This window comes from Micrococcus sp. (assembly GCF_034179925.1).
In the GTDB taxonomy this organism is placed as follows: domain Bacteria; phylum Actinomycetota; class Actinomycetes; order Actinomycetales; family Micrococcaceae; genus Micrococcus.
The window spans coordinates 1-51,510 of the sequence record NZ_JAXFPG010000008.1; the positions used below are offsets into that span (position 1 = coordinate 1).

At 73.6% G+C, this 51,510-nt stretch carries 48 protein-coding genes; 17 read left to right on the plus strand and 31 right to left on the minus strand.

Translation table 11 applies throughout. From position 1 onward, the window contains the following. Positions 1–168: 168 nt before the first annotated feature. Entirely contained in the window at positions 169–849 is a 681-nt protein-coding gene (locus SPI96_RS01525; RefSeq protein ID WP_321080604.1) for a TetR/AcrR family transcriptional regulator, read from the minus strand. Between the two features lie 112 nt (positions 850–961). Between SPI96_RS01525 and SPI96_RS01530 the strand changes: the two genes are divergently transcribed. Then, positions 962–1,219 carry a hypothetical protein gene (locus SPI96_RS01530; RefSeq protein WP_321080605.1) on the plus strand — a complete coding sequence of 86 codons (258 nt, stop codon included), beginning with the start codon at positions 962–964 and terminating at the stop codon, positions 1,217–1,219. On the opposite strand, the gene SPI96_RS01535 is transcribed toward SPI96_RS01530, so the two are convergent. From SPI96_RS01535 to hemE, 6 genes are all read right to left on the minus strand, one after another. Next, a complete protein-coding gene (locus tag SPI96_RS01535) occupies positions 1,201–2,037 on the minus strand; it encodes a uroporphyrinogen-III synthase (RefSeq protein ID WP_321080606.1) in 837 nt (278 codons plus the stop codon). The two genes, SPI96_RS01530 and SPI96_RS01535, sit on opposite strands and share 19 nt — an antisense overlap. Position 2,038: 1 nt before the next feature. After that, positions 2,039–3,193 carry a hydroxymethylbilane synthase gene (gene hemC, locus SPI96_RS01540; RefSeq protein WP_321080607.1) on the minus strand — a complete coding sequence of 385 codons (1,155 nt, stop codon included), beginning with the start codon at positions 3,191–3,193 and terminating at the stop codon, positions 2,039–2,041. Further along, entirely contained in the window at positions 3,190–4,398 is a 1,209-nt protein-coding gene (locus SPI96_RS01545; protein ID WP_321080649.1) for a ferrochelatase, read from the minus strand. The genes hemC and SPI96_RS01545 overlap by 4 nt, the downstream gene beginning before the upstream one ends. A 113-nt stretch (positions 4,399–4,511) precedes the next feature. After that, entirely contained in the window at positions 4,512–5,240 is a 729-nt protein-coding gene (gene hemQ, locus SPI96_RS01550) for a hydrogen peroxide-dependent heme synthase (RefSeq protein ID WP_321080608.1), read from the minus strand. 115 nt (positions 5,241–5,355) lie between these two features. Further along, positions 5,356–6,870 carry a protoporphyrinogen/coproporphyrinogen oxidase gene (locus SPI96_RS01555; RefSeq protein WP_321080609.1) on the minus strand — a complete coding sequence of 505 codons (1,515 nt, stop codon included), beginning with the start codon at positions 6,868–6,870 and terminating at the stop codon, positions 5,356–5,358. Continuing rightward, entirely contained in the window at positions 6,867–8,045 is a 1,179-nt protein-coding gene (gene hemE, locus SPI96_RS01560; protein WP_414601886.1) for a uroporphyrinogen decarboxylase, read from the minus strand. The genes SPI96_RS01555 and hemE overlap by 4 nt, the downstream gene beginning before the upstream one ends. A gap of 163 nt (positions 8,046–8,208) precedes the next feature. On the opposite strand from hemE, the gene SPI96_RS01565 reads away from it, so the two are divergent. From SPI96_RS01565 to SPI96_RS01585, 5 genes are all read left to right on the plus strand, one after another. Next, positions 8,209–9,552 (plus strand): glutamyl-tRNA reductase, encoded by a 1,344-nt coding sequence (locus tag SPI96_RS01565; RefSeq protein WP_321080611.1) that lies wholly within the window; start codon positions 8,209–8,211, stop codon positions 9,550–9,552. Between the two features lie 4 nt (positions 9,553–9,556). Next, positions 9,557–10,201 carry a TetR/AcrR family transcriptional regulator gene (locus SPI96_RS01570; RefSeq protein WP_321080612.1) on the plus strand — a complete coding sequence of 215 codons (645 nt, stop codon included), beginning with the start codon at positions 9,557–9,559 and terminating at the stop codon, positions 10,199–10,201. A gap of 194 nt (positions 10,202–10,395) precedes the next feature. Continuing rightward, entirely contained in the window at positions 10,396–10,620 is a 225-nt protein-coding gene (locus tag SPI96_RS01575) for a DUF3107 domain-containing protein (RefSeq protein WP_321080613.1), read from the plus strand. A gap of 21 nt (positions 10,621–10,641) precedes the next feature. Further along, complete coding sequence (locus tag SPI96_RS01580) at positions 10,642–12,159, plus strand: ribonuclease catalytic domain-containing protein (RefSeq protein ID WP_321080614.1); 1,518 nt, start codon at positions 10,642–10,644, stop codon at positions 12,157–12,159. 242 nt (positions 12,160–12,401) lie between these two features. Further along, on the plus strand, positions 12,402–14,309 hold the full coding sequence (locus tag SPI96_RS01585) for a DEAD/DEAH box helicase (protein WP_321080615.1): 1,908 nt from the start codon (positions 12,402–12,404) through the stop codon (positions 14,307–14,309). Between the two features lie 142 nt (positions 14,310–14,451). Here SPI96_RS01585 and SPI96_RS01590 read toward each other — a convergent pair whose 3' ends face one another. Beyond that, the gene (locus SPI96_RS01590) at positions 14,452–15,309 is read right to left on the minus strand and encodes a PHP domain-containing protein (RefSeq protein WP_321080616.1); all 858 of its coding nucleotides are present in this window, start codon (positions 15,307–15,309) and stop codon (positions 14,452–14,454) included. Positions 15,310–15,362: 53 nt separating this feature from the next. Between SPI96_RS01590 and SPI96_RS01595 the strand changes: the two genes are divergently transcribed. Further along, positions 15,363–16,946 (plus strand): aminopeptidase P family protein, encoded by a 1,584-nt coding sequence (locus tag SPI96_RS01595; protein WP_321080617.1) that lies wholly within the window; start codon positions 15,363–15,365, stop codon positions 16,944–16,946. 55 nt (positions 16,947–17,001) lie between these two features. On the opposite strand, the gene SPI96_RS01600 is transcribed toward SPI96_RS01595, so the two are convergent. After that, entirely contained in the window at positions 17,002–17,799 is a 798-nt protein-coding gene (locus tag SPI96_RS01600; protein ID WP_321080618.1) for a general stress protein, read from the minus strand. 91 nt (positions 17,800–17,890) lie between these two features. On the opposite strand from SPI96_RS01600, the gene SPI96_RS01605 reads away from it, so the two are divergent. From SPI96_RS01605 to SPI96_RS01615, 3 genes are read left to right on the plus strand one after another with little or no spacing between them, the layout of a single operon-like run. Next, positions 17,891–19,156: a magnesium transporter MgtE N-terminal domain-containing protein gene (locus SPI96_RS01605; protein ID WP_321080619.1), complete on the plus strand. Its 1,266-nt coding sequence runs from the start codon at positions 17,891–17,893 to the stop codon at positions 19,154–19,156. A gap of 60 nt (positions 19,157–19,216) precedes the next feature. Beyond that, a complete protein-coding gene (locus tag SPI96_RS01610; protein ID WP_321080620.1) occupies positions 19,217–19,888 on the plus strand; it encodes a DUF1003 domain-containing protein in 672 nt (223 codons plus the stop codon). Further along, a complete protein-coding gene (locus tag SPI96_RS01615) occupies positions 19,885–21,030 on the plus strand; it encodes an Mrp/NBP35 family ATP-binding protein (RefSeq protein ID WP_321080621.1) in 1,146 nt (381 codons plus the stop codon). The genes SPI96_RS01610 and SPI96_RS01615 overlap by 4 nt, the downstream gene beginning before the upstream one ends. A 70-nt stretch (positions 21,031–21,100) precedes the next feature. Here the strand turns inward: SPI96_RS01615 and SPI96_RS01620 are convergent, their stop codons facing one another. Further along, on the minus strand, positions 21,101–21,799 hold the full coding sequence (locus SPI96_RS01620; RefSeq protein ID WP_321080622.1) for a twin-arginine translocase TatA/TatE family subunit: 699 nt from the start codon (positions 21,797–21,799) through the stop codon (positions 21,101–21,103). Between the two features lie 21 nt (positions 21,800–21,820). Further along, positions 21,821–22,696 (minus strand): zf-HC2 domain-containing protein, encoded by an 876-nt coding sequence (locus SPI96_RS01625; protein ID WP_321080623.1) that lies wholly within the window; start codon positions 22,694–22,696, stop codon positions 21,821–21,823. Between the two features lie 142 nt (positions 22,697–22,838). On the opposite strand from SPI96_RS01625, the gene SPI96_RS01630 reads away from it, so the two are divergent. After that, a complete protein-coding gene (locus SPI96_RS01630; RefSeq protein WP_321080624.1) occupies positions 22,839–23,489 on the plus strand; it encodes an O-methyltransferase in 651 nt (216 codons plus the stop codon). Between the two features lie 121 nt (positions 23,490–23,610). On the opposite strand, the gene SPI96_RS01635 is transcribed toward SPI96_RS01630, so the two are convergent. The 3 genes from SPI96_RS01635 to SPI96_RS01645 all read right to left on the minus strand — a co-directional run bounded on the left by SPI96_RS01635 (position 23,611) and on the right by SPI96_RS01645 (position 25,047). Next, a complete protein-coding gene (locus tag SPI96_RS01635) occupies positions 23,611–23,781 on the minus strand; it encodes a DUF3117 domain-containing protein (RefSeq protein ID WP_321080625.1) in 171 nt (56 codons plus the stop codon). Positions 23,782–23,893: 112 nt separating this feature from the next. After that, positions 23,894–24,250 carry a cell division protein DivIVA gene (locus SPI96_RS01640; RefSeq protein WP_321080626.1) on the minus strand — a complete coding sequence of 119 codons (357 nt, stop codon included), beginning with the start codon at positions 24,248–24,250 and terminating at the stop codon, positions 23,894–23,896. After that, a complete protein-coding gene (locus SPI96_RS01645; protein ID WP_321080627.1) occupies positions 24,247–25,047 on the minus strand; it encodes a TIGR00730 family Rossman fold protein in 801 nt (266 codons plus the stop codon). Before SPI96_RS01645 ends, SPI96_RS01640 begins: the two co-directional genes overlap by 4 nt. A 99-nt stretch (positions 25,048–25,146) precedes the next feature. Here SPI96_RS01645 and SPI96_RS01650 point away from each other — a divergent pair, with 99 nt between their 5' ends. Beyond that, positions 25,147–26,034 carry a glutamate ABC transporter substrate-binding protein gene (locus SPI96_RS01650; RefSeq protein ID WP_321080628.1) on the plus strand — a complete coding sequence of 296 codons (888 nt, stop codon included), beginning with the start codon at positions 25,147–25,149 and terminating at the stop codon, positions 26,032–26,034. 75 nt (positions 26,035–26,109) lie between these two features. Here SPI96_RS01650 and dapE read toward each other — a convergent pair whose 3' ends face one another. Then, on the minus strand, positions 26,110–27,252 hold the full coding sequence (gene dapE, locus SPI96_RS01655) for a succinyl-diaminopimelate desuccinylase (RefSeq protein ID WP_321080629.1): 1,143 nt from the start codon (positions 27,250–27,252) through the stop codon (positions 26,110–26,112). 68 nt (positions 27,253–27,320) lie between these two features. On the opposite strand from dapE, the gene dapD reads away from it, so the two are divergent. Together dapD and SPI96_RS01665 are read left to right on the plus strand one after the other, a co-directional pair. Then, on the plus strand, positions 27,321–28,292 hold the full coding sequence (gene dapD / locus SPI96_RS01660; protein ID WP_321080630.1) for a 2,3,4,5-tetrahydropyridine-2,6-dicarboxylate N-succinyltransferase: 972 nt from the start codon (positions 27,321–27,323) through the stop codon (positions 28,290–28,292). 305 nt (positions 28,293–28,597) lie between these two features. Beyond that, on the plus strand, positions 28,598–29,605 hold the full coding sequence (locus SPI96_RS01665) for a hypothetical protein (RefSeq protein ID WP_321080631.1): 1,008 nt from the start codon (positions 28,598–28,600) through the stop codon (positions 29,603–29,605). Between the two features lie 91 nt (positions 29,606–29,696). Here SPI96_RS01665 and SPI96_RS01670 read toward each other — a convergent pair whose 3' ends face one another. The 10 genes from SPI96_RS01670 to SPI96_RS01715 form a co-directional block, all read right to left on the minus strand. Beyond that, entirely contained in the window at positions 29,697–30,980 is a 1,284-nt protein-coding gene (locus SPI96_RS01670; RefSeq protein WP_414601887.1) for a citrate synthase, read from the minus strand. A 204-nt stretch (positions 30,981–31,184) separates the two neighbouring features. Next, complete coding sequence (gene dapC, locus SPI96_RS01675; RefSeq protein WP_321080632.1) at positions 31,185–32,330, minus strand: succinyldiaminopimelate transaminase; 1,146 nt, start codon at positions 32,328–32,330, stop codon at positions 31,185–31,187. Positions 32,331–32,334: 4 nt separating this feature from the next. After that, positions 32,335–32,661 (minus strand): ferredoxin, encoded by a 327-nt coding sequence (gene fdxA / locus SPI96_RS01680; protein WP_321080633.1) that lies wholly within the window; start codon positions 32,659–32,661, stop codon positions 32,335–32,337. After that, positions 32,658–33,269 carry a hypothetical protein gene (locus tag SPI96_RS01685; RefSeq protein ID WP_321080634.1) on the minus strand — a complete coding sequence of 204 codons (612 nt, stop codon included), beginning with the start codon at positions 33,267–33,269 and terminating at the stop codon, positions 32,658–32,660. The genes fdxA and SPI96_RS01685 overlap by 4 nt, the downstream gene beginning before the upstream one ends. After that, positions 33,250–35,160, minus strand: coding sequence for a translational GTPase TypA (gene typA, locus SPI96_RS01690; protein WP_321080635.1), 1,911 nt, complete (start codon positions 35,158–35,160; stop codon positions 33,250–33,252). The genes SPI96_RS01685 and typA overlap by 20 nt, the downstream gene beginning before the upstream one ends. A 135-nt stretch (positions 35,161–35,295) precedes the next feature. Then, positions 35,296–37,191 carry an ABC transporter ATP-binding protein gene (locus tag SPI96_RS01695; protein ID WP_321080636.1) on the minus strand — a complete coding sequence of 632 codons (1,896 nt, stop codon included), beginning with the start codon at positions 37,189–37,191 and terminating at the stop codon, positions 35,296–35,298. Then, complete coding sequence (locus SPI96_RS01700) at positions 37,191–38,348, minus strand: ABC transporter permease (protein WP_321080651.1); 1,158 nt, start codon at positions 38,346–38,348, stop codon at positions 37,191–37,193. The genes SPI96_RS01695 and SPI96_RS01700 overlap by 1 nt, the downstream gene beginning before the upstream one ends. 56 nt (positions 38,349–38,404) lie before the next feature. Next, positions 38,405–39,925, minus strand: a complete 1,521-nt coding sequence (locus SPI96_RS01705; RefSeq protein WP_321080637.1) for an ABC transporter permease — start codon at positions 39,923–39,925, stop codon at positions 38,405–38,407. A 150-nt stretch (positions 39,926–40,075) separates the two neighbouring features. Next, a complete protein-coding gene (locus tag SPI96_RS01710) occupies positions 40,076–41,956 on the minus strand; it encodes an ABC transporter family substrate-binding protein (RefSeq protein WP_321080638.1) in 1,881 nt (626 codons plus the stop codon). A 211-nt stretch (positions 41,957–42,167) separates the two neighbouring features. Continuing rightward, positions 42,168–43,415, minus strand: coding sequence for a S1C family serine protease (locus SPI96_RS01715; protein ID WP_321080639.1), 1,248 nt, complete (start codon positions 43,413–43,415; stop codon positions 42,168–42,170). A gap of 91 nt (positions 43,416–43,506) precedes the next feature. Here SPI96_RS01715 and SPI96_RS01720 point away from each other — a divergent pair, with 91 nt between their 5' ends. Beyond that, complete coding sequence (locus SPI96_RS01720; RefSeq protein WP_321080640.1) at positions 43,507–44,397, plus strand: patatin family protein; 891 nt, start codon at positions 43,507–43,509, stop codon at positions 44,395–44,397. A gap of 64 nt (positions 44,398–44,461) precedes the next feature. Here the strand turns inward: SPI96_RS01720 and SPI96_RS01725 are convergent, their stop codons facing one another. After that, positions 44,462–44,962: a PACE efflux transporter gene (locus SPI96_RS01725; protein ID WP_321080641.1), complete on the minus strand. Its 501-nt coding sequence runs from the start codon at positions 44,960–44,962 to the stop codon at positions 44,462–44,464. A gap of 122 nt (positions 44,963–45,084) precedes the next feature. Here SPI96_RS01725 and SPI96_RS01730 point away from each other — a divergent pair, with 122 nt between their 5' ends. Both SPI96_RS01730 and SPI96_RS01735 read left to right on the plus strand, forming a co-directional pair. After that, entirely contained in the window at positions 45,085–45,603 is a 519-nt protein-coding gene (locus SPI96_RS01730) for a ferritin (protein WP_321080642.1), read from the plus strand. Positions 45,604–45,777: 174 nt separating this feature from the next. Next, positions 45,778–46,722 carry a DUF808 domain-containing protein gene (locus tag SPI96_RS01735; RefSeq protein WP_321080643.1) on the plus strand — a complete coding sequence of 315 codons (945 nt, stop codon included), beginning with the start codon at positions 45,778–45,780 and terminating at the stop codon, positions 46,720–46,722. A 79-nt stretch (positions 46,723–46,801) separates the two neighbouring features. Here SPI96_RS01735 and SPI96_RS01740 read toward each other — a convergent pair whose 3' ends face one another. From SPI96_RS01740 to SPI96_RS01760, 5 genes are all read right to left on the minus strand, one after another. Continuing rightward, positions 46,802–47,656 carry an alpha/beta fold hydrolase gene (locus SPI96_RS01740; protein ID WP_321080644.1) on the minus strand — a complete coding sequence of 285 codons (855 nt, stop codon included), beginning with the start codon at positions 47,654–47,656 and terminating at the stop codon, positions 46,802–46,804. A gap of 104 nt (positions 47,657–47,760) precedes the next feature. Next, a complete protein-coding gene (locus tag SPI96_RS01745) occupies positions 47,761–48,729 on the minus strand; it encodes a glycine betaine ABC transporter substrate-binding protein (protein ID WP_414601888.1) in 969 nt (322 codons plus the stop codon). Between the two features lie 89 nt (positions 48,730–48,818). After that, the gene (locus tag SPI96_RS01750) at positions 48,819–49,571 is read right to left on the minus strand and encodes an ABC transporter permease (RefSeq protein WP_321080646.1); all 753 of its coding nucleotides are present in this window, start codon (positions 49,569–49,571) and stop codon (positions 48,819–48,821) included. Then, positions 49,568–50,644 (minus strand): ABC transporter ATP-binding protein, encoded by a 1,077-nt coding sequence (locus SPI96_RS01755; protein WP_321080647.1) that lies wholly within the window; start codon positions 50,642–50,644, stop codon positions 49,568–49,570. The genes SPI96_RS01750 and SPI96_RS01755 overlap by 4 nt, the downstream gene beginning before the upstream one ends. Then, positions 50,641–51,282, minus strand: a complete 642-nt coding sequence (locus SPI96_RS01760) for an ABC transporter permease (protein WP_321080648.1) — start codon at positions 51,280–51,282, stop codon at positions 50,641–50,643. The genes SPI96_RS01755 and SPI96_RS01760 overlap by 4 nt, the downstream gene beginning before the upstream one ends. Between the last annotated feature and the right edge of the window lie 228 nt (positions 51,283–51,510).

Here is a 51,510-nt window from a genome sequence, read left to right on the forward strand (position 1 = left end):
GCGAGTTCGGGCACGCGAAGCTGTCCACGCTCGTGGCGGACCAGCCCTACCTGCAGACCCGCACGGAGGGCCGTTCCATGGAGGTCAGCCTCAAGCAGCGGCGCCGCCGGTGATCTCCCCCTCGGCCGAGCCCGCCGGGTGACCGCAGACCCCTGCGGACGCTGCCGCCTACCGGCTGGCCGGCTGCCCCTCTCCCGCGGACCACTCACCGTGGAGGGCGGCGATCCGGTCCAGCTCCGCATGGAGCACGGCCCGGCAGCGGTGACGAACCTCCTCGTGGGCCTCCTCAGGAGCTTCCTCGGGGGTGCCCGAACCGTGTGCGCGGTGGTGCAGGGCCACAGCGAGGCCGTCGATCATGACGTGCAGGCGCGCCGCCTCGGCCGCCTCGCCAGCCGTCAGCGGACGGCTGCTCTCCGGGGCCGGGCCCAGCGCCCGGACGATGCGCTCGCAGGCCCGGCGGACGCCGTCGCGGTAGCTGTCTCGCACCCGGCGCAGGCGGGGCTCGTGGCGAGCCTCCGTCATCAGGGCCAGGTACACGTCCACCTGGGGGCGGTCCCTCTCCTCCATCAGCAGCATCATCTCGGCGAGGGCGCGGGCGGAACCGGCCGGGTCTGATGGGTCCACCAACGCGGCCGCCCGGGCCACGTTCCGGTGGTACAGCTCCTCGGCGACGGCGATCAACAGGTCCGCCCGGCAGGGGTGGATGTAGCGCAGAGACCCCAGGGCCAGCCCCGCCTCACGGGCCACGTTCCGCAAGCTGACGGCGTCAATGCCCTCCCGCACGAGCAGCCGCACCACCGCCTCGTGGATGAGTCGGCGGCGCACCTGGGGGTCGAAGTCGCCGGCCATGCGCCCCATCGTAGTGAGGAATCGGCTGTGTGACCGGCCGGAGTCGGCGCCGTCTCCGCCCGTTCATCCGCCGGACACCACAGCGACGCCCCGGTGGCCCACAGTGGTCGACATGGCGAACACCCTGGACTTCCTGCGCGGCGTGGACCGCCTCCACGCGTTCTACACAGAGAACGTGCGGATGCTCGCGCACGCCTACGACCTCTCAGATGAAGAGGCCTCCTGCGTGCTCGAGCACACCGGGTTCCACAACGTGGCCGTGGCGATCCTCCGGGCGCCTCGGGTCGACCTCATCGGCTCCGCAGTGGTCCGGCCCGAGGACGAGGCGCACACCACCGACCGGCCGGAGGGTCACCCCGAGGGCCGCTGACCCGGTGCCCCCAGCGTCCGCAGGGCCGCGGCCACGCCCGCAGCGTCCGGAGTCGCCGCCTGTGCGGCCACGGGCACGCCGACGGCCTCCATGGCCCGGCGTGTGGGCGGACCGAGGGCCACACACGGCACCGCCCCCGAGAGCAGCACGTCCGCGGCACCGGTGCCCAGCAGCTCCTCCACCGCGCTGGGGCTGGTGAGCACCAGGGCGGTCCCCGCCGGCTGATCGCCCAGCTCGGCCGGGGTGACCGCCCGCACCCCGGGCGGGTCCTCCGGCAGCAGGCGCCGGGCGGGCTCCCCCGGGTACGCCACGGTGCGGTAGGCCGTCACACGGTCCACCTCCCAGCCGCGCCGGGCCAAGCCAGCACCGAGCGTCTCGGAGGCACGCGCGGACTGCGGCAGCAGCAGCCGCTCCCCCGCCGCCTCCGGCCCCGGCAGACCGGCCAGGATCCCGGCGGCGGAGCGATCCGCCATCGGCACCCATACCTCGGCCCGCAGGCCGACCTCGCGCAACACCCGCACCGTGCCCGGCCCGGTGGCGGCCACCCGCACCCCGGACGGCAGCACCCCCTCCCAACCGACAGCGGCCAGGGCCCGGGCCCCATTCGGGCTGGTCACCACCAGCACGGCATACCCGCCGGATTCGAGCGCGGCGACGGCCCCACGCAGGCGTGCAAGGCCGTCGTCGTCGGGAAGCTCGGTGTCCGTGGCGGGCAGGAAGCTCACCTCGAACGCGGCGCCGTCCGGCCCCGTCATGGCCCGCAGGCCCGCCTCGAGGCCCCCGGCCTGCGCCGGACGACGGGTCAGCAGCACGCGCATCTCAGACGCCGTCGCGCCCGCCGCGCACGGCCCCCGGCAGCAGGTCCGCGCCCTCGGCCAGGAACAGCTCGGCCAGGTGGACGCCGAGGGCCCCGGCGGCCATGTGCAAGGTGTCCTCCACCCACTCGTCCGCGGCGGCCGGGTCCTCGGCGAGGTCGGCGGGCACCGGGTCCAGCTGCACGGAGGAGCTGCGGCGCAGCACCCGCGAACCGTCCAGGGCGGCAACCATCGCGGACATCACGATCCGGGGAGCGGGCGTGCCGTCCTCGGCGGCCCCCTCCTCCACCCGGGCCACGGCCCCGATCGGGGCCGCGCAGCCGGCCTCCAGGCGCAGCAGCAGGGCCCGCTCGGCGGTGACGGCCACATGGGTGTCCCGGTCGTCGAGCAGCTCCAGGCCGGCGCGCAGCCGGTCCGCGGCCGGGGCGTCCATGACCTCCTCGAGCCAGGGCCCCTCGGGCTCGCGCATCTCCACGGCGAGCGCACCCTGGCCGGGGGCCGGGAGCATCACCTCCGGGTCGATCCGCTCAGTGATCACATGCTGCAGGCCCAGACGGTCCAGTCCGGCGCACGCGAGGATCACCGCGTCGAGGTCACCGCGGGGGGCGCCGGCGGCGGCCGGGGCGCCGTCGTCGTGCAGTTCAAGCCCACGCACCCGGGCCAGGCGGGTCTGCACGTTGCCACGGATGTCCACGGTCTCCACGTCGGGGCGCAGCGCCCGCAGCTGGGCCACCCGGCGCGGGGACCCGGTGCCCACCCGGGCCCCGGGCGGCAGGGTCGCCAGGGTCAACCCGTCCCGGGCGCACAGGGCGTCCCGCAGGTCCGCACGCGGGGGCACAGCCACGATCTCCAGGCCCTGCGGCTGGGCGGCGGGCAGATCCTTGAGGGAGTGCACGGCCACGTCCACGCCCCCGGAGAGCACCGCCGAGCGCAGCGCGGAGGCGAACACGCCCGTGCCGCCCAGGGAGGCCAGAGACCCAGTGGTCACGTCCCCCTCGGTGCGGATCACGGTCAGCTCGTGGGCCAGGCCGGTGCGGCGAGTGAACTCCTCGGCCACATGGCCGGTCTGGGTGGTGGCCAGCGCGGAGCCGCGGGTGCCCACGCGCAGCACCGCCTCCGGCGTGCCGGCGGCTCCGGAAGTCGGATCCGCCCCGCTCACGTGCGGCCCTCCCCGTGCTCAGCCAGGCCCCGCACCTCGGCGTCCACGGCTGCGGCGGTGGGGCGCACGGTGCCGTCCCGCATGACCTTCGTGCAGCAGTCCGGGCGGCAGACGTCGTACCAGGCGGGGAAGCAGCCGACGGCGGCACGGCCCTCACGGCGGCCCAGACGCTCCTCCACCACGTCCACCAGCCCGGAGACGAACCGCGGGTCCGTGCCCGGGGTGGGGGTGCGGCGGAACGCCAGGCCCAAGGTCTCGGCGGTCCGCCGTGCCTCGGTGTCGAGGTCCCACACCACCTCCATGTGATCGGACACGAAACCCACGGGCACCACCACGACGCCGGCCACCGCCCGCCCGCGGTCGTCCACGGGGGCGTCCGGGCCGGCGATGGCCTCGAGGACGTCGTTGACGTCCGGCTCCAGCCAGGGCACGTGGGGCGCGCCCGACCGCGACTGGTACACGAGGGACCAGGCGGTCCCGGCGGCCTCGGGCACCCGGTCCAGGATTTCCCGGACCACGTCCAGGTGCTGGGCCGAGTAGACGTCCGCCCCCTCGGCCTCGCCCGGTTCGGCCCCGGCCCGCTCCCGCAGGGCGGCGGCCAGGCCGCGGGGCCCGGCCGCCGCGGCGTCCGCCGTGGGGATGGAGTGGGTGGAGAACAGCACGTGGATCCGTGCGTCCGCGCCCAGCTCCTCGCGCAGGGAGGCCAGGTCTGCGCGCAGCCCCTCGGCGAAGGGCTCCACGAAGCCCGGGTGGTTGAAGTACTGGCGGGTCTTGTCGAGGTCGAGCTCGCCCTCCAGCCCGGTCTCGCGCAGAGCCATGCCCATGTCCTCCCGGTACTGACGGCAGGAGGAGTAGCAGGAGTACGCGCTCGTGGTGACCATGAGGATCCGCCGGTGGCCGTCGTCGTGCGCGCGGCGTAGGGCCTCCGGCAGGTACGGCTTCCAGTTGCGGTTGCCGAAGTACACCGGCAGCTCGATCCCCCGGGCGGCCATCTCAGCCTTGAGGGCCGCGATCAGCGCCCGGTTCTGGGCGTTGATCGGGCTGACGCCGCCGTTGGCCCGGTAGTGGGTGGCGACCTCCTCGAGACGCTCGTCCGGGATGCCCCGGCCGCGCGTCACGTTGCGCAGGAACGGGATCACGTCCTCCTGGCCCTCCGGGCCGCCGAAGGATGCGAGGACGACCGCGTCGTACTCCTTGGGCTCCATCCTGCCCAGGGCGTCGTAGTCGACGCCGGCCGCCGCCCGCTCCGGGGCGTGGGACGGGCGCTCGACCTCCTCGGGCACGGGATGGACGGTCACGTGCGCGGTCTGTCCGTTCATCAGGCCAGCACCTCCGGGACCTCGGCGGTCGTGATCCGGCGGCCCGTGTAGAAGGGGACCTCCTCGCGCACGTGCATGCGGGTCTCGTTGTCCCGCAGGTGGCGCATCATGTCCACGAGGTCCGTGAGCTGGGGGGACTCCAGGCCCAGCAGCCACTCCCAGTCGTTGAGGCCGAACGCGCTGGTGGTGTTGGCCCACACCTGGGGGAAGTCCTGGCCGAGCTTGCCGTGCTCGCGCAGCATGCGCGCACGCTCCTTCGGGTCCAGCAGGTACCAGTCGTAGGAGCGGACGAACGGGTAGAAGCACAGCCAGGCCAGGGGCTTGCGGCCCATCGCGAAGGCCGGCACGTGCTCCTTGTTGAACTCCGCCATGCGGTCCGCTCCCATCGCGGAGAGCACCACGGTGGTGCCCTGCAGCAGGCGGGTGCGGCGCATCCGGCGGATCGCGGCCTGCAGGTCCTCCGGCACCTGGCCGTACATCCAGACCATCACGTCGCCGGCGTCGCGCATGCCGGAGACGTCGTAGAGGCCGCGCACGGTCACGCCCTGCTCGCCGAGCTCGGCGATGAGCGTGTCCAGCTCGGCCACGGCCTGCTCACGGCCGGCCTCGTCCAGGCCCAGCCAGTCCGGCCGGCCCTGCGGGCGGGCGAACACCGTGTAGGTGGTGAACCAGTTCTTCCCGGCCAGGTCCTGCGTGCCGCCGTTCACCGTGGTCGTCTCGTTGCTCATCGTGATCGTCTCCTCCTGGGTGGTGGTGTTTCGGTTTGCGGTGCCAGGCCCCGTGAGGGGGTAGGTGCGAGACTGCGGGCCCCGGCCGGGAGCCGGTGCGGGGCTGCGGGGCCCCTCACGGGGCCGGGGCGAACGTGCGTTCGACACCCGCGACGACGGCCACCAGGCCGGTGCCGTGGATCCACGCGCCGACGAGGTCCAGCCCGGGCACGTCCGCGGCCCACGCGATGAGCGCGTCCGTGGCCTCCCGGTCGGGGCCGGTCTGCGGCGGGATGGGCCGGCGCCAGCGGGTGACCGCGGTGGCGAGCACGTCCTCGGAGGGCAGGGGCACCCCGGTGAGGGCGGCGGCGTCGTGCAGAGCCGCGGAGAGGATCTGCTCGTCCGTGGAGCGGTGCCCGAGGTCCTGGTCCCCGGCACCGGTGCGCCCGTAGGACAAGCGCAGCACGTGACGGTGGGGGTGGCGGGGCACGCCGTCGGCGTCCGGACGCTCCACGACCTCCCGCAGCCACGCCCACTTGGCGGTCGCGTGGGTCATCGCCTTCGCGTGGATCGGCGCGCCCTGCTCGTCCACCGCGCCGGGGGCCACCAGCACGCCGGTGCCGCGGGGGGCGTCGTCGAGCCCGGGGGCCTCCACCACCAGGGTGGCCAGGGCGATGCCCTCCGTCAGGCGGGGGCCGGCCTCCGGGTCCAGGGCGCCGTGCGAGAGCGGGGCCAGCAGGGACCACGCCTCGGGCCCGTCCACGGCCAGGACCACACGGTCCACCTCGAGGCCGCGCACGACCTCCTCGTCCCGGTCGGAGATCTGCGCCCACCAGCCGCCGGTGGCGCCCACCCGGGACAGCGCCGCCACCTGCACGCCGCGCAGCACGGTGACGCCGTCCTCGCGGAGGGTCTCCACGAGCCGGCCGGTCAGGCGGGAGATGCCGCCATCGATCCCGGCCACGGCCGCCCCCGGGGTGCCCGAGCCGCGCAGGGCGGCCACACCGGCGGCGAGGGAGCCGTGCTCGACGGCGGCGGCGAGCAGTCCGGGGGCCACCCTCTCGATCTCCACGGCGGACGGGTCCGCCGAGTGCACCCCGGAGACCACCGGGGCCACGAGCCGGTCGAGGACCTCCTGGCCCATGCGGTCGGCGACCAGCTCGGCCACCGTCACCCGGGCACCGTGCGCGAGCGCCTCGGCCCAGCGGGTCATCGGGGCGGTCGCGTCCAGGCGGGCCCGGAACAGTCCGTCCGCGGTGAGCGCGCGCGCCAGGTCGCAGGCATCGAGGTCGCCGGGGATGCCGACCATCCCGAGCCGGGGCGAGGGGGCGGGCCCGTGGGGGCCGTGCAGCCAGGAGCCCAGCGGCTCCGGGGAGACCACGCGGTCGCCCAGGCCCACCTCCTCCACGAGGGCGCGGACGGCGGCCCCGCGCACGGCGAACGACTCGGCGCCGCCGTCGAGCTCGAGGGTCTGCACGGTGGCGCCACCGGACTCGGACCGTGTGGGGACCTCGAGGAAGCGGGCCGAGAGGGTGCCGCCGAGCATCGAGGTGGCCTCGGCCAGCGAGACCTCCCAGCCCTGGGCGCGCAGGCGGCGGGCCGCCAGCAGTCCCGCGATGCCCCCTCCGACGACGAGTGCGGCGCGGCTCATGCGGCACCCCCTTCCCGGGTGGGGACGGAGTGGACGAGCTCCACCACCCGGGTGAGCACGTCGGGGTCGGTCTGGGGCGGCACGCCGTGGGCGAGGTTCACCACGTGGCCGGGTGCGGCGTCGCCGGAGGCGAGCACCTCGCGCACATGCGCCTCGAGGACCTCCCAGGGGGCGCCGAGCAGGGCCGGGTCGATGTTGCCCTGCACGGGCACGGCCCCGCGGCCGTCCTCACCGGGGGCGGCGGCCAGGCGGCGCACCGCCTCGGCCAGGGTGATGCGGTGGTCCACGCCCACGGCGTCCGCACCGGCGTCACGCATCAGCGGGAGGAACTCGCCCGTGCCGGTGCCGAAGTGCAGCAGCGGGGCACCGCCGGGCACGGCCGGGCCGGCGAGGTCGGCCACATGGGCGAACGTGGCGGCCGAGTGCGGCTGCACATGCTCGAGGTAGTCGGCGGCCGAGAGCGAGCCGGCCCAGGAGTCGAACAGCTGGGCGGCGGAGGCGCCGGCCTCGATCTGCGCACGCAGGAACTGGCCGGACACGCGCGCCGCCCAGCCGGCCAGGGCGGCCCAGGTGGCCGGGTCGGCATGCATCAGGCGGCGCGGGCCGAAGTGGTCCCGGGAGGGCCGCCCCTCCACCATGTACGCGGCCAGCGTGAAGGGGGCCCCGGCGAAGCCGATCAGCGGGGTGGTGCCCAGCTCAGCCACGGTGGCGGCCACGGCCTCGCGGATCACGTCGAGGGCGCCGTCCTCGAGCTCGGGCAGGGCGGCGACGTCGGCGGCGGTGCACACCGGGGCGCCGAGCACCGGGCCCACACCGGGCTGGATCTCCACGTCCACCCCGGCCAGGCGCAGGGGCACCACGATGTCCGAGAAGAAGATGGCGGCGTCGACGTCGTGACGGCGCACCGGCTGCAGGGTGATCTCGGTGACCAGGTCCGGGCGTAGGCAGGACTCGAGCATGCCGATGCCCTCGCGCACCCGGCGGTACTCCGGCAGGGAGCGGCCGGCCTGCCGCATGAACCACACCGGGCGGCGGGAGGGCCGCTGCCCTCGCAGGGCGCGCAGGAGCGGGCTGTCGACCGTGGACCGGCCCGCCTCCCTCGTGCGCAGGGGGTGGTCCTCCGGCAGGGCGGACGGGGCCTCGGGGGGCAGGTTCGCTGCGGACATGGGCCCCATTCTCCCATCCCCGCCCCACCCCACCGTCCCCATGTGACGTGCGGGCGAGCCCGGTGTGGCCCAGCTCCCAGGCCCGGCACCCGGGCCCGGTGCGGCCCGGACCGGATCGGGCGTCCGGCCACCCCTGCCCCCGCACGCACCCCCGGGTAGGATGGTCCGCGCTGTGACTGTCTTCTCCCTGGTGGCCTCGCACCACGATCTGAGCCTCGACGCCGTCGCCCGCCTGAGCGCGGGCGCCTCGGGCGTCGGCTCCGCCCTGCCCTCCGAGGCCGCCGGCGCCGTCGTACTCGCCACCTGCAACCGGGTGGAGATCTACGCCGAGGCCGCCGAGGGGCAGGTGGCGCAGGCCCGCCAGGCCCTCACCGCCGCTGTGGCCGCCGCCGCCGGGCTGCCCGGCGCCGAGGTGGCCGACGCCTTCCGCATCCTGGACGCCGAGACCACCGCCCGCCACCTCTTCGAGGTCGGTGCCGGGCTGGACTCCGCGGTGGTGGGCGAGCGCGAGATCGCCGGCCAGGTGCGCCGGGCCCTCGTGGAGGCCCGCGAGCGCGGCACCGCCACCGGGGCTCTCGTGCGCCTGTTCGAGTCGGCCAGCCGCACAGCCAAGGACGTCGGAGCCCGCACCGCGCTGGGCGCGACCGGCCGGTCCGTGGTGTCCGTGGCCCTGGATCTCGCCGAGGAGCTGCGCGGCCTGGTGACGACGGCCGAGCGCCGGCGCTTCTGGGCGGGGGCGAGCGTGCTGCTGATCGGCACCGGCTCCTATGCGGGCACCACCCTGGCCCAGCTGTCCGACCGCGGCGCCGGCACCGTGGGCGTGCACTCGGCGTCCGGCCGTGCCGCCCGGTTCGTGGCCGACCGCGGCGGCTGGGCGCTGCCCCTGGACGGCACGGACGTGGAGGGTGCGGTGGCCGAGGCCGACGTGATCATCGGCTGCTCCGGCGGCGAGCGGCAGGTGGGCCCGCAGGCCCTGGCCGTCCTGCGCTCCGGCACGGACCGCCCCGTGACCCTCGTGGATCTGGCCCTGTCCCGGGACTTCGACCCGGCCGTGGCGGACGTGCCCGGTGTGGACCTGCTCACCCTCGAGTCGGTGCGCCTGGCTGCGCCGGACCAGGCGCGTGCCGCCGTCGTCGAGGCCCGCCGCCTGGTGGACGCCGCCGTGGCGGACTACGCCGAGGCCCAGCGCGGGCGCAGCGCGGACGAGGCCGTCAAGGCCCTGCGGCGTCACACCCTGCGGACCCTGGACCGGGAGATGGAGCGTGTGCGCGCCCGCCACGGCTGCACGGCCGCCGCGGACGAGGTGCAGTTCGCCCTGCGCCGCATGGTCAACCAGTTCCTGCACGCCCCGAGCGTGCGGGCCCGCGAACTCGCCGCCGAGGGCCGGCTCGAGGAGTACGAGCGCGCCCTCGAGGTGCTGTTCGACATCACCGTCCCCCAGACCGCCCCCGCGCCGGCCTCCGCCTGCCCCGTCCGCCCGGACGAGGACGACGCCCCGACATCGAGGACAGCCTGAACCCATGACCGCCGACCGCCCCGCCGCGGGCACCCGTCTGCCGCGTGCCGAACGACGCCTCCAGCTGCTGAGCGTCGCCCGGACTGTCTTCTCCGCAGAGGGGTACTCCCGCGCTGCGATGGACGCGATCGCCGAGGCTGCGCTCGTCTCCAAGCCCGTGCTGTACCAGCACTTCCCCGGCAAGCACGAGCTGTTCCTCGAGCTGATGGACACCGAAGTCCAGGATCTGCTCGACCGCATGCAGGCCGCCCTGGCCGGCCCCGAGGACAACCAGACCCGCGTGTCCGTGACCGTCCAGGCGGTGTTCGACTACATGGACTCCCCGGACCGGCGCCACCGCATCCTCTTCGATTCCGGTGCCGAGCTCGACGCCGAGGTGGTCGAGCGCCTGGAGTCCGTGATGGGCACGCTCACGCGGATGATCACCCCGATGGTGCAGGAGCGCACCCCCTACGACCTCCCCACCGCCGAGCTGATCGCCCGCGGCACCGTGGCCCAGGTGTTCGGCTCGGCCCACCACTGGGCGGACCAACGGGACCTGCCCACACGGCCGTCAGCAGCCGAAGCCGCCGCCGTGGTGAGCCTGAGCCTGTGGCACGGGCTGGACGGTCTGCCGGAGCCCGAGTCGGAGCCCACCGCCGGCCGCTGACCCGGCCCCGGCGCCGGTGGCCCGGACCCGTCCGCTCCCCCGCGCGCGGCCCGCCTCCGGGGCACGGCGCACGCCCCGCTCCCCTGCGCGTTACGCCACCGGGAGAACGGGCCCGCGCGTCCCCTGCCAGGTCCGGACGGTCCCGTAGGCTGACCGCTGACCGCAGACCCCCGCACGAGAGGAACGTGAGGACCATGGAGATCCGCATCGGAGTGCAGCACGTCGGCCGCGAGGTCGTCCTGGAGAGCGAGCAGAGCGCCGAGGAGGTCCGCTCCCTGGTGGATGCCGCCCTCACCGGCGGCTCCGTGCTGACGCTCACGGACGCCAAGGGCCGCCAGGTCGTCGTCCCCGCCGACCGCATCGGCTTCGTGGAGATCGGCGCCAAGAAGGCCGCCCCCCTGGGCTTCGCCGCCTCCTGACCGGCTCCCCGGGAGCGCACCGTGCCCCACCACGCCCTCGACGTCCGCAGCCGGGACGACGCCGCCCTGGCTGAGCGGCTGACCCGGCTGCGGGACGAGCTCGAGCTGCCCGGCCGCTTCCCGGAGGAGGTCCTCCGGGAGGCCGAGAGGGCCGCGCAGCGGGTCCCGGCGGCCGTGGCCTCAGGCCCGGCGTGGGCGGACCGCACGGACGTGCCGTTCGTGACCGTGGACCCGGCCGGATCCACGGACCTGGACCAGGCCCTGCACCTGGAACAGGGCCCGGGCGAGAGGCGGATCACGGTGCGCTACGCCATCGCCGACGTGCCCGCGTTCGTGGCCCCCGAGGGCGCCGTGGACGCCGAGGCCCGCCGCCGCGGCCAGACCGTCTACCTGCCCGACGGGCGCGTGCCCCTTCACCCGCCCGTGCTCAGCGAGGACGCCGCCTCCCTGCTGCCCGGCGTCGACCGGCCCGCCTTCGTGTGGACCTTCCTGCTCGACGCCGACGGCACCGTCCTGGAGACCGGGCTCGAGCGGGCCAGAGTGCGCTCGCGGCGGCAGCTGTCCTACCCGGAGGTCCAGGCCTTCCTGGACGACCCGCAGAGCCCGGCCGCGGCCGACTGGCCCGAGCCCGTGCGCGCCTGCCTGGCGCTGCTGCCGGAGGTGGGCCGGCGTCGTGCCGCGCAGGAGGCAGCCCGCGGCGGGGCGTCCCTGACGATGCCGGACCAGGAAGTCCACGTGGAGGACGGCCGGTACCGGATTGTCCACCGGGTGCCGCTGCCGGCCGAGGACCACAACGCCCAGCTGTCCCTGATGACCGGCATGGCGGCCGCGGCCGTGATGCTCGAGGCCGGTGTGGGCGTGCTGCGCACCATGCCCGCCCCGGACGAGGAGGCCGTGGCCGCCTTCCGTGCCCGCACCCACGCGCTCGGACTGCCCTGGGAGGAGGGCGTGGACTACGGCACGTACCTGCGCGGTGTGGACCCGTCCGACCCGCGCGGCCTGGCCGTGATGCACGCGGCCACCTCCCTGTTCCGCGGCGCCGGCTACACCGTGTTCGACACCGCCTCCGAGGACGAGGCGCTGCGCACCCCGCCCGAGGACCCCCGACAGGCGGCCCTCGCGGCCCCCTACACCCATGCCACCGCCCCGCTGCGCCGCCTCGTGGACCGCTTCGTCCTGGCCCTGTGCCACGCCGTCGTGACCGGCGCCGAGGTGCCCGGCTGGGTGCGCTCGGCCCTGCCCGAGCTGCCGGCACTCATGGCGGACTCCGGGCGCCGTGCCTCGGCCGCAGACAGCGCAGCCACCGACCTCGTGGAGGCGGCGGCGCTCGCGGACAGGGTGGGCGAGGTGCTCGAGGGCACGGTGGTGCGGGCCCGGGAGAACGCCGTGGAGGTCCAGGTGGCCGATCCCGCGGTGGCACTCACCGTGCCGGGCCGGGCCGAGGCCGGGGCCGTGGTGCGGGTCCGGGTGGACGCGGTGGATGTCGCCTCCGGGTCCGTCACCGTCTCCGGGGTAGACTGGCCGCACAGCATCCGCTGACCCCTGGGTTGACCGGTCGCATCTGACTCACCCATGCACCGCCGCCGCGAACGGCGCGGTGCCCGACCTGCCGGATCCGGCACGGGCCGCCCCCTCGGCGCGGCCCAGCCCGGTTCCACCGGGGCTCGCGCACACAGCGCCACCCCCGTGCACCCCCCGCGATCGGCTCCCCACCACCGCGTGCGCGGCACGGCCCGGACGGGCCCCTCCGCCGCGGCGCCCGACAGGAACGGCGAGCCGCCATGACCGAGACCCCCTCCCACGAGACCACCCCCCGCGAGCCGGACGACGCCGCCACCGCGAGCGCCGACGTCGCCGCCGCTGCCGCTGCCGCGACCGAGCAGGCCGTGCCGGCCGCACCCGAGCAGACCTTCGCCGACTTCGGCGTCCAGGAGCCGATCGTCCGCGCCCTCGCGGACAAGGGCATCGTGCACCCCTTCCCCATCCAGGCCATGACGCTGCCGGTGGCCCTGGGTGGCCACGACATCATCGGCCAGGCCAAGACCGGCACGGGCAAGACCCTCGGATTCGGCATCCCCGCCCTGCAGCGTGCGGTGGCACCGGGCGAGCCCGGCTGGGAGAAGCGTGAGAAGGCCGGCACCGACGGCGCCCCGCAGGCCCTGATCGTGGCCCCCACCCGTGAGCTGGCCGTGCAGGTGGCCGGCGACCTCACCGCCGCGGCCCGCCACCGCCCCGTGCGCATCGCCACCATCTACGGCGGACGCGCCTACGAGCCGCAGATCGAGGAGCTGCAGCGCGGCGTGGAGATCGTGGTGGGCACCCCCGGCCGCCTGATCGACCTCATGCGCCAGGGCCACCTGCGCCTGGACGCCGTGGGCACCGTGGTGCTCGACGAGGCCGACGAGATGCTGGACCTCGGCTTCCTCCCGGACGTGGAGACCCTGCTGGGCGCCGTGCCGGCCGTGCGCCAGACCATGCTGTTCTCCGCGACGATGCCCGGCCCCGTGGTGGCCATGGCCCGCCGCTACATGACACACCCCACGCACATCCGTGCATCGGACCCGGAGGACGAGGGCCTGACCAAGAAGGACATCCGCCAGCTCGTCTACCGCGCCCACCACATGGACAAGGACGAGCTGGTCGCCCGGGCTCTGCAGGGCGAGGGCCGCGGCCGGACCATCATCTTCACCCGCACCAAGCGCACCGCCGCCCGGGTGGCGGACGAGCTGGCCTCGCGCGGCTTCGCGGCCGGCGCCCTGCACGGCGACCTCGGCCAGGGCGCCCGTGAGCAGGCGCTGCGGGCGTTCCGCAACGGCAAGGTGGACATCCTCGTGGCCACGGATGTGGCCGCTCGCGGCATCGACGTGGACGACGTCACCCACGTGATCAACTTCCAGGCCCCCGAGGACGAGAAGACCTACGTGCACCGGGTGGGCCGCACGGGCCGTGCCGGCAACACGGGTGTGGCCGTGACCCTCGTGGACTGGGAGGACATGCCGCGCTGGTCGCTGATCGACAAGGCCCTGGGCCTCGGCCAGCCCGAGCCGCAGGAGACGTATTCCTCCTCACCGCACCTGTTCGCGGACCTCGGCATCCCGAAGGGCACCAAGGGTCGTCTGCCCCAGGACAAGCGCACCCTCGCCGGCCTGGACGGGGAGGTCCTCGAGGACCTCGGCGGCCCCTCCTCCAGGGAGCGCTCCGGCCGTGGCGGTCGGTCCTCCGGGCGCGGTGACCGTGAGGGTTCCCGCGGCGGGCGCCGTGGTGGCCGCGGCGAGCGGGCGGCGGAGCGTGGGGAGCGGCGCGAGCGTTCCGAGCGGACGGAGCGCCCCGAGCGCCAGGACGAGGGCGCCGAGACGACGCGCGGCGAGGGCCGACGTCGTCGGGTGCGCTCGGCGCGCGGGGAGGAGACCCGCGGTGAGCGTTCCGAGCGCACTGAGCGCCCGGACCGTGAGGAGCGCGGTGACTGTGCCGAGCGTTCTGAGCGCACTGGGCGTTCCGAGCGCGGCCAGTCAGCGGAGCGGGGTGAGGGCCGCGGCTCCGGCCGGTCCGAGGGCGGGCGCCGCTCCTCGGAGGCGCAGCGTTCTTCCGGCCGGGAGACCGCCGTGCAGGCGCCCGCCGGCGAGGAGGGCACGCGCCGCCGTCGCACCCGACGCCGTCGCAGCGGTGAGGCCTCGGCCGCTCAGGACTGAGCCCCACGCCCTCCGGGGCGCATGACGATCCGCTGCGAGAACGACCCTTCAGAACCTCCGAACAAGGCTGAGAAGGGTCATTCTCGCAGCGGATCTTCGTGTTGGGACAGCCTCCCGGCCTGGCGGCGTCTCCGCACCGGGCTCAGCCGCGGACGACCTCCGAGCCGGTCCCCTGGCGCTCGATCTCGGCGAGCACCTCTGCGCCGGTGGTGAACTCCCCCAGCCGGTTGGGCTTGCCGGTGCCGTGATAGTCGGAGGAACCGGTGACGAACAGGCCGTGGCGGGCGGCGAACGCACGCAGCCACACCCGCTCCTGCTCGGGGTTGTCCCGGTGGTCGGCCTCGAGCCCGGCCAGGCCCGCCTCCACCATCGCCTCCATCACGTCCTCCCCCACCACGCGGCCGCGCATGCGGGCCCTAGGGTGCGCGAACACGGGCACACCGCCGGCGGCGCGCACCAGGCGCACCGCCTCCACCGGGTCTGCGGCGTAGTGGGGCACGTAGTACTTGGAGCGCCCGGTGAGGATCGTCTGGAACGCGGCGGAGCGGTCCGGCACCACACCCAGGCTCACGAGGGCGTCGGCCAGGTGGGGTCGGCCGATGGTGGCCCCCTCGGCCGCGTGCTCCTGCACCAGCTCCCAGGTGAGGGGGAAGTCCTCGGCCAGGCGCTCGGCCATCTCCTGGGCGCGGGTGAGCCGGGCCGCGCGGGCCGCGGTGAGCTCGGCGAGCAGGGCGGGCTCGTGCGGGTCGTGCAGGTAGCTGAGCAGGTGCACGCTGGTGCCGTCCGAGTCCATGCACGTCATCTCCATGCCCGGGACGAACAGCAGCCCCTCCTCGCGGGCGGCCTGCGCGGCGGGCTCCCAGCCCACGGTGGTGTCGTGGTCCGTGAGCGCGATCCCGTCCAGGCCGGCACGGGCGGCCGCCCGGACGACGTCGGCGGGGGCGTCCGTGCCGTCCGACTCGGTGGAGTGCGTGTGGAGGTCGAGACGAACGGCGCGCATGGCTCCTAGCGTACGACGGGCCCTGCCCGCGCCCGAGGTGAGAGCATGGCGGCATGAGCGACGCAGCAGAGCACACCTCCACCCCCCTGCCCGGCACCACCCCCGAGGCCGGTGCGGACGCCGTGACCACCCCGGCCCCGCAGCCGCTGGCTGAGCGGGTCGAGAACCGTGCCCAGCGCCCCTCCTCGGATGCGTTCCGGGCGTTCATGGCCTCGGACTGGGCGCCGGCCTCGGACGAGCTGCCCGGCCCGGACGCCTCCGCCCCGCACGCGGCCCGGCGTCGTGCCGCCGTGTCCGCCCGCTTCCCGGGCGAGCGGATCGTGGTGCCGGCCGGCCGCCTGAAGGTCCGCTCCAACGACACCGACTACCGGTTCCGCGCGCATTCGGCGTTCGCGCACCTGACCGGCCTGGGTGTGGACCACGAGCCGGACGCGGTGCTCGTGCTCGAGCCGGTGGACCCCGGCACCGGGGACGACGGCTCCGGCCACACCGCCACCCTGTACTTCCGTCCGTTGGCGGGCCGGGACAGCGAGCAGTTCTACGCGGATCCGCGCTCGGGTGAGTTCTGGATCGGCCCGCGCCCGACCCTGGCGCAGCTGCGGGCCCGCACGGGGCTGCGCACCGCGGGCCTGGACGAGCTCGAGGCGGCGGTGACCAAGGACCTCGCCGCCACCGCCGTGCGCCTGCTGCAGGGCTCGGATCAGGACATCGACCTCGCCGTGGCCGCGGCCCGTCAGGAGGCCGGGGTGGATGCGGAGGCCGCGCAGGCCGCGGACACCGAGCTGACCGAGCACCTCTCCGAGCTGCGCCTGGTGAAGGACTCCTGGGAGATCGAGCGGATGCGGGCCTCGGTGGCCTCCACGATCGCCGGCTTCGAGGACGTCGTGCGGGCGCTGCCCCGCGCCGTCGGGCACGAGCGCGGCGAACGGGTGGTGGAGGGGGCGTTCTTCGCCCGGGCCCGGCTCGAGGGCAATGACCTCGGCTATGACACGATCGCCGCCTCCGGCAACAACGCCACGATCCTGCACTGGATCACGAACACGGGCGCGGTGCGTCCCGGGGAGCTGCTCCTGCTGGACGCCGGGGTGGAGGACGAGTCCCTCTACACTGCGGACCTCACCCGCACCCTGCCGGTCTCGGGCCGGTTCTCGCCGGTGCAGCGCCGCGTGTACCAGGCGGTGCTCGACGCCGCGGACGCCGCGTTCGCGATCGTGCGCCCGGGCATCCGCTTCCGGGACGTCCATGCCGAGGCCATGCGGGTGTTGGTGGACCGGCTCAGCGCGTGGGGGCTGCTGCCGGTGAGCGCCGAGCAGGCCCTCGCCGAGGACGGCCAGCACCACCGCCGGTGGATGCCGCACGGCACCTCCCACCACCTGGGCTTGGACGTGCACGACTGCGCGCAGGCCAAGCGGGAGCTCTACCTGGACGGTGTGCTGGAGCCGGGCATGGTGTTCACCATCGAGCCGGGCCTGTACTTCAAGGCCGAGGACCTCGCGGTGCCGGAGGAGTACCGGGGCATCGGGGTGCGCATCGAGGATGACATCCTCGTCACCGAGGACGGTGCGGAGAACCTCTCCGCGGCCCTGCCCCGCATCCCGGAGGACGTCGAGGCCTGGATGGCGCGTCTGCAGGCCTGAGCCGACGACGACGCCGGCCAGCTGGCTGCGCGGGCGCCAGCAGGGGTGCGGGCCCTCATCGGGCGTCGGGGTCGGGGCGGCGGGCATCCTGCGGGCCGGGGGTGCCGGCAGGGCGGCCGCCGCGGGCCTCGATGAGGCGCTGGACCTCCTCGGGCGGCAGCGTCACCCCGTAGGAGCGGTCCAGTCCGACTGGGGTCTGTGTCCCGGAGGCGTCGGCCTCGGGTGCCGTGTGCTCCCCGGCCGCCGCCGGCGCGGCGTGGGAGCCGCCGGAGGGCGCGCCGGAACCGGCCGGCGCGGAGCCGGGCTCCTGCGCGGGGGCGGGGGTCGGCGTCGGGGCGGGGGCAGGCGTCGGGGCGGGGGCGGCAGCGCGGGCCGTGAGGCCGAGCTCCTGGCGGGCCCGGGCGGCGTGTTCGAAGGCGACCACGAGGTCGAACGCGGCGGGCACCACGGACTGAGTGGAGGCGAACCCGTGGCGGCCCCGGCTCATGGCGAAGCCGATCACCCCCAGCAGCACCCACACGGCCAAGCCGAGCAGCGCGGAGGTGAGCACCTGCGCCAGGCCGGCCTCCGGGTTCAGCAGGTACAGGAACAGGCCGATGAGACCACCGATCAGCAGGCCCCGCACGGCCGCGCCCACCGCCACCTGGGCGTAGTCCAGGCGACCGCGCACCCGCTCGACCACCCGCAGGTCCTTGCCGACGATCGACACCGCCGTCACCGGGAAGTCGGTTGTGGCCAGGCGGTCCACCTGCTCCCGTGCGGCGGCGTAGGTGCCGTAGGTGGCCAACAGCTCCCCACGGGGCAGGCCGGGGGCCGTGGAACCGGACGGGGACGAGGACATCATGAAGGACATGCGCCCATTCTGCCCGGTGGGGCCGGGCTGCGGGGCGGTGTCCGCCGCAGGCCGACACGCCCGGTCCACCTCGACGCACTAGGCTGGTGCGGTGAACTCCCCCAAGGTCTTCGTCGCCCGTCTGCTGGGCCTGGACGTCTTCGATCCGCTCGGCGACCGTCTGGGCCGCCTGCGTGACGTCGTCGTGCTCGACCGTGGCCCCGCCGCGCAGCCCGCGGCCACGGGCCTGGTGATCGAGGTGCCCGGCAAGAAGCGCGTGTTCGTCCCGATGACCCGCGTCACCTCCATGGACTCCGGGCAGATCATCACCACCGGTCTGATCAACCTGCGCCGGTTCTCCCGCCGCGGTGCCGAGCAGACCGTGGCCGGGGACCTGTTCGACCGCCGGGTCCGCTTCGTGGACGGCTCCGGGGAGGCCGTGATCGAGGACATCGGCCTCGAACGTCAGCGCAACGGCGACTGGCTCGTCTCCGAGCTCTACGTGTGCCGGGCCACCGGCGGCCGTTCAGCGTTCCGCCGCCCCCGCGGCGAGCACCTGCTGGTGGACTGGGATGAGGTCCGCTGGAGTGCCCGGGCCGAGCCGCAGGGTGCCACGAGCTTCGTGGCCGCCCACGAGGATCTCAAGGCCGCGGACCTGGCGGACATGCTCCACGACATGTCCGAGAAACGTCGGGTGGAGGTCGCCAACGAGCTGCAGGACGAACGCCTCGCGGACGTCATGCAGGAGCTCCCGGACGACGACCAGGTGCAGATCCTCTCCCAGCTGGACGACGAGCGCGCCGCGGACGTGCTGGAGGAGATGGACCCGGACGACGCCGCCGACCTCCTCAACGAGCTGCCCGAGGTCCGCAAGGAGCAGCTGCTCGGGCTCATGGAGCCCGACGACGCCGACGACGTCCGCCGCCTGCTCGAGTACGAGGAGGACACAGTCGGCTCCGTGATGACGACCGTCCCCGTGGTGCTGCCCCCGGAGGCCACCGTGGCCGAGGCGATGGCGACCATCCGCCAGCAGGAGATCTCCCCCGCGCTGGCCTCGCTCGTGATCGTGGCGCGCCCGCCCCTGGAGACCCCGACCGGCCGCTACCTCGGCGTGGTCCACTTCCAGCGGCTGCTGCGCTACCCGCCGCCCGAGGCGATCGGCAACATCATGGACAAGGACCTCGAGCCGGTCACGGACATGGACTCCGTGGTCCACGTGACCCGTGAGCTGGCCACCTACAACCTCACCTGCATCCCCGTGGTCAACGCCCAGCAGCGGGTGGTGGGCGCGGTGAGCGTGGACGACGTCCTGGACCACATCCTGCCGGAGGACTGGCGGGCGATGGACCCCGAGGACCACCCCGCCACCCCCGTCTGAGGGGCCCGGCCCCACCACCCCCCTGCGACCACACCGACCAGACGCCGCTAAGGAGCGAGCATGCCGCCGACCTCGAGGGACCCCCGCGAGACCCGGGCCACCGGCCTGGACACGCCGCTGAGTGCCCGCCGCCGCCGCATCCCCCGGCTCAGCCCCAACCCGGATGCGTTCGGCGAGGCCACCGAGGGCATCGCCCGGTTCATGGGCACCCCCCAGTTCCTGGTGTGGATGACCCTGTTCTGCGCGGGCTGGCTGGGCTGGAACACCTGGGGCCCGGAGCACCTGCGCTTCGACTCCGCGGACCTGGGCTTCACCGCGCTGACCCTGATGCTCTCCCTGCAGGCCTCCTACGCCGCACCCCTGCTGCTGCTGGCCCAGAACCGCCAGGACGACCGCGACAAGGTGGCCCTGCGTGAGGACCGGGACCGGGCCGAGCGGAACCTCGCGGACACGGAGTTCCTCACCCGGGAGATCTCCGGGCTGCGCCTGGTGCTGCAGGACGTCGCCACACGCGACTTCGTGCGCGGCGAGCTGCGCGGGGTGAATGAGGACATCCTCTCCCAGCTGCGCGAGGTGATCCGTGAGGAGGTCCGTGCCGAGATGCTCGCCGCCAGTGCTTCCAGCGCTGGCGGTGCTACTGGTGCTGAGGCCTCCGGCAGTGGTAGCAGCGCCGGCGGCAAGAAGGCCCGGAAGAAGCGGGCCGAGGGGCAGGACGGGCAGGCGGACCGATGAGTTCGCCCCTGCCTCGCCCGGCGGTGTCCACGGACCTGGAGGGGGCCGTGCTGGCCGCCCTGGACGGCGTCCTGGACCCGGAGATCCGCCGCCCGCTGACCGAGCTGGGCATGGTGCGCTCCGTCGTCGAGCACGCCCCCGGGCAGGTCACCGTGACCGTGCTGCTGACCATCGCCGGCTGTCCGATGCGCGGCACCATCGAGGACGAGGTCCGCTCCGCCCTGGCCGCCGTGCCGGGGCTGGACTCCGTGACCGTGTGCCTGGAGGTCATGACGCCGGCCGAGCGGGTCGCGCTGCAGGAGTCCCTGCGCGCGGCCCGGCCCGCCAACCCCTTCGGCCCGGGCACGCTGACCCGGGTGCTGGCCGTGGCCTCCGGCAAGGGCGGGGTGGGCAAGTCCTCCGTCACGGCGAACCTGGCTCTCGCCCTGGCCGGGCGCGGCCTGTCCGTGGGGCTGATCGACGCCGACGTGCACGGCTACTCGATCCCGGGGCTGCTCGGGGTCACCACCGCCCCCACCCGCCTGGAGGAGCTGATCCTTCCGCCGGTGGCCGGCGGGGTGAAGGTGATCTCGATCGGTATGTTCCTGGACACGGACCGTCCGGTGGCCTGGCGAGGGCCGATGCTGCACCGGGCCCTGGAGCAGTTCGTCACGGACGTGCACTGGGGCGACCTCGATGTGCTGCTCGTGGACCTGCCCCCGGGCACCGGGGACATCGCGATCTCCGCCGCCCAGCTGCTGCCGTCCTCGGAGCTCGTGGTGGTGACCACCCCGCAGCATGCGGCCGCGCAGGTGGCCGCCCGTGCCGGGCAGCTGGCCGCCCAGACTGGGCAGACGGTGGCCGGCGTCGTGGAGAACATGGGGCCGATGGCCCTGCCGGACGGCACCGTGCTGGACGTGTTCGGCACCGGAGGCGGGGCCGAGGTGGCCCAGCGGCTCACCGAGGCCCTCGGCACGGAGGTGCCGCTGTTGGGCACGGTGCCCCTGGACCCGGCCCTGCGCCGCGGCGGGGACGCCGGGACGCCCGTGGTGGTCTCCGCTCCCGAGTCCCCGGCGGCCCAGGCGCTGCAGGAGGTCGCCGTGCGCCTGGCCGTGCACCCACGCGGCCTCGCCGGGCGGCCGCTGCCCGTCCGCCCGCGCTGAGACGCAGGCCGGCAGTACTGAGGCGCAGCCCGGCAGCGCCGAGGCGGGGGCGGTCAGGGAGGGCTCGGCCTCAGGTGGCGTCCTCGTCGAAGGGGGCGGGGGCCAGGCCCAAAAGGTCCAGGGGGTTCGGTTCGGTGTCCAGGGCCGGGGCGGGGGCCGTCTCGGCCAGCACTTCCTCGGCACGGCCCGAGCTCATCAGGGCGGCGGCGGCGCCGCCGGCCAGGACGGCCGCAGGGGCGACGCCGGCCGGGGCGCCTGCCGTGGCGGGGGCGCCGGCAGCGGAGGGGGCGCCGACCGGAGCCGGGGCGGCAGCGGGAGCAGCAGCCGTGGCCGTCGCCGTCGAGGGGGCGGCGTCCGCCGCGGCGGCCGGGGCCGCCGTGCTGCCGGTGCCACGCGGGCTGCGGAAGAGGGTGCGCGGATCCATGTCCGCGATGTCCTGACGGGTCAGCCCGCCGTGCATGTCCTCGGCGCTGACCCCGGTGAGCTCCTGGGCGCGGGAGGTCGGTGTGCCGCCGGCCGGCTCGCGCAGGGCCTCACGGATGATCCGGCGGGGGTCGTATTGGCGCGGGTCGTACTTGCGCCAGTCCACCTCGTCGAAGTCCGTGCCGGTCTCCTCCTTGAACTGCGTCTTGGCGTCCTCGGCCATGTCGCGCATCTTGCGCAGCCACTCCGTGAGCATCCGCGTGTACTCGGGGAGCTTGTCCGGTCCGAGCACGACGAGGGCCATCACGATCAGGATGATCAGCTCGGAGCCGTTGATACCTAGCACAGGGGGAACTCTACTAGAGGCTCAGCGGCCGACCGCGCTGTCTGACGGCAGCCCGGCGTCGTCGTCATCGCCGCCGACGATCCGCTCCAGGCCGCGCTCGAGGCGGTCGGCGGGCCGGTCGCCGCCGCTGACCTCCAGCAGGCCCGACCGCTCGGCCACCACCACCTGGGTCAGCAGGGCCTCGAGTTCGGCCCGGGGCAGGGTGGCCTCCACCCGGTAGGCGGCCGATCCGGTGGTCAGCGAGGCGGCCCAGCCGCCGTCGGAGCGGTCCGCCACGCGGTACGGGACGCCCCCGGGCAGGCGGTGGGCACCGCCGGCCACGGCCAGGCCCGGGCAGTCCTCGGCGAGCTGCTGCCCGCCCCGGCACTCCGTGACCACCGCGCTGGTCCGCCCCTGGCGCCAGGTGACGGACACCTCCACACTCTCGCCCCGCCGGGAGGAGGCCACCTCCACCGGGTGCAGGCCCGCGGCCAGCAGGGAGGGCACCGCCCAGCCCTGCGCACGCAGGCGACGGACGACGTCGTCGGCCTCGGTGGCGGTGGCGCCGTCGCCCACCAGCGTGAGCGCGGCCCCCGGGGCGGGGAGGGCGGCGGCGGTGCCGGCTCCGCGGGGCCCGCCCAGGATCCACAGGACGGTCAGCAGGACGCCGCAGAGCACCACGGTCCCCAGCCCCGCCACGACCATCCGACCGGGAACGCCGCGGGCGGCCATGCGCGGGGAGGTCACCGGCAGGGAGTCCACGGAGCGGGCGGCCTCGAGGACCCGTGCGCGCTCCCGGGCCAGGCCCCGGCAGTCCGCGCAGGTGTCCAGGTGCGCGCTCACATGACGGCGGGCGCGGCCGGACAGGGCGCCCTCCAGGTAGGCGTCGAGCCATCGCTGGCAGTGCCGTGTGGGCATGCTCCCTCGCCTTCCGCGGGTCCGGCTGCGTGGTCGTCCTCCATCATGGCCAGTCAGGCTGGGAGGAGGCTGGGCCGCAGGCCGGAGTTCTTCCGTACACTGAGGCGCGCCCACCCGTCGCCGTCCCCGTCCGGAGAGCCCCATGAGCGCCCTGCACCCCCAGCCCACTGAGAAGCACGCCTCCTGGGCTTGGGCGGAGACGCGCGCCACCGAGGACGACGTGATGCTCCGGGCCCGCGAGCGCTCCGCGGAGCTGGGCCTCACCCCGGCCAGCGAGGGCACGGCCGCGCTGCTGGCGGTGCTGGCGGCCACCCGGGCCCCCTCGGCGGTGGTGGAGATCGGCACCGGGGCCGGCGTCTCCGGGCTGGCGCTGCTGCGCGGGCTGCCCGAGCGCACCGTGCTGACCACCGTGGACCCGGACGCCGATGCCCAGCGTGCGGCCCGGGAGGCGTTCTCCGAGGCCGGCCTGCCGGGCCCGCGGGTGCGCATGATCTCCGGCCGCTCCCGGCTGGTGCTCCCCCGCCTCACCACGGGTGCCTACGAGATGGTCGTGGTGGACGGCGACCCGGCCGCCCGCACCTTCGACGTCGAACAGGCCGGGCGCATGCTCGCCCCCGGCGGGCTGCTCGTGGTGCTGGACGCGCTCGACGGCGATCGCGTGCCCCGGGCGGCCCTGCGCGAGCCCTCGACGGTGTCCGCCCGCATGGTGGAGCGGGCGATCCGGGAGGACGACGCCTGGCTCTCGGCCGTGGTGCCCACCGGCACCGGGGTGCTGCTGGCCGTGCGTCGCTGACCGGCCGGCGTCGGGACGGCATGGGGACGGCGCCCGGCAGCGCACGAGGGGAGCGTCCCCGGACACACACGACCCCGCGCACCGTGCGGTGCGCGGGGCCGTGGGGAGGTGTCGTGGGGTGTCAGCCCTGGGTGACGCCCTCGAGGCACTCCTTGAGCTCCTTGGCCTCGTCGGCGTTGATCTCCAGCACGAGACGGCCTCCGCCGTCGATCGGGACACGCATGATCAGGCTGCGGCCCTCCTTGGTCACTTCCATGGGACCGTCCCCGGTGCGGGGCTTCATGGCGGCCATTGCGACTTCCCTTCTGATGGAGTTCCCGGCGGGACGAGGCACGCGCTGAGCGCGCCGACGTCCCCTGTCGGTCCGCGCGCCACCGGCGGCCGCGTGACCGTTCACACAGCCATTATCGCGGATCGCGCGGAGGCTCGCCAACCGACGGCGTTCCGGGGGCCGAGGCCTCCGGGGCGGGGCGCTCCGCCTCGAGTTCGGCGATCCGCCGCTCGGCACGGTCCAGGGCGTCGCGCAGACCCACCAGCACGGCGTCCACCTGGTCCCGCTGATACCCGGGCACGGCGGTGGCCAGGCGCAGCCGGTCCACGTCCGCGGCCACGGGTTCGGCGGGCAGCAGCACCGGGTGCACGGGCGTCTGCCCGGCGGGGGCACCGGGGCGCAGGCTCACCCGGCCCAGGGCGAGGACGACGAGCGCCACCACCGCCACGGCCAGCACCGCGAGCATCACGATCCACTGCGGGGCGTTCACGCCGCCGCCTCCGCGGTCGCGAGGATGTGGGCCACGGCCTCCTCGGCGGTGTCCACCACCGCCAGCAGGTCCACGTCCCCGGGGGAGACCATGCCGCGGGCCTCGAGGGTGCCGCGCAGCCATTCCACGAGCGGGCCCCAGAACTCGCGGCCCACGAGCACCACGGGGAAGCGGGTCACGGTGCCGGTCTGCACCAGGGTGAGGGCCTCGAAGAGCTCGTCCAGGGTGCCGAAGCCGCCCGGCAGCACCACGAAGCCCTGGGCATAGCGCAGGAACATCACCTTGCGGGCGAAGAAATAGCGGAAGTCCACGCCGATGCCCACATACGGGTTCAGGCCCGCCTCGAAGGGCAGCTCGATGCCCAGCCCCACGGAGACCCCGCCGGCCTCGTGCGCGCCACGGTTCGCGGCCTCCATCGCCCCAGGCCCGCCGCCGGTGATGACGGCGTACCCGGCCTCCACGAGGCGACGGCCCAGGTCCACCCCCAGGGCGTACTCGGCGGTGCCCTCCCCCGTGCGCGCGGACCCGAACACGGACACGGCCGGGCCGAGGTCCGCGAGGGTGCCGAAGCCCTCCACGAACTCGGCCTGAATCCGCAGCACCCGCCAGGCGTCCGTCGTCGTGCCGGTGGCGGTGACGGGGCGCGGGCCGGTGGGCGGGGTCTCCAGCAGGAGCTGGTCGAAGGTCGGGGCCTGGGCGGCGTCTCCGCGGAGCACCTGGCCGCCGCGGTGCACGCGGGCGCGGTCGGTGGGGGCGGGAGGCGTCGGCGGGGCCGGGGCGCGCGGCTCGGTGGGCATGCTCCCAGCCTAGTCACGCTTCGCCTACGCTGTTCTCCGCACCGGCGGGCGCCCCGCCCTGGCCGGCCCGCTCCCCTCCTCCCCCCGCCAGGAGACCCGATGTCCCGCACCCGTCTCGCCTCCGTCGCAGCCGTCGCCGCCGCGGCCGTGCTCTCCCTGGGCGCCTGCACACCCGCCCCGAGCCAGGACGCCGGCCAGAGCCCGTCCGGCTCCTCCTCGGCCGCGGAGCCGACCGGCGACGGGCAGGGGCTGCGCATCGGCATCAAGGTGGACCAGCCGGGCCTGGGGTACCAGGACGGGCACGGCCGCGCTTCCGGGTTCGACGTGGACGTCGCCCGCTACGTGGCCGAGCGCCTGGGCGTGCCCGAGGACCGGATCGAGTGGGTCCCGGTGCGCTCGGCGGACCGGGAGCAGGCCCTCGAGGACGGCCGCGTGGACATGGTGGTGGCCACCTACTCGATCACCGAGGAGCGTCAGCGGCACGTGGACTTCGCCGGCCCCTACCTCGTGGCTGGCCAGGACCTGCTAGTGCGCGCGGACGAGACCGAGATCACCGGGCCCGACTCCCTGGACGGGCGGAACCTGTGCACCGTGACCGGCTCCACCTCCGCCCAGCAGGTCAAGGAGCGCTTCGCCGCCGACGTGCAGCTGGTCGAGCAGGGCAGCTACCCCGAGTGCGTCTCCGCCCTCGAATCCGGCAGGGTCGACGCCGTCACCACCGACGACATCATCCTCGCCGGGCTCGCCGCCACCGAGGCCAACCGCGGCCGCTTCACCCTGGTGGGCCGCCCCTTCACCACCGAGCGCTACGGGATCGGCCTGCCACGGGGCTCCCAGCGCTGCGAGGCGGTCGAGGCCGCCCTGCAGGAGATGAAGAACTCCGGCCAGTGGGCCCGGGCCCTGGAGGCCAACACCGCCGGTACCGGCTACACGCACAGCCCGGCCCGTACTGAGGGCGCCGCCGCCGCGTTCGAGCCCTGCAGCTGAGCGCCGTGGCGCAGGGTGCCCGGCGGGTCTGCACCACCCCCGCGGGCCATCGGGCCGACGTCGGCCCCGCAGTCGTCAGCCCCGCAGCCAGGTGGCCAACGCGTCCAGGCAGGCGTGCACGGCGGCCCGGTGGACGTGCTCGTCGTCCGTGTGCGCCAGCAGCGCATCCCCCGGGCCGAAGTTCACCGCCGGCACCCCGAGCTCAGAGAACCGGGCCACATCCGTCCACCCGTACTTGGGCTTGGGCTCGCCGCCCACCGCCGCCACGAAGGCCGCCGCCGCCGGACGGTCCAGGCCCGGCCGCGCGGACGGGGAGGCGTCGGTGATCTCCACCTGCGCATCCCAGTCCACCCCGGCGGAGGCGAACACCTCCCGCACATGGGCGTGCGCCTGCTCGAGGGACTTGTCCGGGGCGAACCGGTAGTTCACCTCCACCGAGGCGGCATCCGGGATCACGTTGCCGGCCACCCCGCCGGAGGCCCGGATCGCATTGAGCCCCTCACGGTAGTCCAGCCCCTCCACCGTGACCGTCGCCGGCTCGTACACGGCCAGGGCGGCCAGCAGCGCACCCATCTTGTGGATCGCGTTCTCTCCGCGCCAGGCCCGGCCCGAGTGCGCCGCGACCCCTGTGAAGGACACCCGGTACCTGCAGGTGCCGTTGCAGCCCCCCTCCACGACGCCGTCCGTCGGCTCGAGCAGCACCGCGAAGTCCCCCTCCAGCAGCTCCGGGGCACGCCGGGCGACCCGCGCCAACCCCGACTTCGCTGACTCGACCTCCTCGTGGTCGTAGAACACCCAGGTGACGTCGTGCACCGGGAGGGGGCCGGCGTCGTGCCCGAACCGGCCTGCCAGGGCCAGCTGCACAGCCACCCCGGACTTCATGTCCACGGCGCCGCGCCCGTAGAGCACATCCCCCTCCCAGGCGCTGGGCACCGTGCCCCGGGAGCCCGGGACGGTGGGCAGCGGCACAGTGTCCAGATGACCGGCGAGGATCACCCGGGTGGGCAGGCCCAGGTCCGTGCGGGCCACCACCGTGTCCCCGATGCGGTGCACCGTGAGCCGGCCCAGCCGGCGCAGCGCGGCCTCCACCGCGTCCGCGAGGGGGCCCTCCTCGTCCGAGACCGAGCGGATGTCCAGGAGGGTCGCGGTGAGCGCGGCGACGTCGAGGTCGGCGGCGGTGAGATCGGGCAGGCGGGCCGGGGCGGGAGCAGGGGTCATGGCGTCATCCTACGGAGCGGGCCGCGCCGTCGGCCGTCATGGCGGGGCACCTCGGTAGGCTGGACCGCATGACCGAGACCTCCCCGAAGACCTCCCCCGCCGACGCCCGCCTCGTCTCCGGCCACGGCCTCGCCACGCTGGCGGCCGACGGCACCGTGCTGGACGTGTGGTTCCCCACCCCCGCGGCGGGCCCGCTGCCGTCCGAGACCCCGGCCATCGTCGAGACCCTGCGCGGCCTCGCCGCCGACGACGCCGACCGCGGCACCACCCAGAAACTCGTGGAGCTCGAGGTGGACCTCGACGCCGCCCCCGCCTCCGCCGAGGACGCCTGGCTGCGCCTGCACGCCCTCTCCCACCGTCTCGTGCGCCCCAACGAGCTGAACCTGGACGGCGTGTTCGGGCTGCTCACCAACGTGGTGTGGACCAACTTCGGCCCCTGCGCGGTGGAGGGCTTCGAGCTGACCCGTGCGAAGCTGCGCGCCCGCGGCACCGTGACCGTGTACAGCGTGGACAAGTTCCCCCGCATGGTGGACTACGTGATGCCCTCCGGCGTGCGCATCGGCGACGCTGACCGCGTGCGCCTGGGCGCGCACCTGGCCGAGGGCACCACCGTGATGCACGAGGGCTTCGTGAACTTCAACGCCGGCACCCTGGGTACCTCCATGGTGGAGGGGCGCATCTCCGCAGGCGTCGTGGTGGGCGACGGGTCCGACGTCGGCGGCGGCGCGTCCATCATGGGCACCCTCTCCGGCGGCGGCAAGGAGCGGGTGGTGCTCGGCGAGCACGTGCTCCTGGGCGCCAACTCCGGCGTGGGCATCTCGATCGGCGACGACACCGTGGTGGAGGCCGGCCTGTACGTGACCGCCGGCACCCGTGTGGCCCTGGTGATCCCGGGCGAGGAGCGCCGCGTGGTGAAGGCCGCCGAGCTCTCCGGTGTGCCGAACCTGCTGTTCCGCCGCAACTCCACCACCGGCGAGGTGGAGGCCCTGCCCCGCAAGGGCCGCACCGTGGCCCTCAACGAGGCGCTGCACGCCAACTGAGACGAGGCGGGGCGCCCTCTCCGGTGCCCCGCCCTCTCTCTCCCACGTTCCGGGGGCGAAAGGGGCCGGAATTCCATGTGAATTCCGGCCCCTTTCGCCCCCGGAGCATGTCGGGTGGGGGCGGAAGTGGGGACCGGGCTGAGGCGAGCCGGACCTGAGCCGGGCCCGAGACGGGGCTGCTGAGCGGGCCGGAACGGAGCGACGCCGGACGGTGGCTCCTGCACAGCCGCGTGGGCCCCGCGCGTCGTCCCCGGAACCGGGCCACGCCCGGGCGCGACGGCCCTCCCGGCGGCTTGACTGCGGACATGGCCCGACACCCCGCACCCCTGCCGCCCGCCACTCCCGCCGTGATCCTGGCCCGTGAGGCCGCCGCCGCAGGCGTCCCCCGCCAGCGCCTGCTGCGCGCGGACATGACGCGGGTGGGCCACGGCCTCTACCGTCACGACGCCGTCCCCGGCACCGCGTGGGCCGCCCTCGGCCTGGCCGAGCCCGCCCACGGACACAGCGTGGACGTGCTGCGTGCCCTGCTGCGCCGACGCCCGGAGGCCGTGCTCTCCCACGAGACCGCCGCCCACCTGCACGGCATGCCCCTGCCCTGGCGGCCCTGGCTGCGCGCGGACCGGGACGGCGCCCTGCCCAGCACCGTCCCGCCCGTCCACCTGACGCTCCCCCGCGGCACCCGCCGCATCCGGCGGGACGGGATCATGGACCACCGCCGGCCCCTGCCCGCCGAGCACGTGACCGTTCTGCACGGGCTGCGCGTGACCACCCTCGAACGCACCTGGCTCGACCTCTGCTCGCTGGGCTCCCCGTGGCAGCTCGAGGACCTCGTGGCCGCCGGCGACCACTGCCTGAAGAGGCCCTGGACCCCCGCCGGTCGCCTGCCGCCGCTGGCCACGCCCGACTCCCTGCAGCGCACCCTGCAGCAGATGGGTCGGTTCGTCGGTCGGAGCGCGGCCCGCGAGGCGATCGAGCTGGTCCGGGTGGGCGCGGACTCCCCCACCGAGACGCAGGTGCGGCTGTCCCTGATCGAGGCGGGTCTGCCCGAGCCCGAGCTGCAGCTGGTGATCGACCCGTCCGACCCGCGCTCGCCGGAGGCAGACCTGGGGTACCGGTCCCTGCGCCTGGCCATCCAATACGACGGCGTCACGCACCTCACACCCGAGCAGCAAGCCCGCGACGCGCGCCGGGAGCGCTACTGCCAGGAGCGGGCCTGGCTGGCGGTGCGGGTCACCCACGACGACCGACGCGAGGGGTTCGCGGGGCTGATCGCCCTGGTGCGCCGCCGTCGTCGGGAGTTCGGGCAGGGGTGAGGCCAGACGCGCACCGGAACGCTGGGAGAGAGCCCCTGATCGTTGAGAGAGGGAGCCCCGGAGCGTTGAGAGAGCTCCCCTCGCCGCAGCCTCAGCTGGCCGGGAACTCGCGCAGGTCGTGGCCCACGTAGACCTGACGCGGCCGGCCGATCTTGGTGGCCGGGTCCTGGATCATCTCGCGCCACTGGGCGATCCAGCCGGGCAGGCGGCCCAGGGCGAACAGCACCGTGAACATCTTCTCCGGGAAGCCCATGGCCTTGTAGATCACGCCCGTGTAGAAGTCCACGTTCGGGTAGAGCTTGCGCTCCACGAAGTAGTCGTCCGCGAGGGCCTTCTCCTCGAGGCGCTGGGCGATCTCCAGCAGCTCGTCGTTGCCGCCGAGCTTGTGCAGGATGTTCTCGGCGACGCCCTTGATGATCTTCGCGCGCGGGTCGTAGTTCTTGTAGACCCGGTGGCCGAAGCCCATCAGCTTGACGCCGTCCTCCTTGTTCTTCACCTTCTCCATGAAGTCCTCGGGCTTGATGCCCTCGGCCTTGATGTAGCGCAGCATGTTCAGCACGGCCTCGTTGGCGCCGCCGTGCAGCGGGCCGTAGAGGGCGTTGATGCCGGCGGACACGGAGGCGAACATGTTGGCGTTGGCCGAGCCGACCAGGCGCACCGTGGAGGTGGAGCAGTTCTGCTCGTGGTCCGCGTGCAGCATGAGCAGCAGGTCCAGGGCCTTGGCGACGTCCGGGTCCACCTCGTACTCCTCGGCGGGCACGCCGAAGCACAGGCGCAGGAGGTTCTCCACGTAGTTCAGGCCGTTGTGCGGGTACATGAACGGCTGGCCCAGGGACTTCTTGAACGCGTAGGAGGCCAGCACGGGGGCCTTCGCCAGCAGGCGGACGGTGGAGATGTGCACCTGCTCGGCGTCGAACGGGTCCAGCGAGTCCGCGTAGAACGTGGACAGCGCGGACACCGAGGAGGACAGCACCGGCATGGGGTGGGCGTCTCGAGGGAAGCCGTGGAAGAAGGAGCGGATGTCCTCGTGCACCATGTTGTGGTGGAGGATGTTGTCCTCCCACGCCGCGGACTGCTGGGCGTCCGGCAGCTCGCCGTTGATCAGCAGGTAGGACACGTCCATGAACGAGGAGTGCTTGGCGAGGTCCTCGATGGCGTAGCCGCGGTAGCGCAGGATGCCATGGTCGCCGTCGATGTACGTGATGGCGGACTTCACGTTCGCGGTGTTCATGAAGCCTGGGTCGTAGGTGACCTTGCCGGTCTCCTTCAGCAGGGGGGCGACGCTGATGCCGTCGTTGCCGACGCTGGCCTTCTCGGTGTCCAGCTCGAGCGTCTTCTCGCCCACGGACAGACTGACAGCCTGGTTCTCGGTCACGATGTCTCCCTCGTGTCGTCGTTCTTCGGGTGATCCCTACCCCGCGGGCCCTCACGACGACGGCGCCGGGCGGGCACTTGTCGGGTCACCGTACCAACCGGGGGCGGCGTGCGCCGCATGGAGGTGCGTGCCGTTGCCCCACTGTTACGTTCGTGACGCAGCTCACCCGACGTGGTCGCGGTCACCCTACCCGACGTGGGGCGTTCAGGCCCGCTCTGAGCCGCGCAGCCGGGCCACGGCCCGGTCGACGTCCGCGTCGGAGGCCGTCAGGGCCACCCGCACATACCCGTTGCCGGCGGTGCCGTAGAACACGCCGGGGCCGGCCACGAGGCCGAGGTCCGCCAGGCGCCCCAGCAGGTCCCAGGAGTCCTGCTCCGTGGCGGAGGCCGGGTCCAGGTCCGCGCGGCGCGCCCACAGGTACAGCCCGGCCTCGGAGTGGTCCACGGCGAGCCCGGCCCCGCGCAGGGCCGGCAGCAGCCGCGCGCGGCGGCTCCGGTACAGGGCCTTCTGCTCGGCCACGTGGGCGTCGTCCGCCAGGGCCACGGCCATGGCGTGCTGCACGGGCCCGGGGACGATCATCCCAGCGTGCTTGCGGGTGTTCAGCAGGGCTGAGACCAGCGCGGGGTCCCCCGCGGTGAACGCGGCCCGGTAGCCGGCCAGGTTGGACTGCTTGGACAGCGAGTACACGCTCAGCAGGCCGGTGAGGTCGCCGCCGGAGACCTCCTCGGAGAGGATGCACGGCACCGGGCGATCCTCCCAGGCGTCCCAGCCGAGCTCGGCGTAGCACTCGTCGCCGCACACCACAGCCCCGAGGGCACGGGCGTCGTCCACGAGGGCCCTCAGCGCGGGGGCGTCCAGCACGGCGCCGGTGGGGTTGGCCGGGGAGTTCGTCCACACCAGGCGCACGCGGGCGCGGACGTCGCCGTCGAGCTCGGCGAGGGTGTCCGCGGCGACCGCCTCGGCCCCGGCGATCCGGGCGCCGATGGCGTAGGTGGGGTACGCGGTGGCCGGGTGGACCACCACGTCCCCGGCGCCCAGGCCCATCAGGGTGGGCAGCCAGGCGATGAGCTCCTTGGAGCCCACGGTGGGCAGCACGGCGGCCGGGTCCAGGCCCGGCACACCGCGGCGGCGGGCGAACCAGTCGGTCACGGCCCGGCGCAGCACCGCGGTGCCGTGGGTGGTGGGGTAGCCGTGGGAGTCCGCGGCCTGCGTGAGCGCGTCCCGGATCAGGGCGGGGGTGGGGTCCACGGGGGTGCCGATGGACAGGTCCACGGCGCCGTCGGGGTGCGCGGCGGCCCGCTCACGGTAGGGGGTGAGCGTGTCCCACGGGTAGTCCGGGAGCGTCAGCATGGGCTCAGGCGCCCTCGCCCCGCGGGGGCAGCGCGGCGATCAGCGGGTGGTCCTTGGCGATCTTCCCCATCTTGGCGGCGCCGCCCGGGGAGCCGAGGTCGTCGAAGAACTCGACGTTCGCCTTGTAGTAGTCGGCCCACTCCTCGGGGACGTCGTCCTCGTAGTAGATGGCCTCCACGGGGCACACGGGCTCGCAGGCTCCGCAGTCCACGCACTCGTCCGGGTGGATGTACAGGGTGCGCTCGCCCTCGTAAATGCAGTCCACGGGGCACTCGTCGATGCACGCCTTGTCCTTGACATCCACACACGGCAACGCGATCACATAGGTCATGACTGACCGTCCACCTCTCTGACAGGCACGGGTTGGGGGTTCGCCCCCAGGGTACTCGCTCGGCGGGGCCGCCCCGGGGCTGCGGCGGCGCTGCGGGGGCCGGGCAGCGGACGACGCGCGGCCAGGGCCAGCAGCACCAGCCCGAGCACGAGCACCCCCACCACCCAGGCGACCGAGGCGGTGAACGCCACCGGCATCGCCTGGGCCACGGCCGGGGTCCACGGCAGGCCGAGCCGGTCCGCGGCCGGCAGACGGTACAGGGCCAGCACCGCGGTGAAGGCCCCCACCACGACGCCGGCCCCGGCGGCGATCGGCGCCCCGCCGCGCTCGGCGGTGCGCCGGGTCCACCACCACTGGGTGGAGCCGGTGAGCACGAGGGCCAGCACCACGCCCCAGGGCAGGGCGCCGCCGCCGGGCAGGGCGATCAGGCCGAGGTGCACGCCGGTGCCCAGGGCACCGGCGCCGAGGCCGAGCAGCAGGCCGCCGAGGGCCCCGGCACGCGGCCGGGGCCCTCGGGCCGGGCGGGGCCCGGCCGACTCGGCAGGACGCGCCGCCCCGGCCGGGCCGGCGTCGTCCCGGCGGAGCCGATCAGGCCCGAGCGCGGGCACGGGCCGCCTTGAGACGCTCGTTCGCGTCGAGGATGACCTTGCGGATGCGGATGTCCTCCGGGGTGATCTCCACGCACTCGTCCTCGCGGGCGAACTCGAGGGACTCCTCCAGGGTGAGGCGGCGCGGCGGCGTCAGGCCCTCGAAGGACTCGGAGGAGGCCGCACGCATGTTGGTGAGCTTCTTCTCCTTGGTGATGTTCACGTCCATGTCGTCCGCGCGGGAGTTCTCGCCGACGATCATGCCCTCGTACACCTCGGCGCCGGGCTGCACGAAGAACGTGCCGCGCTCCTGCAGGTTGATCATGGCGAAGGGGGTGGCGGTGCCGGCGCGGTCGGCCACGAGCGAGCCGTTGGTGCGGTACTCGATCTCCCCGGTCCACGGCTCGTAGCCGGCAGAGTAGGAGGAGGCGATGCCCGCGCCGCGGGTGTCGGTGAGGAAGCGGGTGCGGAAGCCGATCAGGCCACGGGCCGGGACCAGGAACTGCATGCGGATCCAGCCGGTGCCATGGTTGGACATCTCCTGCATCCGGCCCTTGCGGGCGGCCATGAGCTGCGTGACGGCGCCCATGAACTCCTCGGGGATGTCCAGGGTCATGTTCTCCATCGGCTCGTGCAGCTTGCCGTCGATGGTCTTGGTGACCACCTGCGGCTTGCCCACGGTGAGCTCGAAGCCTTCACGGCGCATCTGCTCGACGAGGATCGCCAGGGCGAGCTCGCCGCGGCCCTGCACCTCCCACGCGTCCGGGCGCTCGGTGGGGAGCACCTTCAGGGACACGTTGCCGATGAGCTCCTTGTCCAGGCGGTCCTTCACCTGGCGCGCGGTGACCTTGGCGCCCTTGACGCGGCCGGCCAGCGGGGAGGTGTTGATCCCGACGGTCATGGAGATGGCCGGGTCGTCCACCGTGATCAGCGGCAGCGGCTTCGGGTTCTCGGCGTCCGTGAGGGTCTCGCCGATCATGATGTCCTCGATGCCGGCGACGGCCACGATCTCACCGGGCCCGGCCTCCTCGGCCGGGACGCGCTCGAGGCCCTTGGTGGCGAGCAGCTCGGTGATCTTGACGGGCTTGATGGTGCCGTCCTGGCGGGCCCAGGCCACCTGCTGGCCCTTGCGCAGGGTGCCGTTGAAGATGCGCAGCAGGGCCAGACGGCCCAGGAACGGGGAGGCGTCCAGGTTGGTCACGTGGGCCTGCAGGACCTCGCCCTCGGTGTAGGCCGGGGCCGGGATGTGCTCCATGATCACCTTGAACAGGGGCTCGAGGTCCTCGGACTCCGGCAGGGCGCCGTCCGCGGGCTGCTCGAGGGAGGCGCGGCCGGCCTTGCCGGAGGCGAACACCACGGGCACGTCCAGCACGGAGTCGAGGTCGAGGTCCTCGACCTCCTCGGCGAGGTCGGAGGCCAGGCCGAGCAGCAGGTCCATGGAGTCGGAGACGACGCCGTCGATGCGGGCGTCCGGGCGGTCGGTCTTGTTGACCACGAGCACCACGGGCAGCTTGGCGGCCAGGGCCTTGCGCAGCACGAAGCGGGTCTGGGGCAGCGGGCCCTCGGAGGCGTCCACGAGGAGGACGACGCCGTCCACCATGGACAGGCCGCGCTCCACCTCGCCGCCGAAGTCGGCGTGGCCGGGGGTGTCGATCACGTTGATGATGACGGTCTCACCCTCGGGGGCGGACGGGCCGGAGTAGAACACCGTGGTGTTCTTGGCCAGGATCGTGATGCCCTTCTCCTTCTCGAGGTCGCCCGAGTCCATGACGCGCTCAGCGACATCCCCGTGGGTCGAGAAGGCGCCGGTCTGCTGGAGCATGGCGTCCACGAGCGTGGTCTTGCCGTGGTCCACGTGGGCCACGATGGCCACGTTGCGCAGATCGGAGCGGCGGGTCTCGGTCGAGCTCATGGGGGTCCTGTCGGTTGAGGCAGAGGAGTGCGGGGCCCACGCACGACGGCGGCCCCGGTGCGATTGTACGCGCCGGGGCCGCCGTCGTCGGGCTGGGTGTGATCCCGCGGACCGCGGGTCAGTGCAGGCCCGGGGTCAGTACACGCCCTCGCCCAGGGAGGCCAGCAGCTCGCGCCGCGCCTGGCGCCGCTCGGCCTGCTGGTCCGGGTCCGGCACCGGGGCGGCCGCGATCAGCCGCCGGGTGTACTCGGCCTGCGGCCGGTGCAGCACCCGCGAGGAGGGGCCTTGCTCCACCTGGCGCCCGTCCTTGAGGACCAGCACCTTGTGGGCCAGCATGTCCACCACCGCGAGGTCGTGGGACACGAACAGGCACGCGAACTCGTAGCGGCTCTGCAGCTCAGCGAACATGTCCAGCACGGCGGCCTGAACGGACACGTCCAGCGCCGAGGTGGGCTCGTCCGCGATCAGCACCTCCGGGTCCAGGGTGAGGGCCCGGGCGATGGACACGCGCTGACGCTGACCACCGGAGAGCTCGTGCGGGAACCGGTTGACGACGTCGCGCGGCAGACGCACGGCATCCAGCAGCTCTTCGGCCCGGGCCAGGCGCGAGCGCCGGTCCCCCACCCCGTGCACGACCATCGGCTCGGTGATGATGTCGCCGATCGGGAAGCGCGGGTCCAGCGAGGCGGCCGGGTCCTGGAAGACCACGCCGATCTTCCGGCGCAGCCGCCGCTGCTCCGCCTTGGGCAGGGACGGGACGTCCTGACCCTGCAGGCGCAGCGACCCCTCGGCCACCGGCAGCAGGCCGAGCACGGCCTTGGCGATGGTCGACTTGCCGGAGCCGGACTCCCCCACCAGGCCCAGGATCTCGCCTGGGGCCACGGAGAAGCTGACATCGTGCACCACACGGTTGCGCTTGCCGCGGTGGTTGTACTCGATGCAGAGGTCCTCGGCCTCGATCGCGTACTTCACCGCGGACTGTGTGGAGGTGACGGGCGCCGGCTCGGCCACCTCGAAGGTCTCGCCCAGCCGCGGCACCGAGGCCAGCAGCTTCTGCGTGTAGGGGTGCTGCGGGTGCTGGAGCACCTGGTGCACCGTGCCGGACTCCACCATCTCGCCGTGGAGCATGACGCACACGCGGTCTGCCATGTCCGCCACCACGCCCATGTTGTGCGTGATGAGCAGGATGCCGGTGTTCATCTTGTTCTTCAGGGAGCGCAGCAGCTCGAGGATCTCCGCCTGCACGGTGACGTCCAGGGCGGTGGTCGGCTCGTCCGCGATGATCACCTTGGGCGAGCAGCTGATCGCCATGGCGATCACGATGCGCTGGCGCTGGCCGCCGGAGAACTGGTGCGGGTACTGCTTGAGGCGGTTGGCGGCGTCGGGGATGCCCACCATGGTGAGCAGCTCGACGGCCTTCTTATCCGCCTCGGTGCCGTAGGCGATCCCGTGAATCTGCAGCGCCTCGGTGAGCTGGTCGCCCACGGTCAGCACCGGGTTCAGGGCGGTCATGGGCTCCTGGAACACCATGGCCACCTCCTGCCCCCGGATGCCGCGCAGCTGTCCCGGGCCCATCTCCAGGACCTCGCGGCCGGCCAGCCGGACGGAGCCGGTGATGTCCGCGTTGGCCGGCAGCAGGCCCATGGCGGTGGCGCTGGTCACGGACTTGCCCGAGCCGGACTCGCCCACGAGGGCGACGACCTCACCGGGCTTGATGTCGAAGGTGACACCCTTGACCGCGTGCACCGAGCCGAACTCGGTGGCGAAGCGCACGTTCACGTCCTCGAAGGCGAGCACCGGCTCTCCGTCGAGGTCATCGTGGCGGCGCACCACACCGATGGACTGCGTGGCCGGGCCGGCCACGGGGGCGGGGACGGCGGTCCCGTGCGTCCGGACCGGCTCGTCCGCGGGGCCGGGGACCGGCTCCCCGGACGAGCCGGGCAGGGCCTCGGCACGGGCGCGCAGGGCGGCGTCGTCCTGGTTCTTCTCGACCATCTCGCGGTCCTTCCCCTCATTCGTGTGCGCGCTCATCAGATCCCCTGTCCGCCGCCGGCGCCGAAGCCGGAGGTGTTGTGGGGCTGCGTGGGGCGGGTGTTCGGATCCACGGGCTCGTCCGTGCGGGCCACGGTCGGCGCGGTGGCCAGGCCCCCGGCCGTGGTGGCGCCGGCGTCGGTGGCGGAGGCCTTGCGGCCCAGGCCGAACAGGCCGCGCCGCGGACGGTGTCCACCGCCCTGGCGCGGGTCGAACGCGTCACGCAGGCCGTCGCCGAGGAAGTTCACGGACAGGGCGATCGCGAGGATCATCAGGCCCGGCCACCAGAACAGCCAGGGGCGGGTGGTGAACGCGTTCTGGTACTGGTTGATCAGCAGGCCCAGCGAGGAGTCCGGCGCCTGCACGCCGAAGCCGAGGAAGGAGAGCGAGGTCTCCAGAAGCACGGCACCGGCGATCGCGAAGGTCGCGTTCACCACGATCACGCCGATCGTGTTCGGCAGCAGGTGGCGGGCGATGATGCGCCCCGGCTTGGCGCCCATGGCCACGGCGGCCGCCACGAACTCCTTCTCCCGGAGGGAGAGGATCTCACCGCGCACCAGACGGGCCAGCGAGGTCCAGGAGACCGCGCCGAGCACGAGGGCCAGCGGCAGGATGCCGAGGTCCGCCCCCGAGGCCATCTGCCCCAGCACGGCGGCGAACACGAGCAGCGGGATCACGATGATCAGGTCCGTCAGGCGCATGAGGATCGAGTCGACCCAGCCGCCGAAGTACGCGGACACCGCGCCCACGAGCGCGCCGAGCACGGTGGAGACCAGGCCGACGACGAACGCGATGATCATGGACTGCTGGGTGCCGCGCATCACGAGCGCGAAGTAGTCCTTGCCGATCGAGTCCTGGCCGAAGGGGTGCTCCCCCCAGCGCAGGCCTTCGCCGCCGAGGAACTGCGGCACCAGCGAGAGGGTCGGCTGGCCGCCGTTGACGACCGTGCCCGCGTCCACATAGGACTTCCCCCACCAGCCGGGGATCCCGGCGAAGCCGATCGATGTGAAGGCCATGAGGGTCACGAGGCCCAGCACGACCAGCGAGGCCATCGCCGCCTTGTGGCGAAAGAAGCGCTTGCGCACCAGGGCGCCCTGCGAATAGGACTTCCCGGTCTTCTGGGCGAGCTTGAGATCCTCGGCTTCGGCGAGGTCCACGACGGCCGGCCCGGCCGCCGTCGTCTGGGTGTTCTGTGCGGTGGAGCTCACGGGGATCACACTCGAATCCGGGGGTCGAGGACGGCGTACATGATGTCCGCCAGGAGGTTCATCAGGACGGCCGCGGTGCCGGTGACGAGGAAGAACGCCATCACGGGGGCCGGGTCCACGGCGTGCAGACCGGTGGCGAACAGCTCACCCATGCCCTTCCAGCCGAACACGCGCTCGGTGATCACGGCGCCGCCGATCAGGCCGGCGAAGTCGAAGGCCATGATGGTGGTGATCGGGATCAGCGAGTTGCGGAAGGCGTGCTTGAGGATCACCTGCCGTTCCCCCAGGCCCTTGGCACGGGCGGTGCGGATGTAGTCCTGGCGGGAGACCTCGAGCATCGAGGAGCGCGTGTACCGGGAGTAGGTGGCCACCGAGATGATGGTCAGCAGGATGGTCGGCAGCAGCAGCTGCGTGCCCTTGTCCAGGAACTGGACCCAGAAGTCACCGCGCAGGTTGGGCGTCTCCGAGCCGATGGTGGAGATCGGGCGGGGCTTCACGCGCATCAGGGCCGGCCAGAAGTTCATCATGTGCTCGGTCAAGATGGACACGCCCATCACGACGGCGGTGGCCAGGGAGGCCGAGGTGGCCGCACCCTTGGAGAAGCCGCCCAGCAGGCGCCCGGCCACGAGGGCCACGAGCACGGCGATCACGCCGAGCCCGGCGATCAGCAGGGCCGAGGGGCTCGAATACAGCGGGGTGTAGGTGGCGTAGTAGGCCACCATGCCCACCGCCGCCGTGGCAAGGGCGGCCTTGAGCACCGAGCGGTTGCGCAGCCCGGCCACGAGGGCGGTGGCGCCCACCGCGACGGCCAGGCCGATCAGCAGCTGCACGAGCGGGCCCATGCGGGGGTTGCGCCACAGGTCCAGCGCGAACATCAGGTACCCGCCCAGGACGATCACCGCGACGGTGGCCAGGAACGTGAAGGCGCGGCGGGCCGGAGAGCCGGCCATCGCCGCCTGCAGGGCCAGGCCGATCAGGACCGCCAGCAGGATGGTCAGCGGCCAGTTCATGGTGGGCTGGGCGATCCAGTTGTTGAAGCCGATCGCGATGTACTCCTTCAGGAGCACGGCGGCCCAGAACACGGGCAGGGAGAAGAACAGGAAGATCAAGAACGTGACGGCGTAGTCGAGGCCGGAGTACTGGCGGATCGCCGTGATGATGCCGATCGCCACGCCGATGACGATGGCCAGCACCGTGGCGAGCACCACGAGGCGCAGCGTGGAGCTGGCGGCGTTGGAGAGCAGGTCGCCGACCTGCTGGCCGGTGACGTTGGTGCCGAGCGAGCCCTGGCCGACGAGATACCCGGCGAGGCCCTTGAGCCACAGCCCGTAGCGGACGTACCAGGGCTCGTCGAGGTTCATGTTCGAGACGCGGCTGGCGATCAGCTGGTCACGGTTGGTGGCCTGCGACTCGCGCAGATCCCACAGGGGGTCACCCGAGTGGACCACGAGGAAGAACAGCAGGATGGACGCGCCGAAGAGGACCAGCACAGAGCTGCCCAGGCGCTTGAGAATGAATGTCAACACAGCGGGGGGTGACCTTCCGCGCGGAGGAGTGGAGGAGGTGGGGAGGGCGACCGGCACGGCGCCGGGCCCGACCAGGACGGTCAGGCCCGACGCCGGTCCGCGGCCGCCGGATCCGGAAGGCACCCGGCGGCCGCGGGGGTCATGCGGGCATCACTGGGCGACGCGCACCCACTGCTCCACGTTCCACAGGGCACCGGTCTGGGTGGCGGTGTCGCGCACGTTGGCCAGGTCGGCCTGGTGGGCCACGACGCCCGGGTGCGCGTAGAGCGGGATGGCCTGGAAGTCCTCCCAGAGGGCCTTCTCGATGACCTTGACCTGCTCCAGCTGCTCCTTCTCGTCGAGCGTGCGGGCGAGCTTGTCCCAGGCCTCGTCCACGGTCTTGTTGGAGTAGGACTGCTGGTTCTGCTGGCCGTCGCTCTGGTAGATGTTCGCGCCGGAGGCCTTCTGGCCGGAGCCGGACCACGCGTACAGCGCGACGTCGTAGTCGCCGTTCGGCATGACCGACTTGAAGAAGGTCTGGCTGTTGGTGTCCTGGATGTTGAAGCCGGCCTGGTCGCACGAGGCCTTGATGGCGGCCACGGTCTGGGCGCGACGCTCGTTGCCGGCCTGGTAGCTCAGGCGCACGGTCGGGTTGGAGACGCCGGACTGCTCCACGAGCTGCTTGGCCTTCTCCAGGTTCGGCTGGTCCATCTCCTTCGGGTAGGCCGCGTCCACGACCTCCTGGTAGTGGTCCTGGAAGGGGAACACCTCGCGGGCGTTCATGACCTGCGCCTCGGGGTAGATCGGCTTGATCAGCTTGTCCACGATCTCCTGGCGGGGCACGCACAGGGCGAAGGCCTCGCGCAGCTCCGGGCTGTCGGCGAACACGGAGCCCGTACCGCGGTTGAAGTCCAGGTGCTCCCAGGTGAGCTGGTCGCCGGTCTGGAGGTTCACGGAGTCGCCGATGGCGTTGACCTGGTTGACGGTGTCCACCGTGGCCTGGGGCTCGATGACGTCGAGCTCCTTGTTCTGCAGGGCCTGGACGTGGGTCTCCGGAGCGGCGAACTTGATCACGAGCTCACGGGTGGCCGCCGGGGTGCCCCAGTACTGGTCGTTGGCCTCGAGGGTGATCGAGTTGCCGGCCTGCCAGCCGTTCTCCTTGAGCTTGTACGGGCCCATGGAGGGGATGAGGGAGGCGTCGGGCAGCTGGCCCGGGGTGAAGTCCCAGCCCTCGTTCCAGAACTTGGCCACGGGGGCCAGCTTGGCGGCGTCCTCGGCCTTGGCCGCGGCGATCATGTCCTCCATGGACACGCCGGACTCCTTGGCCATCACGTGGGCCGGGAGGGCGGTGTCGATCAGGATCTCCCAGTCGGCGTAGGGCTCGGCGTAGGTGACCGTGAACTCCTTGCCGTTCGGGTCGCCCTCGGGGGCGTCGGGGATGTACTTGCCCCACTCGGTGGTGATGGTGGTGAACAGCGGCGGCTTCTTGCCGGTCTCCGGGTCCACCTTGCCCGCGGGGTTCTGGATCTCCGGGTTGTTGGCAGCCCAGCGCATAATGAAGTCCGCGGCGGTGACGGGGGTGCCGTCGGACCACTTGGCGTCCTCGTTGATGGTGTACTTCACCTTCAGCGGGTCGTCCGAGATCTTCTCGTAGGAGCCGAACTCGTCGTTGTGGATGATCGTGCCGTCGGTGCCGAAGTAGTAGAACCCGGAGAACAGGCGGTCCGTCACGGCCGAGTTGTACGTGGTGTACGTGTTGTCCTGGACACCGTTGTAGGAGAGGAAGTCGTCCGCGCCCACGGAGTAGGACACGGAGCCGTCCTGGGTCTGGACATCGCCGAGGTCCGCCAGGCCGGGGCCGTCGACCGGGGCGGTGAGCTTCTCGCCCTTGTCCCCGGTGAGGACCTCGCCGGAGCCGGCGGAGCCGCCGGCCTGGGAGCCGCCCTGGGAGTCACCGCCGTTGGAGGCGGGGCCGGCGGGGGCGCAGGCCGAGAGCACGAGTGCCGAGCCGAAGGCGAGCGCGGCAGCAGCGGAGAGCTTGGGGTTCTTCATGGACGTCACTTCCGTTCATGTGAAGGTGCAAGGCGCGCCCCGCCCGAGCCGCCCAGCAGCGCCGGGTGAGGCGACCTCCGGAGGGGCTTGACACCCTCCCCTCCGTGAGATGGACGACACTGTATCCACAAAACCTGGCCAACTGGAAGATGTTTACCAGGGAGTCTCCAGGCGCAGGGGGCACAGTGGCCTGCCTCCGGGAAACACCACGTCAGTTGACCACGGCCTCCTGCAGCACGGCCTCCGCGGTGCGCTCCACACCGTCCGGCGTGCGCCAGGTGACGCTGATGCGGTCTCCCACGTTGCGGTCGTTCACCATCCGCGACATGGCCGAGGCGTTGCCGCCCACCCGGCGCCCCTCGATCGCCACCACGACGTCTCCAGGGGCCAGGCCGATCCTCTCCGCGGCGGAGCCGGGGGCCACCTCCCAGACCTCGACCACGCCGTCCACGCCGGTCACCGTGATGCCCAGGGCGCCGTCGGTGCCGATGCTCACGGTGTCGGTCTCCTCCCCCGAGAGCACCTGCTCCACCACCCCGAACGCCACCGCCAGCGGGATCGCGAAGCCGTCCACCTCCGCCGCCGTGGTGCCGTCGCTCGCGGCCACCGTCACGGCCACCACCTGCCCGTCGCGGTCCACCACCGGCCCACCGGAGTACCCGGCCACCACGTCGGCCTCGGTCTGCACCAGGCCCGTCAGGCGCGCGTAGTCGTCCGAGCCCTCCGAGGCAGCCATGATCGAGCGGTCCACCCCGAGCACCTCGCCCCGCACAGCCGTCAGGTATCCCTGGCCGCCGCCGTTGCCGACGGCGGCCACCTCGTCCCCGCGCACCGGCGGAGTCAGGGACACGCTCACGGTCGGCAGGTCCACGGCACCCTCGATCTGCAGCACGGCGATGTCGTGCTCGGCGTCCCGGCCCAGCACCACGGCCGTGTGGCGCCGGCCCGTGTCCGCCACAGTGACGAACACCTCCGAGGAGTCCTCCACCACGTGGTAGTTGGTGACGGCCAGCCCGTCCGGGGTGAGGGTGATGCCCGTCCCGGTGCCCATCATGGGGCCCAGCAGGGTCTCCACGATCAGCACACCCGGGGCACGGTCCACCCGCTCCCCCGGGTCCAGCCCGTCCAGGACGCCGGCCGGGGCAGCACTCCAGTCCACCTGCACCCCCGCATGGGCGCGCTCCAGACTGCGGGCGAGCTCGCCGGCGTCGGCCTCGGCGGCCACGGCACCGGCGGAACGGGAGGCGGTGGAGGCGGCCGAGCCCGACCCGGCCGCGACAGCCGTGAGGCGCCCGACCACGAGCAGCGCGAGTCCCCCCGCGAGCACCAGGGCCCCCAGCACCCCCAGCACGGAGATCAGGGTCAGCAGCGGGGAACGCCGCGGACGCTCGCGGCGAGACGGCCAGCCGGACGGCGGCCAGCCCTCCGGGGAAGCGGGATTCGGGGGAATCGACGGCATGGCCCACAGCCTAGGATGTCCGCAGGACGCGGCCGCACGCGTCCCCGCCCCGCCTCTGCCGGCGGCGGCGCACCGTGACCCGGAGGCGGCCTTGGAGCAGACCCTGACGTCCACCGTGACGGACACCGCCCTGCTGTTCGAAGGCGGCGGGATGCGCGCCTCCCTCACCTCCGCCGTGGTGGCCGAGCTGCTGCGCGAGCGCATCCATATGGACTTCGTGGCCGGCGTCTCCGCCGGGGCCTCCAACACCGTCAACTACGTGGCCCGGGACCCGGAGCGTGCCCGGCGCTCCTTCGTGGACTTCGCCGAGGACCCCCGGTTCGGCGACTGGCGCACCTTCCTGCGCGGCAAGGGTCTGTTCAACGCCGAGTACATCTACGAGCACGCCGGACTGCCCGAGGCGGACCTGCCCTTCGACTTCGCCACCTTCCAGGCCAACCCCGCCGCCGTGGTGCTCGCCGGATTCGACGCCCGCACCGGGCGGACCCGCTGGTGGACCCGCGAGGACATGCAGACCCTGCCCGAACTCATGGTGCGGGTGCGCGCCTCCTCCACCATGCCGCTGCTCATGCCCCCCGTCCACGCGGAGGGCACGGTGTACGTGGACGGGGCGCTCGGCGTCGACGGCGGCATCCCCGTGACCGCCGCTGAGGACGCCGGATATGAACGGATGCTCGTGGTGATGACCCGTGAACGCTCCTACGTGAAGGCACCCGAACGCTTCCCCTCCGTGTACCAGCACCTGTTCCGCCGTCACCCGGCCGTGGCCGAGGCCCTGCTCACCCGATGGCGGCGCTACAACGCGACCCGCGAGCGCCTGTTCGAGATGGAGCGCGAGGGGCGGGCCTACCTGTTCGTCCCGGAGGTGATGCCCGTGCGCAACGGGGAGCGCTCGGTGGCACGGCTGGCCGCCGCCCATGAGCTGGGCCTGGCGCAGGTGCGCCGCGAGATGCCGGCGATCCGCGCGTTCCTCGGCGTGTGAGGCCGGCTGCTCCGCCGGAGTGATCGAGTCCGCGGGGCCGGGCCCCTCCGCCGGGGCGATCGGCTCAGGCGCGCACGCTCTGGGACGGCAGACCGAAGACGGCGTCGAACATGTACGCGTACACGGCGGCGTAGACGAGGAAGAACACCAGGAGCCCGGCCTCGATGAGCAGCGCTTCCCTCAGGCCCACCCCCAGCACCAGCGCCACCGCCGGGACCAGGAACAGCAGCAGGCCGCCTTCGAAGCCCACGGCGTGCACCACGCGCACCCACCACGGGCGACCCTCGATGCCGAACCGCCGTTCGAGCGACTCGAACAGCCCGTTGTAGACGATGTTCCACACGAGCGCGACCGCCGAGGACACCACGGCCACCACCAGCGAGGGGCCCCCGGAGTTGCCCAGCGCGGCCAGGATGCCCGTGGTGAAGGCGATGGCCAGCAGCTCGAACACCACGGCGTACACCACCCTGCGCTGCAGGGAGGAACGGAACACGGGACGGCCGGCCAGGGCTCGGCGCCCGCCGGGCCCGCGGGGCACGGCAGGCGCGGGGTCGGTGCGGTTCATGCCCCCATCCTCGCCCGGGACCGGCCGGGCGGGGCGGCGCGTGCGCTCAGAGCGTGAGCCCCTGCGGCACAGTGGGCGGCCACACCCTGCTGGCATGAAGGAAGGGGTCCTACAGTGAGGGCATGACTTTCACCGCGGATCTCATCGAGAAGTTCAACAAGCAGATCACCCTCGAGCTCGAGGCCTCCATGGTGTACCGCCAGCTGGCGATCGCCGCGGACGCCCAGGACCTCTCCGGCATGGCCGAGTGGTTGCGCCACCAGGCGGACGAGGAGATCGTGCACGCCAACAAGTTCATCGACCATGTGGTGGACCGCGGCGGGGACGCCCGCATCGGTGCCATCGCCGCCCCCGGGGTCGACTCCGAGCTCACCCCCGTGCAGATCTTCGACGCCGCCCTCAAGCATGAGCAGAAGGTCTCCGAGGCCATCCGTGAGCTCTACCGCGCCTGCGACGCCGCCGGGGACCTCTCCTCCCGGCCGCTGCTGAACTGGTTCCTGGAGGAGCAGATCGAGGAGGAGGCCACAGTCGGCGAGATCCGCGGCCAGCTCGAGCGCGTGGGCGACGACGGCTCCGGCGTGCTCCGCATCGACGCCCGCCTCGCCCAGCGCCCCGCAGAGACCACCGAGAACGAGGCCTGAGCCACCGTCTCAGCGGCCGGGCCCGCACGCTCCGCGCGTGAGCCCTGCGCCGACGTCGTGCCCCGCCCCCGCAGGTCAGACCCGACCTGCGGGGGCGGCGCGATTATGCTCGACTCCGCGCCGCCCGGTCGGCGCGAGCCCGACACCCTGCCCCGATCCCCCGAGGAGCCCCCCATGAGTGGTCTTGTCGCCCTGCTCGACGACGTCGCCGCCCTGGCACGCATGGCCGCCGCGAGCGTCGACGACGTCGCCGCCGGTGCGGCGAAGGCCAGCGCGAAGGCGGCCGGCGTCGTCGTGGACGATGCCGCCGTCACCCCCCAGTACCTCACCGGCGCGCGAGTCGAGCGCGAACTGCCGATGATCTGGCGGATCGTCAAGGGCTCCCTGCGCAACAAGCTGCTGATCATCCTGCCCGCGCTGCTGCTGCTGAATTGGCTGGCCCCCTGGGTGCTGCCCTGGCTGCTGCTGGCCGGCGGCACCTACCTGGCCTACGAGGGCGCCCACAAGGTGTGGGGTGTGCTCACCGGCCACCACCACCCCGCCGAGCAGACCCCGGCCGTGGAGCAGGGCCCGGAGGCCGAGGACAAGGTGGTCCGCGGGGCCGTGACCACGGACTTCATCCTCTCCCTGGAGATCATGGTCATCTCCATGAACGAGGTGGCCACCGAAGGGTTCTGGCAGCAGCTGGCGATCCTGGTCGTCGTCGCCCTGGCCATCACCGCCGGCGTGTACGGCGTGGTCGCACTGATCGTGAAGATGGACGACGCTGGCATGGCACTCAACCGCCGTGCCTCCAGCTCCGGGGCCCGCGCCTTCGGCCGGGGCCTCGTCAAGGCGATGCCGGGCGTGCTGAAGGCCATCACCGTGATCGGCACCGTGGCGATGCTCTGGGTGGGCGGGCACATCGTGCTCGTGGAGCTCGACGCCCTGGGCGTGCCGTGGTTCTCCGCGCTGCAGCACCAGGTGGTGCACGCCGTCGAGGCCGCCGGCGGGTTCGTGGCCTGGCTGGTGGAGACCCTCACCTCCGCGGTGTGGGGCCTGGTGTGGGGCACCCTGGTGCTCGGTGTCGTCGCCCTGGTGAACCGGGCGCGGGGCCGGCGGGGCACCCTGCAGCACTGACCTCGAACGGCGCTGGCCCTGCGCGGTACCGGCGCGGCACGGTACTGGCCCAGGGCGGTACTGGCCGGGGCCGGGCCGGTCAGTCCTCGGCGGTGAGGAAGGCCTCCACCGCGGAGACGAACGCGGCCGGCTGGTCCGCGTGCACCCAGTGGGAGGCTCCGCGCACCATCACTCGCACGACGCGCGGGAACATCGCCTTCATCTGGGGGACGTCCTTGTCCTGGATGTAGTCCGAGTCCGCGCCGCCGAGCCACAGCACGGGGTGGTCGAACACGCGGTCCGGGTCCTCCTCCACGACCGGCTCGGGGAAGGCACCGACGGCGGCGAGGTTCTCCCGCAGCATCTCCACGTTCGCCTGCCACACGAACCGGCCGTGGTCCCGGCGCAGGTTCTGCAGCAGGAACGCCCGGATGCGCTCGTCGGGGACCTGCTCGGCCATGGCCGCGTCCGCGTCCGCGCGGGTCTGAAGGGAGTCCAGGTCCATGGCCAGCATGGTGCCCAGCAGGTGGGAGAACTGCCCGGTGGCGTTCGGGGACAGGCGCGGGGCGATGTCCACCACCACGAGCCGGTCCACGAGGTCCGGGTGGCGCAGGGCCAGCACCATGGCGACCTTGCCGCCCATCGAGTGGCCCAGCACGTGTACGGGGCCGTCGGCGGCGAAGTCGGCGCGCAGGTGCGCGGCCACCCGGTCCGCGATCTCGCGGTAGTCCACGTGGTCGGTCCAGGGAGAGAGGCCGTGGTCCGGCAGGTCCACCAGGTGCACGCTGAACTCGCCGCCCAGAGCCTTGGCCACCCCCGTGAAGTTGCGTCCGCGGCCCATCAGGCCGTGGATGAACACCACGCGGCGGGGGCCGTTCCCCACGGTCACGGAGGACAGGTCGGCGCCGGTGGGCGGAACGGACGGGGCGGCGGAGGCATGCGGCTGGTCGGTCACCGGTCCAGGGTAGTGGGTCGCCGCCGCGCAGGTCGGCGCGTGAAAGGGGCCGACGGGCGGTGCGGGCACGACGACGGCCGGTCGCCGGGCCGGCCGTGGTGCGCTCAGTCCTGGCGCTCGGTGAGCAGGCCCTCGGCGACGAGCCAGTCCCAGGCGACGTCCACGGGCTCCTCGCCGTAGACGTCGATCCGCGCGTTGAGCTCCGCGGCGGTCTCGTTGTCCAGGCGGACCCGCATGGCCTCGAGCAGCACGGCCAGCTCCGGGTCCTCGGCGAGCGCCTCCTCCCGCACCACGGGGGCCACGTTGTAGCTGGGGAAGAACGGCAGCGGGTCCTCGAGCACCGCCAGGTCCAGGGCGGCGATGCGCCCGTCCGTGGCGTAGGCCTCCCCGAACGTGCACTCCCCGTTGGCCACGGCCTGGTACACCGCGCCGATGTCCATGATGCGCACCCGGCTGTCCGGCAGGTCCCCGAGGCCATAGGCGGCCAGCAGCGGCCGGAAGCCGTCGTTGCGGGAGGCGAACTCGGCGTCCACGCAGAAGGTCTGCTCCTGCTCGGGCAGATCCTTGATGTCCGCGAGGGAGCGCACGCCCAGGCGTTCGGCGGTGTCCTGGCGCACCGTGAAGGCGTAGGTGTTGTCCAGCTCGGCCGGCGGCAGCCAGGTCAGTCCGATCTGCGCGTCCTCATCCCGCACGGCCTCCCACTGGGCCTGCGGGTCTGGGATGGGGTCCTCATGGCCGAGATAGGTGAGCCAGGCGGTGCCCGTGTACTCCCACTCCACGTCCACCAGGCCCTCGACCTGCGCCTGCCGGGCACTGGCGGAGCCGGGCATGTTGGTGAGGTCCTGCACGTCCGCCCCGGCGGCCTGGGCGAGCAGCACGGTCATCTTGCCCAGGAGCACGGACTCGTTGAAGTTCTTGGAGCCCACAGCCACCTCGGACCCGGACAGGTCCACGCCCGCAACCTCCCCGGCGAGGTCCCCCGTGGGGATGAAGCCGCCGGCGGTGCCCAGCCCGCAGCCGGAGAGCAGGGCGGCGCCGGCGACGCCGAGGGCGGCCAGGCGCAGGCGGGCCATGCGGCCGGTGAGGCCCGCGCGTCGTCTGTGGCCCGCGCGTCGTGCCGGGGTGCCGGGATCGGTGACGGCGGTGGTGCGGTCTGCGGTGGTCATGCGATCCCCCTCGGGGCGGCGAACAACTCGACGACGCGCCCGGCCCACTCCACGGCCAGGGCCAGGCAGGCCACCAGCAGGGCGCCGGAGACGAGGATCGAGTAGCGGAACATCACGATGCCGGTCTGGATCAGCAGCCCCAGCCCGCCGGCGTCGATGAACGTGGCGAAGGCCCCGGCGCCCACCATCAGCACGAGCGCCGTGCGCACACCGGACATGATCACGGGCACGGCCAGCGGCAGCTCGACCCGCAGCAGCACCTGCCGCGGGGACATGCCCATCCCTCGCGCGGACTCCACCACGTGGGGGTCCACACCGCGCAGCCCGGCCACCGTGTTCGCCAGCACGGGCAGGAACCCGTAGACGCTCAGGGCCAGCACCGCCACCCAGAAGCCGAAGCCGAGCAGCAGGGCCAGCAGCACGATCACGCCGATCACGGGCGCGGCCTGGCCCATGTTCGCCAGGCCCATCGCCACGGGGGCGACGGCCCCGGCGCGGCGGCGGGTCAGCGCGATCCCCAGCGGCACCGCGGTGAGCATCACGATCGCCGAGCACACCAGCACCAGGCGCAGGTGCTGGCCGGCGAGGGTCAGCACGGAGGGCCAGTTCAGGGTGCGGGCCTCGACGTCGTCCAGGGGTGCGATGCCCAGCCACAGGCTCCAGCCGCCCAGCAGGACGGCCACGAGCACGGGCAGCCCGACCAGCAGGAGGCGGTCCTCGGCGGAGGCGTGGCGCCAGCGCTCCCTCATGCCCGGCCTCCCCCGGTCTCGGCGGCGTCAGCGCCGCCCCGGGCCAGGTGGGCGTGCAGCGAGCGCAGGTCCAGCGTGCCCAGCACGCGATCCTCGCGCACCACGGGGAGAGTGCCGCCCGGCGTCATGATGAGGGCGCCCAGGGCGTCGCTGAGCGAGTCTTCCGGGCGCAGCGCGCCGGTGCGTCCGGCGGCGACGGACCGCTCGTCCACTGGGCCCAGCGGCAGGTCCCCCACACGCCGCAGGCCCAGGCGCTTGAGCACCGCCCCGGAGCCGACGAAGTCCGCGACGAACTCGTCCGCAGGCTCGGCCAGGATGCGCTCGGGGCGGTCGTACTGGGCCACGCGGGCGCCGGGGGCGAGCACGAGGACGCGGTCGCCGAGGGTGACGGCCTCCTCGACGTCATGGGTAACGATCACCACGGTCTTGTGCAGGCGGGCCTGCAGATCCAGCATCTCCTCCTGGAGGCGCTGGCGGGTGATCGGATCCACCGCGCCGAACGGCTCGTCCATGAGCAGCACAGGCGGGTCGGCGGCGAGCCCGCGGGCCACACCCACACGCTGCTGCTGGCCGCCGGAGAGCTCACGCGGGTAGCGGTCCCGGTAGACCGCCGGGTCCAGGCCCACCAGCTCGAGCAGCTCGTCCACACGCTCGGCGATGCGCCGGCGGTCCCACTTCAGCAGCCGGGGCACCAGGGCGATGTTCTCCCGCACGCTCATGTGCGGCATCATCCCGCCGCCCTGGATCACATAGCCGATCTGCCGGCGCAGCAGCGTGGGGTCCTTCACGGTGACGTCCTCGCCGTCGATCAGTACAGCCCCGGAGGTCGGCTCGATGAGGCGGTTGATCATCTTCAGCGAGGTGGTCTTGCCGCAGCCGGAGGGGCCCACGAACGCGACCGTCTCCCCCGCAGGGATCACCAGGTCCAGGGCGTCCACGGCGGGGCGGTCCTGGCCGGGGTAGCGCTTGGTGAGGGCCTCCAGGCGGATCTCGGCACCGGTGTGGGCCGTGACCGGCTGCGCCGGGGCGGCGGCCTCGGGGGTGGTCTCGGTGACGGACTCAGTGGCGCTCATGCGCGGATTCCCTTCGAGATGGTCAGACGGCCGAGCAGGACGAGCAGCGCGTCCACGATCAGGGCGACCAGGACGATCCCCAGCGTGCCCACGAGCGCGTAGTTCAGCGAGTTCGCACCGCCGAGGGAGGCCAACCCCGTGAAGATGTAGGCGCCCAGGCCCGGGCCCAGCACGTAGGCGGCGATCGCGGCCACGCCCATGGACATCTGCGCGGACACCCGGATCCCGGTGAGGATCACGGGCCAGGCCAGCGGCAGCACCACGCGCAGGAACACGGCCACGGGCCCCATGCCGAGCCCCCGCGCGGACTCCACCACATGGGCGTCCACACCCTGCAGGGCCACGATGGTGTTCCGCAGCACCGGAAGCACCGCGTAGAAGACGACGACGGCCACCGCCGGCACGGTGCCGAGCCCCACGATGGGGATGAGCAGGCCGATCAGCGCGAACGAGGGCAGCGTCAGGCCCACGGCGGAGACGGCGTTGGCGACCGGCGTCAGGGCGCGGACGCGGGTGACGAGCACGGCCAGCAGCACCGCGACGACGGTGGCCAGGGCCACCGACTGCAGCACCAGCGAGCCGTGCTGATAGGCACGGAAGAGCACGTCAGCCCACCGTGAGGACAGGAACTCCAGCATGGTCTGTCCCCTCTCGATGGATCAGCGCCGGCCCGGCCACCCTAGCCTGACGTGCTCGGATACCGCGGAGGGCCGCTTCACACAGGGCACACAGCACGTAACACGCCCGGCCGGACCCCCGGCACATGCGACGGCGGGGGGGGGGGGCCCCGCCCGCGGCGGGCGCCCCCCCCCCCCCCGGGGGGGGGCCGGGGCGCCAACCCCCCCCCCCCCCCCCGCGGCGGGGGG

Coding starts and splice junctions, on each gene's coding strand:
- SPI96_RS01525 (WP_321080604.1), bottom strand. CDS start 849: ATGGCCGGCGACTTCGACCCCCAGGTGCGCCGCCGACTCATCCACGAG.
- SPI96_RS01530 (WP_321080605.1), top strand. CDS start 962: ATGGCGAACACCCTGGACTTCCTGCGCGGCGTGGACCGCCTCCACGCG.
- SPI96_RS01535 (WP_321080606.1), bottom strand. CDS start 2,037: ATGCGCGTGCTGCTGACCCGTCGTCCGGCGCAGGCCGGGGGCCTCGAG.
- SPI96_RS01545 (WP_321080649.1), bottom strand. CDS start 4,398: ATGGAGCCCAAGGAGTACGACGCGGTCGTCCTCGCATCCTTCGGCGGC.
- hemQ (WP_321080608.1), bottom strand. CDS start 5,240: ATGAGCAACGAGACGACCACGGTGAACGGCGGCACGCAGGACCTGGCC.
- SPI96_RS01555 (WP_321080609.1), bottom strand. CDS start 6,870: ATGAGCCGCGCCGCACTCGTCGTCGGAGGGGGCATCGCGGGACTGCTG.
- hemE (WP_414601886.1), bottom strand. CDS start 8,045: ATGGGGCCCATGTCCGCAGCGAACCTGCCCCCCGAGGCCCCGTCCGCC.
- SPI96_RS01570 (WP_321080612.1), top strand. CDS start 9,557: ATGACCGCCGACCGCCCCGCCGCGGGCACCCGTCTGCCGCGTGCCGAA.
- SPI96_RS01575 (WP_321080613.1), top strand. CDS start 10,396: ATGGAGATCCGCATCGGAGTGCAGCACGTCGGCCGCGAGGTCGTCCTG.
- SPI96_RS01585 (WP_321080615.1), top strand. CDS start 12,402: ATGACCGAGACCCCCTCCCACGAGACCACCCCCCGCGAGCCGGACGAC.
- SPI96_RS01590 (WP_321080616.1), bottom strand. CDS start 15,309: ATGCGCGCCGTTCGTCTCGACCTCCACACGCACTCCACCGAGTCGGAC.
- SPI96_RS01595 (WP_321080617.1), top strand. CDS start 15,363: ATGAGCGACGCAGCAGAGCACACCTCCACCCCCCTGCCCGGCACCACC.
- SPI96_RS01600 (WP_321080618.1), bottom strand. CDS start 17,799: ATGTCCTTCATGATGTCCTCGTCCCCGTCCGGTTCCACGGCCCCCGGC.
- SPI96_RS01610 (WP_321080620.1), top strand. CDS start 19,217: ATGCCGCCGACCTCGAGGGACCCCCGCGAGACCCGGGCCACCGGCCTG.
- SPI96_RS01615 (WP_321080621.1), top strand. CDS start 19,885: ATGAGTTCGCCCCTGCCTCGCCCGGCGGTGTCCACGGACCTGGAGGGG.
- SPI96_RS01625 (WP_321080623.1), bottom strand. CDS start 22,696: ATGCCCACACGGCACTGCCAGCGATGGCTCGACGCCTACCTGGAGGGC.
- SPI96_RS01630 (WP_321080624.1), top strand. CDS start 22,839: ATGAGCGCCCTGCACCCCCAGCCCACTGAGAAGCACGCCTCCTGGGCT.
- SPI96_RS01635 (WP_321080625.1), bottom strand. CDS start 23,781: ATGGCCGCCATGAAGCCCCGCACCGGGGACGGTCCCATGGAAGTGACC.
- SPI96_RS01645 (WP_321080627.1), bottom strand. CDS start 25,047: ATGCCCACCGAGCCGCGCGCCCCGGCCCCGCCGACGCCTCCCGCCCCC.
- SPI96_RS01650 (WP_321080628.1), top strand. CDS start 25,147: ATGTCCCGCACCCGTCTCGCCTCCGTCGCAGCCGTCGCCGCCGCGGCC.
- dapE (WP_321080629.1), bottom strand. CDS start 27,252: ATGACCCCTGCTCCCGCCCCGGCCCGCCTGCCCGATCTCACCGCCGCC.
- dapD (WP_321080630.1), top strand. CDS start 27,321: ATGACCGAGACCTCCCCGAAGACCTCCCCCGCCGACGCCCGCCTCGTC.
- SPI96_RS01665 (WP_321080631.1), top strand. CDS start 28,598: ATGGCCCGACACCCCGCACCCCTGCCGCCCGCCACTCCCGCCGTGATC.
- dapC (WP_321080632.1), bottom strand. CDS start 32,330: ATGCTGACGCTCCCGGACTACCCGTGGGACACGCTCACCCCCTACCGT.
- fdxA (WP_321080633.1), bottom strand. CDS start 32,661: ATGACCTATGTGATCGCGTTGCCGTGTGTGGATGTCAAGGACAAGGCG.
- typA (WP_321080635.1), bottom strand. CDS start 35,160: ATGAGCTCGACCGAGACCCGCCGCTCCGATCTGCGCAACGTGGCCATC.
- SPI96_RS01695 (WP_321080636.1), bottom strand. CDS start 37,191: ATGAGCGCGCACACGAATGAGGGGAAGGACCGCGAGATGGTCGAGAAG.
- SPI96_RS01710 (WP_321080638.1), bottom strand. CDS start 41,956: ATGAAGAACCCCAAGCTCTCCGCTGCTGCCGCGCTCGCCTTCGGCTCG.
- SPI96_RS01715 (WP_321080639.1), bottom strand. CDS start 43,415: ATGCCGTCGATTCCCCCGAATCCCGCTTCCCCGGAGGGCTGGCCGCCG.
- SPI96_RS01725 (WP_321080641.1), bottom strand. CDS start 44,962: ATGAACCGCACCGACCCCGCGCCTGCCGTGCCCCGCGGGCCCGGCGGG.
- SPI96_RS01730 (WP_321080642.1), top strand. CDS start 45,085: ATGACTTTCACCGCGGATCTCATCGAGAAGTTCAACAAGCAGATCACC.
- SPI96_RS01735 (WP_321080643.1), top strand. CDS start 45,778: ATGAGTGGTCTTGTCGCCCTGCTCGACGACGTCGCCGCCCTGGCACGC.
- SPI96_RS01745 (WP_414601888.1), bottom strand. CDS start 48,729: ATGGCCCGCCTGCGCCTGGCCGCCCTCGGCGTCGCCGGCGCCGCCCTG.
- SPI96_RS01750 (WP_321080646.1), bottom strand. CDS start 49,571: ATGAGGGAGCGCTGGCGCCACGCCTCCGCCGAGGACCGCCTCCTGCTG.
- SPI96_RS01755 (WP_321080647.1), bottom strand. CDS start 50,644: ATGAGCGCCACTGAGTCCGTCACCGAGACCACCCCCGAGGCCGCCGCC.
- SPI96_RS01760 (WP_321080648.1), bottom strand. CDS start 51,282: ATGCTGGAGTTCCTGTCCTCACGGTGGGCTGACGTGCTCTTCCGTGCC.